Consider the following 57671-nt stretch of genomic DNA (forward strand, 5'->3'; position numbering starts at 1 on the left):
ACCTCGATGGCCAGCAGCTCGTGCCGCGCGGACAGGCCGCGCAGCGGGCGCTCCCAGTCGCTGTCGCCCAGGAAGTCCGACACGACGACCACGAGGCCGCGGCGCCGCTGCGGCCGGCGCAGCGACTCGAGCGCGGCGGCGAGGTCACCGCGGCGGCCGCCGGCCGCCCGTGGGGTGGCGACGACGGCGCGCAGCAGCCGGTCGGCGGCCAGCCGCCCGGAACCGGCCGGGTAGCGGTCGATCCGCTCGCCGGTGGTCACCACGGCCCCGAGGCGGTTGCCGCCCCGGACGGTCAGGTGGCTCACCGCGGCCAGCCCGGCGATGGCCAGGTCGCGCTTCTGGCACAGGGCGGTGCCGAAGTCGAGGCTGGCCGAGAGGTCGACGACCGCCCACGTCTCCAGCTCGCGGTCGGCGATCGTCTCGCGCACGTGCGGCACGAGGGTGCGCGCGGTGACCGGCCAGTCCATCCGCCGGACGTCGTCGCCGGGGTGGTAGGTGCGGGAGTCCCCGGCCTCGCTGCCCGAGCCCGGGACCAGCCCCAGGTGGTCGCCCTGCAGCAGCCCGTCGAGGCGGCGCCGGATGGTCAGCTCCAGCCGCTGCAGCAGGACGTCGGCCGGGCCCTCGGCGAAGTGCGGCGGCGCGCCGTCCCCGGCGCCCGGGTCGATGCCGGAGCCGGGGGTCGGTGCCCGCCCGGGCGGCTCCGGGTCCGCGGGGGCCGCCGTGCGGCGACGCAGGATCACGCCGGTGCGGACCCGCGCGCGTAGCCGTTGCCGGTGGGGCCGGGCTCGCCCTGCGGCGCCCCGCCGGGGTGGCCCTGCGGAGCCGGCTGACCCTGCGGAGCCGGCTGACCCTGCGGACCGTTCGGGCCCGGGGCACCGGCCGGGCCGGCGCCGAACGGCGGCACGGGCTGGCCCTGCGGTGGTCCGAACTGCGGCCCCGGCTGCCCCGGGCCGAACTGCGGCGGCCCCTGCGGCGGCGCGAACTGCGGCACGGCCGGCCCACCCGGGACGCTCGGGCCGAAGCCACCGGCCCGCTGCCGGGGGGTGACCTGCGGCAGCGGCACCGTCTGCAGGATCCGCTTGACCACGTGGTCGGCGGGCACGCCGTCGGCCAGGGCGTCGTAGGACAGCACCAGGCGGTGGCGCAGGACGTCGGCGGTGACGTCGAGGACGTCCTGCGGGAGCACGTAGTCGCGGCCGCGGACCAGCGCCAGTGCCCGGCTGGCCGCGATCAGCCCGAGCGAGGCGCGCGGGCTGGCGCCGTAGGAGACCCACGACGCGACGTCCTCCATGCCGTGCTCGCGCGGCGCGCGGGTGGCCACCACCAGGCGGACGACGTAGTCGACCAGCGCGTGGTGGACGAACACCTGCGAGGCGGTGCGCTGCATCCGGACGAGGTCGGCCGGGCCGAGGACGGTCTCGGCCACCGGCGGCGTCGAGCCCATCCGGTAGATGATCTCCCGCTCCTCCTCGGGGCTCGGGTAGTCCACGAGCACCTTCATGAGGAAGCGGTCGCGCTGGGCCTCCGGCAGCGGGTAGACGCCCTCGGACTCGATCGGGTTCTGCGTGGCCAGGACGAGGAACGGGTCGGGCAGGGGGTGGGTGACCCCGCCGATGGAGACCTGCTTCTCGGCCATGACCTCCAGCAGCGCCGACTGCACCTTCGCCGGCGCGCGGTTGATCTCGTCGGTGAGGACGAAGTTGGCGAACACCGGCCCGAGCTCGGTGTCGAAGGCGTCCTGGCCGGCCTTGTAGATGCGGGTGCCGATGATGTCGGCGGGCACCAGGTCGGGGGTGAACTGCAGGCGGGCGAACTTCCCGCCGACCACCGTGGCCAGCGTCTCCACCGCCAGGGTCTTGGCCACCCCGGGCACGCCCTCCAGCAGCACGTGGCCGCGGGCGAGCAGGGCGACGAGCATCCGCTCGACCAGCCGGTCCTGGCCCACGATGACCCGCTTGATCTCGAAGAGCACCCGCTCCAGGCGGGCGGCGTCGGCCGACGGCGGGACCGGCTGACCGACGGCGGTCGCGCCGGCGGTCTGCTCGAGGGGGGTGCTGGCGGCGCTGGTCACGCGGTCTCCTCGCTGGGGGTCGTCCCGTCGCAGCCAGTGTCCTACACGGAGCTGGACGCTTCCTGGACGCGCTGCGCCCTCCCCCACCGGGCGAGCCGGCGTCCCCGTGCGTCCGCCCCGCCGACCGTCCGCGTGGCGTGTGCACACCCCTGCCCGTGGGCACTCCTGGCTGCTAGCCTCGATCCTGCGTCGGGCAGCTCCCCCCGTGGCTGCCCGACGCCCTTCTGCCCCGCTCTACGGGCCCCGTCCCGGGGTCCCGCTCAGCCGGTGGGGCGCACGGCCCCGAAGTAGTCCGAGCCGTACCACATCGACGAGATCCGGACGACGTCGCCGCTCTGCGGGGCCTGGATGACCTGGCCGCCGCCGATGTAGAGCGCCACGTGGTAGATCGAGGTGTAGGCCGAGCCGGAGGCCCAGAACACCAGGTCACCGGCCTGCAGGTCCGAGGCGGCCACGGTGCGGTCGCGGAACCGCCAGTACTGGTCCCGGCTGGTGCCGCCGATGGCGATGCCGGCCTGCGCGTAGGCGTACTCGGTCAGGCCCGAGCAGTCGAAGCCGAAGACCGCGGTGTCCGGCGTGATGCCGAACGACGGGCCCCGGCTGCCGCCGCCACCCCAGCTGTAGGGCAGCCCCCGCTGGGACCTGGCCGCGGCGATCGCGGTCTGCACGGCCGACCCCGTGGGGGCCCCGGCGGTGGTGTTGGTGGAGGGCCCCGCCGAGCCCCCCGAGGACGAGCCGCCCGACGACGAGCCCCCGGACGAGGGCCGCCCGGAGGACGAACCGCCCGACCCGGAGCTCCCCGAGGACGAACCGCCCGAGGACGCGCTGCCCGAGCTGCCCGACGACGAGCCCGCCGACGCCGGGGGCGCCGGCGGGCGGGACCGGGCCGCCTCGGCGGCCGCGGCAGCCGCCGCAGCGGCGTCCCGGGCACCCTCGGCGCCGTAGAGGGCCTCCTGCGCCGCGGCGAGCTCGGCCTCCAGCGTGACCCGCTGCTCGCTGAGCGCCGCGGCCTGGGCGCGGGCGGAGATCTCCTGCTGCTGGGCGGCGGCGAGGGCCTCCCCGGCCGCCGTCTCCAGCTCGGTGGCCTCCTGCACGGCCGCCCGGGCCGCGCCCTCGGCGGCGGTGGCCTGCTCCTCCAGCACGGTCAGCTGGGTGAGGACGTCCACGCGGTGGGAGCCGGCGGCGTCCAGGAGCGCCGCGCGCTCCACCAGCTGGGCCGGGCCCTCGGCGCTCATGAGGGCCGCGGCGCCGGGCGCGGTGCTGCCCTGCATGTAGCTCGACCGCGCGAAGGCCACGACCTGCGCGCGCCCGCGCGCCAGCTCCGCCTCCGCCGCGGCCTGAGCCTCGGCGGCGGCGTCCGCCGCGGCCTGCGCCTCCTGCTGCGCGGCGCGGCGCTCCTCGTACTCCTGCAGGGCGATCTGGGCGGCCTGGTGCGCCCCTGCGGCGGCGGCCTCGGCCTCGGCCAGCTGGGCGCTCAGCGCGCCCACCCGCGCCGCGGCGGCGTCGCGCTCACCGCGCGCGGCCGCGACCGCGTCGTCCCCGGGGGTGGCTGCCGCCGTCCCCGGTGCCAGGCCGACGACGAGGAACGCGGCGGCGGCCGTCCCGACACGGCGGAGCCAGCGGGGACCCCTGCCCCTCGCCCCGTCCTGCTGCGTACGCGCTGCGCTGTCCACGAACCGACCCCTCTTCGACCCTGCACCGACGCACCCCGGAGGGCGCTTCCTGGTGCGGGATCGACCCGGCCGGGGAGGGAGTTGAGGGGGCCCTCACCCGGCCGGGTGATGTCGGGTCAGTTCACCTGACGGTCCGACGTGGACCAGAACGCCTCGCGCAGCTTGAACTTCTGGATCTTCCCGGTGGCGGTGCGGGCCAGCTCGTCGGCGAACTCCACCCGCTTGGGCGCCTTGTACGTGGCGATGCGCTGCCGGCAGTGGGCGATGATCTCCTCGGCCGTGGCCGACTGCCCCTCGGCCAGGACGACGATCGCGGTCACCATCTCCCCCCACTTGTCGTCGGGGACGCCGATGACCGCGACCTCCGCGACCGCCGGGTGGCTGAAGACGGCGTCCTCCACCTCGATGGAGGAGACGTTCTCCCCGCCGGTGATGATCACGTCCTTCTTGCGGTCGGAGATGGTGAGGTAGCCGCCCTCGTCGATCGTGCCGCCGTCCCCGGTGTGGAACCAGCCGCCCTCCAGGGCCTCGGCCGTGGCGTCGGGGTTCTCCCAGTAGCCGGCCAGGACGGTGTTGCCCTGGGCCAGCACCTCGCCGGACTCGCTGGTGGTCAGCCGGGTGCCCAGCGCCGGCACCCCGGCCCGGGACAGCCGCTTGGCCCGCTCCTCCGGGGGCAGCTGGTCGTACTCCTCGCGCGGGCGGTTGATGGTGAGCAACGGCGCGGTCTCGGTGAGGCCGTAGATCTGGTTGAACTCCCAGCCGAGCTCGGCCTCGACCCGGGCGATGGTGCGCGAGGGCGGCGGCGCCCCGGCGACGATGATCCGCACCCGGTCGCGGCCGGGGATCTCGCCCTGCCAGTCCGCGGCGGCGTCGAGCACGGCGTTCCACACCGCGGGGGCGCCGGCCATGACGGTGACCCCGTGCTGCTCGACCCGGCGGAGGATCTCCGCGCCGTCGACCTTGCGCAGCACCACCTGGCGGGCGCCGAGGCCGGTCGTGGAGTACGGCAGCCCCCAGCCGTTGCAGTGGAACATCGGCAGGGTGTGCATGTAGACGTCGCGGTCGCTGATCTGCATGTGCATCGCGAAGGTGACGGCGTTGACCCACTCGTTGCGGTGGGTCATCTGCACGCCCTTGGGCCGCGCCGTCGTCCCGCTGGTGTAGTTGATGGTGGCCGTGGCCTCCTCGTCCGGCTCCGACCACGGCCGCGGCTCGGTGTCGAAGCGGAGCAGCTGCTCGTACTCCTCGCCGGTCGTGAACCTGTGCTCGGCCTCCACGCTCTTGAGGGCCGGCTCCAGCTCCGGGTCGACCAGCAGCACCCGCGCGCCGCAGTGGCCGACGATGTAGCTCACCTCCTCCGGCTGCAGCCGGAAGTTGACCGGGACGGCCACCCGGCCCGACGACGGGAGGGCGAGCAGGCACTCCAGCAGCCGGCCGGCGTTGTGGCTGACGATCGCCACCCGCTCCCCCTCGCCCACCCCGAGCGCGTCGAGCCCGGCCTGCAGGGCGCGCCCGCGCCGGGCCACCTCGCGGTAGGTGAGCTCGCCGGTGGACGGCGCCGGCTGGTTGGGCTCGTCGACGATGCCGACCCGGTCGCCGTAGACGAGCTCGGCGCGGTCCAGGAAGTCACGGGTGGTCAAGGGCACGTGCATGTCGGGCTCCCCGGTGCTGTGGCCGCCCCCCGGAGCCGGGGCCAGCCGCTCGACGTGGTCCCCGTCACGCTATCGGGCACGGGGCCGTGCGGGCAGGTCCGCGGACCGGGTCCGCCGCTCAGCGCGCGACCAGGCGCGGCAGCGCGGTGCCGATCGGCTCCCGGACGACGAGGTCGGCGAGGTCGTCGTAGGGCGTGGGCTGGGCGTTGACGACGACGACCCGCGCGCCGGCCCCGGCGGCGAGGTCGGTGAGGCCCGCGGCGGGGTGCACGGTGAGGGAGGTGCCGACGGCGAGGAAGACGTCGCAGTCGGTCGCGGCCTCGACCGCGGCCTCGACGACGGCGGGGTCGAGCACCTGGCCGAAGCTGATCGTGGCCGACTTGAGGATGCCGCCGCAGCGCAGGCACGCCGGGTCGGGCTCGCCGGCGTCCACCCGGGCCAGCGCCTCGTCCATCGTCGTCCGGTCGCGGCAGGACAGGCACTCGACCTCGTGCACCGTGCCGTGCAGCTCCCGGACCAGCTCCGGCGAGGACCCGGCGGCCTGGTGCAGCCCGTCGATGTTCTGGGTGAGCAGTCCGCGCAGCCGGCCCTGCCGCTCGAGCTCCACCAGGGCACGGTGCCCGGCGTTGGGGTGGACGTCGCCCACCTGCAGGTCACGGCGCATGAGCCAGGCCCGGCGCCGGATGTCGGGGTCGGCCACGTAGTACGACAGCGTCACGAGCTTCTCGGCGTCCGGGTCCCTGGTCCAGACACCGTTCGGGCCGCGGTAGTCGGGGATGCCGCTGTCGGTGGAGATCCCGGCGCCGGTGAGCACGGTGACCCGCTCGGCGGTGGTCAGCCAGGCGGGCAGCGGGTCGGGCACGGCACCGGTCGTCACGCCGTCCACCGTAGGAGCGTGCGGCACCCGCTGACGGTCCGGTGGGCGCGCGGTCCCGGCTCCCCGTCCCGCGACCGGTGGCGTGTCGGCGGCCCCCCGACCAGGTGGCCGGACGGACGCGTCGGACCACCCCGACGTAGGCAAGGGTCGCCTCACCTGCGCGGGGGTGGCGGGCGGCTGGGATGATCGGGGGTGGCAAGCAGCGCGACAGACCAGCGAGGGGTAGGCGCAGAGACGTGGCAGCCAGCAAGGACAGCTTCGGTGCACGGGCGACGCTGAGCGTCGACGGCACCGACTACGACATCTACCGGCTCGACGCGGTGGAGGGCTCCGAGAAGCTGCCCTTCAGCCTGAAGGTCCTCCTCGAGAACCTGCTGCGCACCGAGGACGGCGCGGACATCACCGCGGACCACATCCGGGCGTTGGCGAACTGGGACCCGGACGCCCAGCCGGACCAGGAGATCCAGTTCACCCCGGCCCGCGTGGTCATGCAGGACTTCACCGGCGTCCCGTGCATCGTCGACCTCGCCACCATGCGCGAGGCCATGGCCGAGATCGGCGGCGACCCGAGCAAGATCAACCCGCTCGCGCCGGCCGAGATGGTCATCGACCACTCGGTGATCGCCGACGTCTTCGGCACCCCGGACTCCTTCGAGCGCAACGTCGAGATCGAGTTCCAGCGCAACGGGGAGCGCTACCAGTTCCTCCGCTGGGGCCAGGGCGCCTTCGACGACTTCGTGGTCGTCCCCCCGGGCATGGGAATCGTGCACCAGGTCAACATCGAGCACCTGGCCCGCGTGGTCTTCCCGCGCCAGGAGGGCGACCGCGTCGTCGCCTACCCCGACACCTGCGTCGGCACCGACTCGCACACCACGATGGTCAACGGCCTGGGCGTGCTGGGCTGGGGCGTCGGCGGCATCGAGGCCGAGGCGGCGCTGCTCGGCCAGCCGGTCTCGATGCTCATCCCGCGGGTCGTCGGCTTCAAGCTGACCGGCCAGCTGCCCGAGGGCTCCACCGCCACCGACCTGGTGCTCACGATCACCGAGATGCTGCGCCAGCACGGCGTGGTCGGGAAGTTCGTCGAGTTCTACGGCGAGGGCGTCTCCGCCGTCCCGCTGGCCAACCGCGCCACGATCGGCAACATGAGCCCCGAGTTCGGCTCGACCGCGGCGATGTTCCCCATCGACGAGGAGACCATCGGCTACCTGCGACTGACCGGCCGCAGCGCCGAGCAGGTGGCCCTGGTCGAGGCCTACGCCAAGGAGCAGGGCCTCTGGCACGACCCGTCCCGCGAGCCGGCGTTCTCCGAGTACCTCGAGCTCGACCTCGCCACCGTCGTCCCGTCGATCGCCGGCCCCAAGCGCCCCCAGGACCGCGTCGCGCTGTCCGACGCCAAGGCCTCCTTCCGGCAGGCGCTGCCCACGTACGCGCCGGTCGACGAGATGCAGAAGGACGACGACGACGCCCCGCGCGACACCGAGTCGGCCGTCGACGAGGCCTCGGAGGAGTCCTTCCCCGCCTCGGACCCGGTGAGCCCCTTCGCGCACGGCAACGGCGACGCCGGCAAGCCGCACCACGTCATCCCCGACCGCGTCCCGGACCGCCCGTCGAAGCCCACCCGGGTGGTGCTCGAGGACGGCACGGAGACCTACGTCGACCACGGTCACGTGGTGATCGCCGCGATCACCTCGTGCACCAACACGTCGAACCCGCAGGTCATGATCGGTGCGGCGCTGTTGGCCAAGAAGGCCGTCGAGGCGGGCCTGTCGAGCAAGCCGTGGGTGAAGACGACGCTGGCGCCGGGCTCGAAGGTCGTCACCGACTACTACGAGAAGTCCGGCCTGACCCCGTACCTGGAGAAGCTGGGCTTCTTCCTGGTCGGCTACGGCTGCACCACCTGCATCGGCAACTCCGGCCCGCTGCCGGAGCCGGTGTCGGCGGCGGTGAACGAGGCCGACCTCGCCGTCGTCTCGGTGCTGTCGGGCAACCGCAACTTCGAGGGCCGGATCAACCCGGACGTCAAGATGAACTACCTGGCCAGCCCGCCGCTGGTGATCGCCTACGCGCTGGCCGGCTCGATGGACCTCGACATCACCTCCGAGCCACTGGGCAAGGGCAAGGACGGGCAGGACGTCTACCTGCGCGACATCTGGCCCTCGCCGCAGGAGGTCCAGCGGGTCATCGACGAGGCCATCTCGGCCGAGCAGTTCGGCCGCAGCTACGAGGACGTCTTCGCCGGCACCGAGCAGTGGCAGAACCTGCCCACGCCGACCGGGAGCACCTTCGAGTGGGACCCGGAGAGCACCTACGTCCGCAAGCCCCCGTACTTCGAGGGCATGCCGGAGACGCCGGCCCCCGTGCAGGACATCTCCGGCGCCCGCACCCTCGCGGTGCTCGGCGACTCGGTGACCACCGACCACATCTCCCCGGCCGGCTCCATCAAGGCCGACAGCCCGGCCGGCCGGTACCTGCAGGAGCACGGCGTCGAGCGCCGCGACTTCAACTCCTACGGCTCCCGGCGCGGGAACCACGAGGTGATGATCCGCGGCACGTTCGCCAACATCCGGCTGCGCAACCTGCTGGTGCCCGGTACCGAGGGTGGGGTCACCAAGAACCACCTCACCGGTGAGACGACGTCGATCTACGACGCGTCGGTCGCCTACCAGGAGCAGGGGATCCCGCTGGTCGTCCTGGCCGGCAAGGAGTACGGCTCGGGCTCCTCGCGCGACTGGGCGGCCAAGGGCACCGCGCTGCTGGGCGTCAAGGCCGTCATCGCCGAGAGCTACGAGCGCATCCACCGCTCCAACCTCATCGGCATGGGCGTGCTGCCGCTGCAGTTCCCCGAGGGTCAGACCCGGGAGTCGCTCGGCCTGACCGGCGACGAGGAGTTCACCATCACCGGGATCACCGCCCTCAACGACGGCGAGACCCCGCGCACGGTGAAGGTGCAGGCCGGCGACGTGGAGTTCGACGCCGTCGTCCGCATCGACACCCCCGGTGAGGCGAACTACTACCGCAACGGCGGGATCATGCAGTACGTCCTGCGCTCGCTGCGGGGCTCGGCGAACTGATGGACCTGGGCCTGGGTGGTCGCGGGTACCTGCTCACCGGCGCGAGCCGGGGGCTGGGCTTCGCGACCGCCCGGGCCCTGGTCGACGACGGGGCCCGGGTGCTGGTGAGCTCCCGGGCCCCCGGTGCCGTCGCCGCGGCCGCCGAGGAGCTGGGTGGCGCGCCGGCGGCGTACGGCGAGGCCGCCGACCTCGCCGACCCCGGGGCCGCCGACCGGCTGGTCGAGGCGGCCCTGGACCGGCTGGGCGAGGTGCACGGCGCGCTGATCTCGGTCGGCGGGCCGGCGCCCGGCAGCGTCCTCGACACCGCCGAGCAGCACTGGCGGGACGGCGTCGAGGCGCTGCTGCTGGGCCCGCTGCGGGTGGTGAAGGCACTGGTCCCGCACCTGCGCGAGGGTGCGGCGATCGGCTTCGTGCTGTCCACGTCGGTGCGCCAGCCCCTGGAGGGCCTGGCGGTCTCCAACGGGCTGCGGCCGGGGATCGCGATGACCGCCAAGGGCCTGTCCGACGAGCTGGGTCCGCGGGGGATCCGCGTGCTCGGCCTGCTCCCCGGTGCCACCGCCACCGACCGGATCGTCGAGATCGACTCGCAGAAGCCCGACCCCGACGCCGCACGGCGCGCGACCGAGGCGTCGATCCCGCTGCGGCGGTACGGGCGCCCGGAGGAGTTCGGCCGCGTCGCGGCGTTCCTCCTCTCCCCCGCCGCCTCCTACGTCACCGGGACCATGGTGCCCGTGGACGGCGGCCGGCTGCGCAGCCCGTGAGCGGGCCGGCCACCCCTCCCCCCGTGCTCGTCGCCTGCGCGCACGGCACCCGCAACCCCACCGGCCGCCGGCTGGTCGCCGAGCTCGCCCTGGCCGCCCGCGCCCTGCGCCCCGGCCTGACCACCACCGCGGCGTTCGTCGACGTCCAGCCCCCGACGGTGGCCGACGTCGTGGCGGAGCTGCGGGCCGCCGGCCGGGCCGCGGTCGTCGTGCCCCTGCTGCTCAGCGGCGGGTACCACGTGCACGTGGACATCGCACGGGCCGTCGAGGGCGGTGCGGGTGCGGTGGCCGCCCGGCCGCTCGGACCGGACCCACGGCTGGCCGCGGTGCTCGACGACCGGCTGCGGGAAGCAGGGGCCGACCCCCGCGACCCGTTCACCGCGGTGGTGCTGGCCGCGGCCGGCTCCAGCGACCCCCGTTCGGTGGCCGACGTCGAGGAGACCGCCGACCTCCTCCAGCGCTCCTGGGCCGGCCCGGTGACCACCGGCTACGGCTCCGCGGCCCGGCCGCCGGTCGCCGACGCGGTGACCGCCGCCCGCCGGGCGGGGGCCGAACGGGTCGTCGTCGCGGCCTACCTGCTGGCGCCGGGGCACTTCCACGACAAGCTCGCCGGCGCGGGCGCCGACGCGGTCACCGCTCCCCTCCTGCCCGACCAGCAGATCGCCGCGGTGCTGCTGGACCGCTACGACGCGGTGGCGTCCGCCGCGGTCGTCGGCTCCCCGCCCGCCGACCCCCCGCCGAGCAACGCCCGGACCCCGTCGGCGTAGGCCGGCGCCGGCACGTCACCCAGCAGGAGCCGCTGCAGCAGGAACCCCAGCGCCAGCGAGAACATCGCCGCGCCCACCTGGTGCGGATCGGCGTCGTGCGACAGGCGGCCGGCCCGCTGGGCGCGCACCGCCACCTCCTGCAGCCGGCCACGGATGCCGGTGTAGGCGCCGCGGGCCACGTCGTGCACCGCGGGGTTGCGCAACGCCTCGGCCCAGGCCTGGACCGCGACCCGCGTCACGTCGACCGGCCGGCTGGCGGCCACGGTGGCGACCAGGTCGACCGCCGCCGCGACCGCCTCGGCGGGATCCGGTTCGTCGGACTCGGCCAGCCACTGGTCGAACCGCCGCACCGCCTCCCCCATGACGCGGTCGACGATGGCGCGCACCAGGTCGTCCTTGCTGGCGAAGTAGCGGTAGACGGCCCCGGCCGACAGCCCCGACTCGGCGATCACCTCGGCCATGCCGGTGGCCTGGAAACCGTTCTCGGCGAACCGCACGATCGCGGCGTCCAGGATCTGCTCGCGGCGGGCGGCGAGGTGGTCCTCGGAGACACGGGGCACGGACGGGATCGTAGAACGGACGTTCGTTCTTGACGTCGCGGCACCGAGCGAGGAGTCTCGTCCCCGAAGGAGAACGGTCGTTCGTTTTTCACTCGGGAGGTCCGATGTCCCCCACGCCCACCGCTCACGGCGCCCGTCTCGTCCCGGGCCTGGTCGCCCTCTTCGCGGTCCTGCTGACCGTCCTGCTGACCGCGTTCGCCTGGCCCGCGGTCCGTTCGGAGCCCCGCGACCTCCCCGTCGCCGTCGCCGGTCCTCCTGCGGCCACCGAGCCGCTGACCCAGGCCCTGACGGCACGGGAGCCGGGCGCGTTCGACGTCCGCACCGTCGCCGACGAGGCGGCGGCGCTCGAGGCCGTCCGTGACCGCGAGGTCTACGGGGCCGTCGTGGCCGGCGCCGACGGGCCCCGGGTACTGGTCGCCTCGGCCGCGAGCCCGGCGGTCGCCCAGGCGCTCGGCCAGGTGGCACTCGGTCTCGGCGCCGCGACCGGCACGACCGTCCCCGTGGAGGACGTCGTCCCCACGCCGGAGGCCGACCCGCGCGGGGCCGGCCTGGCTGCCGGCGGCCTCCCCCTGGCGATCGGCGGCATCGCCACCGCCGCGCTGACCGTGCGCCTGCTGTCCCGGACCCGCCAGCGGATCGCCGCGGCACTGGGCATGGCGCTGGCCGGCGGCATGGTGACCGCGACCGTGCTCGGCACCTGGCTGGGTTCCCTGACCGGCGGCTGGTGGGCTGTCACCGGTGTCGCGGCCCTCGGCATCGCGGCCACCGCGCTGGCCCTGCTCGGCCTGGTGACCGTCGCCGGCACACCGGGCTTCGCCCTCGGCGCGGCCACCGTCGTGCTGCTGGGCAACCCGCTGTCGGGGCTGACCTCCGCGCCGGAGCTCCTGCCCCCCGGCTGGGGCACGCTCGGCCAGCTGCTGCCCCCCGGCGCCACCGGCTCGCTGCTGCGCTCGGTGTCCTGGTTCGACGGCGCCGGCGCCGCGACCCCGCTGCTCGTCCTCACCGGGTGGGCCGTCGCGGGCCTGCTGCTGGTCGCCACCGGGGCGGCCGCCACGCGCCGCCGGGCGGCCACCCCCGCCGCGGCCGACCGTCCCCTCGAGGCTGCGGCCTGAGCGTCGGCCCCGTGCCGGCTCGGGTTGTCCGACCGGTGCCGGCAGGCGAGGCTCGCGACATGGGTGCCGACGCCGTCTTCTTCGCCCGCCCCGAGGCAGAGGGCACCCCCCTGGGCATCGCCCCGCGTCTGGCCGGCTGGATGGCGACCGGGCACCCCGACCAGGTGCACGTCCGGGCCCTGGTCACCCACGCCCAGCAGGTGCTCGGCCCGGCGCCCGAGGGGTGCGGCCCCACGGCGTTGCGCCTGGACGTCGGGCTGGCCGACGACGTCCGGATGCTCGACCAGTACGCGCTGGCCCACTACCTGGTCCCGCTGGTGGAGTGGCTGGGCCCGCACGGCGGCTGGGAGTTCGCCAGCGTCTGGGCCACCAAGGCCCCGGGCACGGACACCGTCCTGCGGTGCGCGGCCGCGGAGCCGGTGGCGCAACCCGGCGGTGACCGCACGTTCGCCGTCCGCACCGACACCTCCGTCGGCTCCCCGGAGTTCACCGCCCAGGTGCGCGCACAGCTCGCGGGGCAGGAACCCGTGCCGGACGGACCGGTCGCCCTGGAGCTGTCCTTCGCGGTGCCTCCGGGGTCCCACTGGGCCGGGCTCTGGCAGCCCACCGTCGACGGCCTGGTCACCGTGCTGGGCACCGCCGGGGACGACCGGCCGGACGATCCCCGCGACGGCCGCGTGGTCGAGCTCGGCCTCCACCGGCGCGAGGACCCGGCGCTGGAGCACGACGTGGTCGTCACCGGGGTGCTCCGCGTCCTGCCGGAGGGCCCGCCCACCCCGGGCTGAGCGTGCCCGCACCGGGAAGGGAGCAGCCTTGCTCCCCAGCTTGCGGGTGCACCCCCCTCCCCCGACCTCGGGTACACGGTCGGGACGATCCGGTCGACGCTGTTCCACGCACGGGGGATCTCGAACAGAGGGATCCGGAGCATGGACCACCAGCACACCCTCACCCGCCGCGACGCCCTCAAGGTCGGCGTCCTGGGGACCGCGGCGCTGACCCTCCCCTTCCTCCCGGGCGCCCTGGCCGCCAAGCGGGCGTCCGAGCTCAAGGAGGAGCAGCTGCCGCGGCCGTACACCACGCCGTTCGCCCTGCCGCCCGACCTGGCGCCCACGGGCACCGTCACGACCGGTGGGCAGGTGCGGCCCCTGTACGTCCTGGAGCAGAGGTCGTTCTCGGCCAGCATCCTGCCCGGCTTCCGGACGACGATGTGGGGCTACAACGGGTCCTTCCCGGGGCCCACGATCCGGGCGACACGGGGCACGCCGATCGCCGTCCGCCAGATCAACCGGCTGCCCGCGACCCACCCCACGCTGCGGTACGAGGCCACCACCTCCACGCACCTGCACGGGGCGCCGTCGCTGCCGCAGTACGACGGGTACGCCAACGACCTCATGCGGCCGGGCCAGTTCAAGGACTACCTCTACGACAACATCGAGGAAGAACGCACGATCTGGTACCACGACCACGCCGTGCACCACACGACCGAGAACGTCTACATGGGGCTGGCCGGGCTGTACGTCCTGCGCAACCCCGTGGACGGGCAGCTGCCCAGCGGCCGGTTCGACGTCCCCCTGGTCATCAGCGACGCCGCCTTCACCAAGTCCGGCCAGCTGCTGTTCGAGGACCACAGCGAGTCCGGCCTGGCCGGTGACGTCATCCTGGTCAACGGCCGGCCGTGGCCGTTGATGCAGGTCGAACGGCGGCAGTACCGCTTCCGCATCCTCATCGCGTCGTTGGGCCGCGCCTACAAGCTGCAGCTCTCCCCCGCCGCGCCGATGACGGTGGTCGCCACCGACGGCGGCCTGATGCCCGAACCCCAGCCGGTCACCACGCTCACCGCAGGGATGGCCGAGCGCTACGAGGTCGTCATCGACTTCTCGAACTACCGCATCGGCCAGCGTGTCGAGCTGCGCAACCTCGGGGTGGACAACGCGATCGACTACGACCACACGAACAAGGTGATGGCGTTCCAGGTGGTGGCCGAGGCCAGCGTCCCGGACGCCCCCATCGCCCTCCCCCGGATCGCCGAGCCGTCGCTCCCCGAGAAGCCGCTCATGGAGCTCGGGCCCGCCGACGCCGTGCGCACCCGGCAGCTGCGCTTCGAGCGCCAGGGCGGGGAGTGGACGATTGACCGCAAGACGTGGGCCGACGTGGAGGCGTCGGAGTTCCGGGACGTGCTCGCCAACCCGGAGCCGGGCGACGTCGAGCTGTGGGAGCTGCAGAACAACTCCGGCGGCTGGTTCCACCCCATCCACGTGCACCTGGTCGACTTCAAGATCCTCGACCGGGACGGCAGGCCGCCGGAGCCGTACGAGCGAGGGCCCAAGGACGTGGTCTACCTCGGGGAGAACGAGACGGTGCGGATCATCGCCCGCTTCGGCGGGGCCCTCGTGCCCGCACCCGGCCAGGAGCCGATCCGCCGCACCGGCCGGTACATGATCCACTGCCACAACACCAGCCACGAGGACCACGACATGATGTTCCAGTTCCGGGTGGGTGCGGACACCCCGGAGAACGACCCGCTCGGCGTCCCTCCCCAGCCGCTGCCGGGCGGCGCCGGGGGCACCGCCCCGTCCCCGACGCCCACGCCGTCGCCCTCACCGTCCCCCTCGCCCTCACCGTCCCCCTCGCCCTCGCCGGCTGCGCCGAGCACCGGCAGTGCGACGCCGACGCCACCGCGCCGCGGGGTGCAGGCGACGACGACACCGCCGCGGCGGCGGTGACCGGCGGCCGCTAGGGCTGCGGGCCGGTCGCGACCGGGCGGCCGGGGTCGCTGGACCACTGGGACCACGACCCCGGCCACAGGGCGGCGTCGAACCCGGCCACGGCCAGCGCCGCGACCTCGTGGGCGGCGGTGACGCCGGAACCGCAGTACGCAGCGACCGGCCGGCCCGGCACGATGCCCAGGTCGGCGAACCGGGCGGCGAGTACAGCGGCTGCACGGAACCGTCCGTCGCCGTCGAGGTTGTCCGTCGTCGGCGCGCTCACCGCGCCGGGCACGTGCCCGGCGCGCGGGTCGACCGGCTCCATCTCCCCCCGGTAGCGCTCGCCGGCGCGCGCGTCGAGCAGGATCCCACCGGCGGCGGGAAACGCGGCGGCCTCGTCGATCGACAGCACCGGCATGCCCCCGCCGCGGAGGGTCACGTCGCCCGGCTCCGGGACGACGTCCCCGGTGTCCAGCCGGCCGCCGGCCCGGCTCCACGCGGCGAGGCCGCCGTCGAGCAGCCGGACGTCGGCCAGTCCACCCCAGCGCAGCAGCCACCAGGCGCGGGCCGCGGCCAGCCCCCCGGCGTCGTCGTAGACGACGACGGGGTCGCCGTCGTGCAGACCCCACCGCCGCGCCGCGGCCTGCAGTCGCTGTAACGACGGGAGGGGGTGCCGGCCCTCGGCCGCGGACGGGGGTCCGCTGAGCTCGTCGTCGAGGTCGACGAAGACCGCCCCGGGGAGGTGCCCGGCGCGGTACCGGTCGCGCCCACCGGGGTCGCCCAGCGACCACCGGACGTCGAGCACGACCAGGCCCGGCTGTCCGCCGCAGAACTCGTCGACGGTCACCAGCACCGGCGCCGCCTGGGTCACTGGGGCGCCAGCAGCCCGCGCAGCTCCTGGGTGAGCGCCTCGCGCGCCTCGGGGTGCTGGTGCCAGGCGGCCGGCGTGGCCTGCAGGAGGGAGATCCGCCAGCGGCCGCCGCCCTCGTCGACGGCGACCAGGGTGTGGACGGTGTGCAGGCGCGGGTCGAGGTCGTTGGCCCCCGGGGGGATCATCCCGGCGTGGGCGATGAGGACCGCGACGTCGGGCGCGATCGGCCGGACCGACCGGACGACCCCGACGTAGGTCTGGGTCGGGTGGCTGGCGAAGACCTGCCGCAGGTGCGCGGCGATGGCCAGCCGGCCGTGCTGGAGGGTGCCGTCGTAGCCCACGATGTCCCCGTCGTCGGCGAAGCCGGCTGCGACCGCGGCTCCGCTGCGCCGGTTCCAGCCGTCGAGGAACGACGTGTAGAGCGCACGGATCTGGGTGTCGTACGGGTGCGCTGCGGTCACAGAGTCCTCCTCGCTGGCGCCGCCGACCGGCGGTGCAGTCTTCCCGCGTGACCGCGCCAGCCCGGTCACGTCGTCCCTCGTGTGTCCTGGGACAGGAGTGACGGTAGTGGTCAGGCCGCGCCGACCGTTCGCCCCTCGCCGACGGCGAACTGGGTCCGGTACAGGTCGGCGTACCGGCCCCCGAGCGCCAGCAACTCCGCGTGTGTGCCCGACTCCGCGATGCGACCGTCGTCGACGACGAGGATCTGGTCGGCGCTGCGGATGGTCGACAGCCGGTGGGCGATCACCAGCGACGTCCGGCCGGTCAGCGCGGTGTCCAGGGCGTGCTGCACCGCCACCTCCGACTCGCTGTCCAGGTGGGCCGTCGCCTCGTCGAGGATGACGATGCCCGGCGCCTTGAGCAGGACGCGGGCGATGGCCAGCCGCTGCTTCTCGCCACCCGAGAGGCGGTGGCCGCGGTCACCGACGACGGTGTCCAGCCCGTCGGGCAGCGAGCGCACCAGCCCGGCGATCCGGGCGCCGGCCAGCGCCTCCCACAGCTGCGCCTCGGTGGCCTCGGGCCGGGCGTAGAGCAGGTTGGCCCGGATGGTGTCGTGGAACAGGTGGGCGTCCTGGCTGACCACGCCGATGGCGTCGCGCAGCGAGCCGAGCGTCGCGTGCCGGACGTCGACGCCGCCGACCCGGACGGTGCCGCTGGTGGCGTCGTACAACCGCGGCACCAGGTTGGCGATCGTCGACTTGCCCGCGCCGGAGTGGCCGACCAGGGCCACCAGCTGGCCCGGCTCGACGCGGAAGGAGACGTCGTGCAGGACGGCGGTCGGCCCGCCGTGCTCGGGGAGGGAGACGTCCTCCAGCGACGGCAGCGAGACCTCCGCGGCCGAGGGGTAGCTGAAGGACACGTGCTCGAACTCGATCGACCGGTCGCCGGCCGGCACCGGGACCGCGTCGGGCTCCTCGCGGATCATCGGCTCCAGGTCGAGCACCTCGAACACCCGGTCGAAGCTGACCATCGCGCTCATGACGTCGACGCGGACGTTGGACAGCGCGGTCAGCGGGCCGTACAGGCGCGACAGCAGCAGCGCCAGGGCCACGACGTCCCCGGGGCTGAGCGAGCCGGCGAACGCCAGCGCGCCCCCGAGGCCGTAGACCAGCGCGGTGGCCAGCGCGGCGACCAGCGTCAGGGCGGTGAAGAAGGTGCGGCCGTACATGGCCGACAGGACGCCGATGTCGCGCACCCGCGCGGCGCGGCCGCTGAAGCCCGCCGCCTCGGCGTCGGGCCGGCCGAACAGCTTGACCAGCAGCGCGCCGGCGACGTTGAACCGCTCGGTCATCGTCGCGTTCATCGAGGCGTTGAGCCCGTAGGACTCCCGGGTGATCTCCTGCAGCCGGCGCCCGATCCGCCGGGCCGGGAGGACGAACACAGGCACCAGGACCAGCGACAGCGCGGTGATCTGCCAAGAGAGGCTGAACATCACGCCGGCGGTCAGCACCAGGCCGATGGCGTTGGAGAGCACCCCCGACAGGGTCGAGGTGAACGCCTGCTGGGCGCCGATGACGTCGTTGTTGAGCCGGCTGACCAGCGCGCCGGTCTGGGTGCGGGTGAAGAACGCCACCGGCATCCGCTGCACGTGCTCGAACACCCTGCTGCGGAGGTCGTAGATGACCCCCTCGCCGATGCGGGCGGAGAACCAGCGGGTCGCCAGCGAGATGCCGGCGTCGACCACCGCGAGCGCGGCGATCAGGAGGGCGATGCGGACGATGTCGGCCGCGGTGCCCTCCAGGCCGGCGATCCGGTTGATGATCCGGCCGGCCAGCAGCGGGGTCAGCACCCCGATCACCGAGGAGCCGACGACCAGCAGCACGAAGAAGGTCAGGTCGCGCCGGTAGGGACCGGCCACGCCCAGCACCCGCCGGACGGTGCCCTTGGGCAGCTCCCGCGCCGCGACCGACGGGTCACGACGGAAGGACCGCATCGCCGCCATCGAGGTCATGGGACCGCTCACGTCACCACCACCTCCTTCCCGTCGTCCGGCCAACGCCACCGCCGGACGGCGGATTCCGCCCCAGGATGTCAGCGCCCTCCGACGAGTTCGGCGAGCCGGCGGGTCTGCGCCGCGCGCTCGGCGGCGTCCTGCGTCGCCGGGTCGTTGCGGACGGCGGAGCGCACCAGGGCGGCGGTCTCCCGGCTGGCGCCGGCCGGCGCCGCGGTGATCGCGCTGAGCAGCTCGGTGACGGCGGCGTCGAGCCGGTCCGCGGGGACGACGGCGTTCGCCAGGCCCACGGCGTGCGCCTCGGCCGCCCCGACGCCCCGGCCGGTCAGGCACATCTCCAGGGCCCGGGAGTAGCCGACCAGCTCCACGAGGGTGCTGGTCCCGGTGAGGTCGGGGACGAGCCCGAGCGTGGCCTCCGGCAGCCGCAGGACGGCGTCCTCGGTGAGGACGCGCAGGTCGCAGGCGAGGGCGAGCTGGGCGCCCGCGCCGATCGCGTGCCCCTGGACCGCGGCCACCGAGACGATGCCCGGTGCGCGCAGCCAGCGGAACCCCGCCTGGTAGCGGCGGATGCGCTCCTGGGTCTCCTCGGCGGGCAGCCGGGCCAGCTCCCCCAGCCCGCCCGCGGTGCCGGGCTCGGGACTGAACAGGCTGCGGTCCAGGCCGGCGGAGAACGACCGGCCGGCGCCGCGCACCACCACGACCCGGACGTCCTCGTCGAGGGACTCCCCCACGGCGGCCAGCGCGGCCCAGGTGGCGGGGGTCTGCGCGTTGAGCTGGTCGGGGCGGTCCAGCGTGACGGTGAGGACGGCGCCGTCCCGCGCCGTCCGCACCCACCCGGCGTCGTCGGCCGGCGTCACGCCTTCTTGGTGTTCCGGTTGGCTCCCCCGCGGCTGCGGAGCGTGGCACCGGACTCCGACAGCAGGCGGTGGACGAAGCCGTACGAGCGGTTGGTCGAGGTCGCCAGCGACCGGATGCTCTCCCCGCCGTCGTACCGCTGGCGCAGCTCGTCGGCCAGCGACGACCGGTCGCCCCCGGTGATGCGCTTGCCCTTGCCGAGGTCCGCAGTGCTCGAGTCGGCCATGACTCCCCTCCGTCAGCGACCGTCCGCGAACCGCCTGGCCCGCTCCGGCTGCTCGTCCGCGTGGCGCCGGGCCCCACTGACCTCGGCGTCCCGCGATCCATGATCACTCAGCCCCGCGGACTCGGCCACGCGAACGGGAGGACGGCCCGTGCCGACCGGACTGCCGCGCCCGAGACCCCGCGACTCCGGGGGAGTCGCTCCACGGAGCGGCCCACGGGCCCCGCCTCCTGGGGAGTTGCGCTCCGGCGACGCTCGCGGCGCGGCACCCGGCCGGGAGGACCGGTGACGGAGGGCCGGAGGGCCTCCCGCCCGGGACACGCGCGGCGGTGCTACGCCAGCTCGACGAGGTCGGCGAGGTCCTCGCTCCAGGCGTCCTCGGTGCCGTCGGGCAGCAGGATGACCTTGTCCGGGTCCAGGGCCCGCACCGCGCCCTCGTCGTGGGTGACCAGCACGATCGCGCCGGTGTAGGTGCGCAGCGCCTCGAGCACCTGCTCGCGGCTGGCCGGGTCCAGGTTGTTGGTCGGCTCGTCGAGCAGCAGCACGTTGGCGCCGGAGACGACCAGCGTGGCCATGGCCAGCCGGGTCTTCTCGCCGCCGGAGAGCGTGCCGGCCCGCTGGTCGACGGTGTCGCCGGAGAAGAGGAAGGCGCCGAGGATGCGCCGCAGCTCGGTGTCGGTGCTGTCGGGGGCCGCCGACCGCATGACCTCGAGCAGCGAGCGGTCGAGGTCGATGGTCTCGTGCTCTTGCGCGTAGTAGCCGACGCGCAGGCCGTGACCGGCCTTGACCTCCCCGGTGTCGGGGACCTCGGTGCCGGCGAGCATGCGCAGCAGCGTCGTCTTCCCGGCGCCGTTGAGCCCGAGGACGACGACCCGCGTGCCCCGGTCGACGGCGAGGTCGACGTCGGTGAAGACCTCCAGCGAGCCGTAGCTCTTGGACAGGCCCTCCGCGGTGAGCGGCGTCTTCCCGCACGGTGTGGGCGTGGGGAAGCGCAGCTTGGCGACGCGGTCCTGGACGCGGACGGCCTCCAGCCCGGCGGCCAGCCGCTGGGCGCGCTTGTCCATGCTCTGCGCCGCCTTGGCCTTGGTCGCCTTGGCGCGCATCTTGTCCGCCTGCGCGGCCAGCGCGTCGATCTTGCGCTCGGTGTTGGCCCGCTCCTGCTTGCGGCGGCGCTCGTCGGTCTCCCGCTGCGCCAGGTACGGCTTCCAGCCGAGGTTGTAGACGTCGACGGTGGCCCGGTTGGCGTCGAGGTGCCACACCTTGTTGACGACGGCGTCCAGCAGCTCGACGTCGTGGCTGATGACGATGAGCCCGCCCTTGTGCGCGGCGAGGAAGCCCTTGAGCCAGCTGATCGAGTCGGCGTCGAGGTGGTTGGTCGGCTCGTCGAGCAGCAGCGTCTCGGCGTCGGAGAACAGGATCCGGGCCAGTTCGACGCGGCGCCGCTGGCCACCGGAGAGCGTGCGCAGCGGCTGGACCAGCACCCGGTCGGGCAGGCCCAGGGCGGTGCAGATCCGGGCGGCCTCGCTCTCGGCGGCGTACCCGCCGAGCGCGGCGAACTGGTCCTCGAGGCGGCCGTAGCGGCGGACCGCGCGATCGCGCTCGGCGTCGTCGGCGGGCTCGGCCATGGCCACCTGCGCCTTGGTCATCTGCGCGCGCAGCACGTCGAGCCCGCGACCGGAGAGCACGCGGTCGCTGGCGGTGATGTCGAGGTCGCCGCTGCGCGGGTCCTGCGGCAGGTAGCCGATCTCACCGGTCACCTCCACCTTGCCGGCATGCGGCAGCCGCTCCCCGGCGAGGGTGGTGAGGGTGGTGGTCTTGCCGGCGCCGTTGCGGCCGACCAGCCCGATGCGGTCACCGGGCTGCACGCGGAGGGTCGCCTCGCTGATGAGGATGCGGGCGCCGGCGCGCAGCTCCAGCCCGGTGGTGGTGATCACTGATCCCAGGGTAGGCGCTCCCCCGGCTCCGGTCCGCCGAGTTCCGGGGTGACGTCCGCGGCACCGTCGTCCACAGGCGGCCCCGGCCCGCCCCGCGGGTCCGCCGACCCGTCCACGATGCCGGCATGACCTCGTCGGACCGGACGCCGGGGGCCGCCGTGCCTGGTGCCACCCGCGGCACCGTGGTGGTGCAGCTCGTGGCCCTGCTGGCGGTCCAGCCGCTCCTGCTGGTGTCGACCGGGCCCCTGGCGGGCGCCGGCCCCCTGGTCGGGCTGCTCGGGCTGGTGCTGCTCGACGCCCTCGTGGTGGCCCGGGCAGGCACGGACCTCGTCGCGCACGTGGCCGAGGTCCTCATGCGGCTCGGCGCGGCCCTCACGGCCGCTGTCGGCTTCTTCCTGGCCTGGGCAGCGACGACGCCCGTGTCGTGGACGGCCACGGTCCTGCTGGGCGCGGCGGGCGCGGGAGCCGTCGCCCTCCGACGGCTGCCACGCCTGGCCTCCCGGCTGCCGGCCACCCCGGTCCTCGCGGGTGTCGTGGCCGTCCCCGTCCTGGCGTGCCTCCCCGGGTCGCTGCTGCACGGCCCGTGAGCCGCCCTCCCCCTGCGCAGGCGCACTGACCGCCGCCGGGTGCCGCCCGCGGCCCGGCCCTACCGTGGACCGGACGTCCGGAGGGAGGGGAGCGGCCGTGGACCCTGCGGAGGCACCACCGCTCCCCTACCGGGCGCGCGGGCTGGAGTGGGTGCTCGCGGTCGGTGTCGTGCTCATCGCCACCGCCGGCGCCGGCATGACGGCGCTCTTCGGCGGGGACTGGGCCCGGGTCCTGCTGCTGGGCCTCGCCGTCGCGGCGGCCATGGCCAGCTGGGCCGCCGCGGTCGCGACCCTGCCGCGGTCGGAGGAGGCGCTGGCCGCCGCGGCGGTCGTGCTGACCGCGCTGGGCGCCGACCCGGGCGGCTCGCTGACCTCCGGCGGCCTGGGCCCTCCGGTCACCGTCGGCGCGGTCACCGGCGTGCTCGCGTTCCTGCTGCCCTCGCCGGTCGCCTGGCCGTTGGCCGCCTGGGCCGCCACCCAGGTGGCCGCCCTGCGCGCGGTGGACGGCGCACCGGCGGGATTGCCCGACGTCGCCCTCACCGTCGGCGCGGCGCTGGCCGGACTGGCCACCGCGGGCGCGGCCCGCCCCCTCCTGGCCCGCACCGCCCTGCTGGTCGCGCTGCCCTGGTGGGTCGCCGGCGTCGGTGGCGCCGTCGCGTCCGCCTGGACCGGCGCCGGCCCCGCCCGGTGGCTGCCCGTCGCCCTGACGGTCGCGGCCGCCGCGGCGCTGCTCGCCGCGTCGCAGCGGCGTGAGCTGGGCGCGCCGCTGCGGCCGACGTCGACCGTGGCGGCCCTGTGCGGGATCGCGGTCGGCGCGGCCGTCGGGGCCGCGCTGCACAGCCCCGGCCCGGTGGCCGTCCCGCTGGCCGGCTACCTCGGCGTCACCCTCGCCTCGGTCGCCGCGGCCCTGCTCACCGGCGCCGCCCGCCGGGTGCTGCTGCCCGCGGCGGTGGGCGCCGGCGCCACGCTGGTCGTCCTGTGCCTGGTCCAACTGCTGGCCGACGCCCGCTGGACGGCGCTGTCCTGGCTGCTCGCGGTGACCGCCGCGGCCAGCCTGCTCACTGCGGCGCTCCGGCGGGACGAGCGGCCGCGGGCACTGCCGGCGGCGGTCGTGTGCGGCGGCCTCGCGGCGCTGTGCACGATCCCGGACGGCGGGCTGGGTGGGCCGCGCGGCGCCGCCGTCGTGCTCACCGGCCTGTACCTGGTCGCCCTCGCCGGCGGCCTGGGCCTGGAGACGCGCACCCGGCGGCCGACCGTGGCCGCCGCGGCGGCCTGCGCGGTCGGGGCGGCCGCCCTGCTGGTGGTCCTGCGCCTCCGCGGTCAGCTGGCCCTGCACCTCGCCGTCCAGGGGGCCGGCACCTACCTGTGGGCGTGGCTGCTCTGGCGGCGCGCGCGGAGCCGCCGTGCCCGGTGGTCACGCCGGCGCGCCGCCGCGGGGCCGGGTCCGACGGAGGAGGCGACGGCCGGACCGGGCTGGGCGGCCCGGCTGGGGCACACCCTGCTGCCCGCGGCCCGGGCCGTCCGCCAGGGGGTGCGCGTCAGTCGGGACGGCATGCGGCGGGTGCGGCGGAGCGTGCAGGAGGCGATCGGGGTGCCGCCGGCGCCGGTTCCCGAACGCCCCCGGCGGGTCGGGCAGCCGGCGGAGCCCGCCCCGCCTGCCCCGGTCGAGGAGCCGGTCGACGAGGAGACGGCCGCTCCCGAGGTGTCGCCCGCCTGGCGGGCCGGCGCGGCGCAACTGGTGCTGGCGGCGTGGGTCCTGGCCGCCCTCGCCGGCGGGGTGGTCCCCGAGGCCTACTCGCTGCCGGCGGCGCTCGGGCTGCTGATGGCGGCCGGACCGCGGCTGGCGTCGGGGAGGTCGGCGCCCACCTGGGGACCGGGGTTGTGGGTCGCCGCGGCACCGTCGGTCGCCTGGGCGGTGGGGGCGCCGGGCAGCACCCGGCCGCTGCTGGTGTTCGTCGTGGCCGGCGCCGTCATGGCCCTCGGCGCCTGGCGGTCGGTCCGCGCCCCGGTGGTGGCCGGCGCCGCCACCGCCGTGACCCTGGCCCTCGGCCTGCTCGCGGTGCAGCTGCCGCTGGCGGTCGGCAGCGGGCTCGTCGTCGGCGTCAGCCTGCTGGCCGTCGGCACCTGGCGCGAGGTGGTGCTGCGCCGGCGCCGGCGCGAGCGGGAGTCCGACGACGGCACCACCCCGGCCGACCGGTCCGACGGCTTCCGCCGCCGCGTGGCCGCGATGCGCTGATCCCGCGACCGACGTGACCGCCCCCTGGGCACGCACGCAGCGACGGCCCCTCTGCAGGGTCCCGCGCCGAGCGTGCGAGGCGTGGGGGGCAGAGGGGTCCTCTCAGACGCGGAAGCCCAGCGCCCGCAGCTGCTCGCGACCGTCGTCGGTGATCTTGTCCGGACCCCACGGCGGCATCCAGACCCAGTTGATCCGGATGTCGTCGACCAGCCCGGGGCCGGGGCCGCCGGTCAGCGCCTGGCGGGCCTGGTCCTCGATGACGTCGGTCAGCGGGCAGGCCGCCGACGTGAGGGTCATGTCGATGACGGCCACGTTCGAGTCGTCGACGTCGATGCCGTAGACCAGGCCCAGGTCGACGACGTTGACCCCGAGCTCGGGGTCGACGACGTCGCGCATGGCCTCCTCGACGTCCTCGATCAGCGCCGACTTGTACGGCGGCAGCTCGGCCGCGTCCGCGGTCGTGTTCTCGGTGGTGTCGCTCATGACTGACCTCCGGTCGGGGCGGCGGACAGGGCCCGTGCGGACGCGTCCTTGAGGGCCATCCAGCTCATCAGCGCGCACTTGATGCGGGCCGGGTACTTGGACACGCCGGCGAACGCGACGGCGTCCTCCAGCTCGTCCTCGAGCTTCTCGGCGACGGCCGCGTCGCCCTTGCTCTGCATCAGCGTCATGAAGTGCTCGCCGGTCCCGAGCGCCTCGGTGACGGTCTTCCCGATGACCAGGTCGTACATCGCCGACACCGAGGCCTGGCTGATCGAGCAGCCCATGCCCTCGTAGGAGACGTCGGCGAGCCGATCGCCGTCCAGGTGCACGCGCAGGGTCACCTCGTCACCGCACGTCGGGTTGACGTGGTGCACCTCGGCCTCGAACGGCTCGCGCAGACCGCGGCCGTGCGGGTTCCGGTAGTGGTCCAGGATGATCTCCTGGTACATCGACTCGAGCTGCATGCTCAGCCCACCTCCACCGGGGAAACGCCGAAGAACTCCTGGGCCTTCCGGATGGCGTCGGCCAGGGCGTCGATGTCGTCGTACCCGGTGTGCACGTAGAACGTGGCCCGCGTCGTGGCGGGGACGCCGTAGCGCCGCACCACCGGCCAGGCGCAGTGGTGGCCCACCCGGACCTCGACGCCGAGGTCGTCGAGGACCTGCCCGACGTCGTGCGGGTGGACGCCCTCGACGGTGAAGGAGATCGCGCCGCCGCGGGCCACGGTGTCGGGCGGGCCGATCACGGTGACGCCCGGGATCTCGGCCAGCTTCTCCAGCGCGTACGCGGTGAGGGCCTCCTCGTGCGCCTGCACCTTGTCCATGCCGAGCGCCTGCAGGTACTCCACGGCCGCGGCCAGCCCGATCACCTGCGCGGTCATGGGCACGCCGGCCTCGAAGCGCTGGGGCGGGGGCATGAAGGTGCTGCCCTCCATGCGCACGACCTCGATCATCGAGCCGCCGGTGAGGAACGGCGGCAGCGCGTCGAGCACCTCGTACCGGCCCCAGAGGACGCCGACGCCGGTGGGACCGAGCATCTTGTGCCCGGAGAACACCAGGAAGTCCGCGCCGAGGGTGGTGACGTCGACCGGCTGGTGCGGCACCGACTGGGCGCCGTCGACGAGGACGAGCGCGCCGACGGCGTGGGCGCGCTCGACGATCTCACCCAGCGGGTTGATCGTGCCCAGGATGTTCGACTGCTGGGTGACCGCGACGAGCTTGGTGCGCTCGTTGACCACGGTGTCGAGGTCGCAGAGGTCCAGCCGGCCGTCGTCGGTGAGGCCGAGCCAGCGCAGCGTGGCGCCGGTGCGCTCGCACAGCTGCTGCCAGGGCACCAGGTTGGCGTGGTGCTCCATCTCGGTCACGACGATCTCGTCGCCCTGACCGACGGCGTACCGGCGGAACTGCTCCTCCTTGGCGGTGTTCGCGTTGGAGAGCGCGTAGGCCACGAGGTTGATCGCCTCGGTGCTGTTGCGCGTGAACACGACCTCCTCGGCCGGGGCCCCGATGAAGGCCCCGATCGTGGCGCGGGCCGCCTCGTACCGGCCGGTGGCCTCCTCGGCCAGCTGGTGCGCGCCCCGGTGCGGGGCGGCGTTGCAGGTCTCGTAGAAGTCCCGCTCGGCGTCGAGGACGCTGCGCGGCTTCTGCGAGGTGGCCCCGGAGTCCAGGTAGACCAGCCGCTTCCCGTCGCGCACGGTGCGCGACAGGATCGGGAAGTCCGCCCGGATCGCCTCGACGTCCAGAGGCAGGGGCGCCTTCTGCGCCCCTGTACCGGGACGCGAGACGGTCTGGGTCACGCCGATGCCACCTCCGTCGAACCCTTCACGTAGGCCGCGTAGCCCTCGTTCTCCAGCTTCTCCGCGAGCTCGGGGCCGCCCTCCTCGACGATCCTGCCGGCGACGAAGACGTGCACGAAGTCAGGCTTGATGTAGCGCAGGATGCGGGTGTAGTGGGTGATCAGCAGGACGCCGACCTCCCCCTCCGCGCGGGTGCGGTTGACGCCCTCGGAGACGATCCGCAGCGCGTCGACGTCGAGGCCGGAGTCGGTCTCGTCGAGGATCGCGATGCGCGGCTTGAGCAGCCGCATCTGCAGGATCTCGTGGCGCTTCTTCTCGCCGCCGGAGAAGCCCTCGTTGACGTTGCGCTCGGCGAACGCCGGGTCCATCTCCAGGCCGGCCATCTCGGTCTTGACGTCCTTGACCCAGGTGCGCAGCTTCGGCGCCTCACCCTGGACGGCCGTGGCGGCGGTGCGCAGGAAGTTCGACACCGAGACGCCGGGGACCTCGACCGGGTACTGCATGGCGAGGAACAGGCCGGCGCGGGCCCGCTCGTCGACGCTCATCGCGAGGACGTCCTCGCCGTCGAGGGTCACCGTGCCACCGGTGATCGTGTACTTCGGGTGACCGGCGATCGAGTACGCCAGGGTGGACTTCCCCGACCCGTTCGGCCCCATGATCGCGTGGGTCTCACCGGAGCGGACGGTCAGGTCGACACCGCGGAGGATCTCCTTGGTGTCGTCGCCCTCCCCCACGGTGACGTGCAGGTCGCGGATCTCCAGCACGGACACTTGTCTTCTCGCTCCTCAGTTGCGGGCCGCGGGGACGGAGGCGTCGACGTCGACCAGGACGTCGTCGCCCTCCACCCGGACCGGGTAGACGGGCACCGGCTCGGTGGCCGGCAGGTTGGTGGGCTGGCCCGTGCGCAGGTCGAAGCACGACCCGTGCAGGTAGCACTCGATGGTCGGGGCGCCGTCGAGCTCCTCGACGTCACCGTCGCTCAGCGGGACCTCGGCGTGCGAGCAGAGGTCCTCGATCGCGTAGACCTCGCCCGCGAAGCGGACCACCGCGACGTCGACATCGGCCAGCTCGACCCGCAGGGAGCCGTTCTCCGGCACCTCCGAGAGCGCGCAGAGCCGCTCGAACGCCATGTCAGGCCTCCACCGGCTGCTCGGCCAGCGCCGGCAGGGCACCGAGGCGCGCCTCGATGGAACCCATCAGGCGGTCCTGCAGCTCCGGCAGGCCGATGTGCTGGACGACGTCGGCGAAGAAGCCACGGACGACCAGGCGCCGGGCGGTCTCGGCGTCGATGCCGCGCGAGCACAGGTAGAACAGCTGCTCGTCGTCGAACCGGCCGGTGGCGCTGGCGTGGCCGGCGCCGACGATCTCACCGGTCTCGATTTCCAGGTTCGGCACCGAGTCGGCGCGGGCGCCGTCGGTGAGTACCAGGTTGCGGTTGAGCTCGTAGGTGTCGGTGCCGGTGGCCGCCGGGCGGATCCGGACGTCACCGACCCACACCGTGTGCGCCTTCTCGCCCTGCAGCGCGCCCTTGTAGAGCACGTTGCTGGTGCAGTTGGGCACCGCGTGGTCGACCCACAGCCGGTGCTCCTGGTGCTGGGTCTCGTCGGCGAAGTAGACGCCGAACAGCTCCGCCGTCCCGCCGGGGCCGGCGTACTGCACGTTGCTCACCAGCCGGACGAGGTCGCCGCCGAGGGTGACCACGACCTGCTTGACCGTGGCGTCGCGGCCGATGACGGCGTCGAACTGGCCGCCGTGGACCGCCCCCGGCGCCCAGTCCTGCACCGACACGAGGGTGACCTGGGCGCCGTCCCCGACGAGGACGGCGACGCCACCGGAGTACCGGGCCAGGCCGCTGTGGTCGAGGACGACGGTCGCCTCGGCGAACGCGCCGACCTCGACGACCAGCTGGCCCCACACGACGTCGTCGGAGCCGGTGCCCGACAGCCGCAGGGTGACCGGGCGGTCCAGCTGCGCCTCGGCCGGCACGCGGACGACGGCGGCGCCGCCGCTGCGCTGGCGGGTGAGCGCGGCGAGCCGGTCGACCGGCTCGGGCAGGCCCTTGAGCAGCGGGTCGTCGGCGTCGACGCGGGTCAGCTCGACGCCCTCGGGCAGGTCGGTCTCCCACTGCAGGTGGGCGTCGGACGGCGCCCCCTGCAGCAGCGGGCGGATCCGGCGCATCGGGGTGAAGCGCCAGTCCTCCTCCCGGCCGGTCGGCTCGCCGAAGGCGTCCGGGTCGGTCGAGGTGAACCGCTCGGCCGGGGAACCGGTCGGCACCGGGCCACCGTGCGAGTGCGCGCCGGGGCCGGCCTCACCGGCGGTGGCGGTGCCACTGGCCGGGGTGGTCGGCGGCCCGGCCTGGGCGCCGACGCCGGGGGCGAACAGCTCGCCGGCGAGGCCGCCGGTGGTTTCGACGGTCGTGCTGGTGTTGTCGGGGGCTGACATCAGCCGACGGCACCTTCCATCTGCAGCTCGATGAGGCGGTTGAGCTCGAGGGCGTACTCCATGGGCAGCTCGCGGGCGATCGGCTCCACGAAACCGCGGACCACCATCGCCATCGCCTCGTCCTCGGTCATGCCGCGGCTCATGAGGTAGAAGAGCTGGTCCTCGCTGACGCGGGAGACCGTCGCCTCGTGCCCCATGGCGACGTCGTCCTCACGGACGTCGACGTAGGGGTAGGTGTCCGACCGGCTGATGGTGTCGACCAGCAGCGCGTCGCACTTCACCGTGGACCTCGAGCCGTGCGCGCCCTCGTCGATCTGGACCAGGCCGCGGTAGGAGGTGCGGCCGCCACCGCGGGCCACCGACTTCGACACGATCGTCGAGGAGGTGTTCGGCGCGGCGTGCACCATCTTGGCGCCGGCGTCCTGGTGCTGGCCCTCACCGGCGAAGGCGATGGAGAGCACCTCGCCCTTGGCGTGCTCGCCGGTCATCCAGACCGCCGGGTACTTCATGGTGACCTTGGACCCGAGGTTGCCGTCGACCCACTCCATGGTCGCGCCCTCGTGGGCGATCGCCCGCTTGGTGACCAGGTTGTAGACGTTGTTCGACCAGTTCTGGATGGTCGTGTACCGGCAGCGGGCGTTCTTCCTGACGATGATCTCGACGACCGCGGAGTGCAGCGAGTCCGACTTGTAGATCGGCGCGGTGCAGCCCTCGACGTAGTGCACGTAGGCGCCCTCGTCGACGATGATCAGCGTCCGCTCGAACTGGCCCATGTTCTCGGTGTTGATCCGGAAGTAGGCCTGCAGCGGGATCTCGACGTGCACGCCCTTCGGCACGTAGATGAACGAGCCACCCGACCACACCGCGGTGTTCAGCGCGGCGAACTTGTTGTCGCCGGACGGGATGACCGAGCCGAAGTACTCCTTGAAGAGGTCCTCGTGCTCCTTGAGGGCGGTGTCGGTGTCGAGGAAGACGACACCCTGCTCCTCGAGGTCCTCGCGGATCTTGTGGTAGACGACCTCGGACTCGTACTGGGCGGCGACACCGGCGACCAGCCGCTGCTTCTCGGCCTCCGGGATGCCCAGCTTGTCGTAGGTGTTCTTGATGTCCTCGGGCAGCTCTTCCCACGACGTGGCCTGGGCCTCGGTGGAGCGCACGAAGTACTTGATGTTCTGGAAGTCGATGCCCGACAGGTCCGAGCCCCAGTCGGGCATCGGCTTGCGGTCGAAGAGCTTGAGGGCCTTGAGGCGGCGCTCGAGCATCCACTCGGGCTCGTTCTTGCGGCGGGAGATGTCCCGGACGACGTCCTCGGACAGACCCCGTCGCGCGGAGGCACCGGCGACGTCGGCGTCAGCCCAGCCGTACTGGTACCGGCCGAGCTGCTCGATCTGCTCGTCCTGCGTCAGCGGCGCGCTGGTCACCGGCTGCTGGGTGCTGGTCATACGGGCGTCCTCTCCCGGTCGTACGTGTGGGTGGAGCTGGTGGACGGTGCGGTGCGCGTGGTGGCCGTCGTCGGCCGCGCTCCCCGCTCGCCTGGTACAGGGCGCGCGGGGCCCGATCTGTTCCCCGCGCGGGTGTGAGCAAGGCCCCCACCCTCCTCACCCCTCGCGCGCTCGGGGTGAGCCTCGGGACGGGGTCGACGAGCGACGTCCGCCCCCACCCGGACCGGGCCCGGGATGTGGGTGGTGCAGACGCCGTCGCCGTGCGCGATCGTGGCCAGCCGCTGGACGTGGGTGCCCACCAGCCGGCCGATCACCGCCGTCTCGGCCTCGCACAGCTGCGGGAACTCCGCCGCCACGTGCGCCACCGGGCAGTGGTGCTGGCAGAGCTGCCCGCCGCTGGAGATCGCCGAGGCCGAGGCAGCGTAGCCCTCGGCCGTCAGGGCCGCGGCGAGCACCTGGGCCCGGTCGACGGTGCCGCTCGCGGCGGCCTGCTCGACGGCCGTGGAGCAGCGCTCCTCGAGGCCGGACAGCTGCGCCTCGGCGACCGCCCGGACGGCGTCGGGACCGCCGGAGGCGGCCACGTACCGCAGCGCGGTCAGCGCGAGGTCGTCGTAGGCGTGCGGGAGGTGCGCGCGCCCGGCGTCGGTGAGGTGGAACAGTCGCGCGGGCCGGCCGCGACCGCGGCGGGCGCCCGGCGTCGGCCGCTCCTCGACCCGGCCGGTGGCGACCAGCGCGTCGAGGTGCCGGCGGACGGCGGTCGGTGAGACACCGAGCCGCCCGGCGAGCTCGGTCGCGGTCTGCGGCCCGTGCTCCAGCAGGAGTGCGGTGACGCGGTGCCGCGTGCGCCCGTCGTCGGCGGTCGCCGACGACCGGGGCGAGGGCACCGGGGCCCTGCCGGTCGGCACGTGGTCGCTTTCCACAACACAAGTGTTGCCTATTTCAGGAGGACCGCAAGCAAGGGGGACCTAAGTCCCGGCTCGCCGGGACCCTCGCCCGTGGGCGGCGGCGCGGGTCCGGCCGCCGCCCTGTGACGAAGCCCTCACCCCGTCGTCGACGGGGTGGCGTCGGCGGGCTCGTCGACAGCGAAGTCCAGCGCGCCGTCCCGGACGCCGACGACCACCCGGCGGCCACCGCCCAGCCGCCCGTCCAGCAGCAGGCGGGCGAGGGGGTTGTCGACCTCCCGCTGGATCGCGCGGCGCAGCGGACGAGCGCCGAACTGCGGCTCGAAGCCGCGGTCGGCGATCCAGGCGACCGCCTCGTCGGTGAAGGTGATCTCGATCCCCTGGGCCGCCAGCCGGCGGTGGGTCTCCTCCAGCAGCAGCCGGGTGATCCGGGCCAGCTGCCCGGGCTCCAGCTGCGCGAAGACGACGATCTCGTCGATGCGGTTGAGGAACTCCGGCCGGAACGACTCGCGCAGCCGCCGCATGAGGCGGTCGCGCAGCCCGGCGTCCGCGGCCGCGTCACCGCCGCTGCCGAAGCCCAGCGGGGTGTTGCGGCCGACGATCAGCTCCGACCCCAGGTTGCTCGTCATGATCAGCACGGTGTTCTTGAAGTCGACCGTCCGGCCCTGCGAGTCGGTGAGCCGGCCGTCGTCCAGCACCTGGAGCAGGGTGTTGAAGACGTCGGGGTGGGCCTTCTCCACCTCGTCGAGCAGCACCACCGAGTAGGGCCGGCGGCGGACCGCCTCGGTCAGCTGGCCGGCGTCCTCGTAGCCGACGTACCCGGGCGGGGAGCCCACCAGCCGGCTGACGGTGTGCCGCTCCTGGAACTCACTCATGTCCAGCCGGATCATGCGGTCCTCGTCGCCGAACAGCGCCTCGGCCAGCGCCCGGGCCAGCTCGGTCTTGCCGACGCCGGTCGGTCCCAGGAACAGGAAGCTGCCGATCGGCCGGTCGGGGTCGCCGAGGCCGACGCGCGAGCGGCGCACCGCCTCGGCGACGACCCGCACGGCGTCGTCCTGGCCGACGACCCGCTGGTGCAGGTGCTCCTCCAGCTGGAGCAGCCGCTGCATCTCCTCCTGGGTGAGCTGGTTGACCGGGATGCCGGTCGCGCGGGAGACGACCTCGGCGATGTCCTCCACACCGACCTCGGGGATGCCCGGCTGGCCGCCCCCGGTCCGCGCCTGCTCCAGCCGCGCCTGGGCCGCCGCGAGCTGGTCGCGCAGCTCCGAGGCCCGCTCGTACTGCTCGGCGGCGACGGCCTGGTCCTTCTCCCGCTGCAGCCGCTCGACCTCCTGCTCCAGCCCGCGCAGGTCGGTCGGGGGCGTGCGCACCCGGCGGCGGACCCGGGCGCCGGCCTGGTCGATCAGGTCGATCGCCTTGTCCGGCAGGTGCCGGTCGGACATGTAGCGGTCGGAGAGCTCGGCCGCGGCCCGGATCGCGTCGTCGGTGAAGCGCACCTCGTGGTGGGCCTCGTAGCGGTCGCGCAGGCCGCAGAGGATCTGGACGGTGTCCTCGACACTGGGCTCGGCCACCAGGACCGGCTGGAAGCGCCGTTCCAGCGCGGCGTCCTTCTCGATGTCGCGCCGGTACTCGTCCAGCGTGGTCGCGCCGATGATGTGCAGCTCGCCGCGGGCCAGCGCGGGCTTGAGCATGTTGCCCGCCCCGCCGGAGCCCTCCGAGGCGCCGGCGCCCACGACGGTGTGCAACTCGTCGACGAAGACGATCACCTCGTCGCTGTGCTCCCGGATCTCGTCGACGACCTTCTTCAGCCGCTCCTCGAAGTCGCCGCGGTAGCGGGTGCCGGCCACCAGACCGGTGAGGTCGAGCTCCACGAGTCGCCGTCCGCGCAGGGTCTCGGGGACGTCCCCCTCGACGATCTGGGCGGCGATGCCCTCGACGATCGCGGTCTTGCCCACGCCGGCCTCACCGATGAGCACGGGGTTATTCTTCCGCCGCCGGGAGAGCACCTCGACGGTCTGCTCGATCTCCGCCTCGCGGCCGATGACCGGGTCGATCTGACCGTTGCGGGCCATCTCGGTGAGGTCGCGGCCGTACTCGTCGAGCGTCGGGGTGGACGACGGCGGCCGGCCCCCTCCCCCGCCGCCGGCCGTGGGCTGGCCACCGCCGCCCATCGCGGCCTGCTGCAGGCTCTCCGGGGTCACGCTCAGCGAGCGCAGCAGCCGGCCACCGGGCGAGTCCGGGTTCACGGCGACGGCGAACAGCAGGTGCTCCGGCCCGATGTAGGTGGACCCCAGGGCGCGGGAGACCCGGTGGGCGTCCAGCAGCGCCCGCTTGGCCGCCGGCGTGAGGGACGGCGGCTCCGGGCGCGGCTCCCCGCGGGGCGGCTGCCCCTCCAGCTGGGCGCGCAGGCCGTCGGGGTCGGCGCCGGCCCGGGCGAGCAGCTGGCGGGTCCCCTCGTCGCCGGTCATCGCCCACACCAGGTGGTCGGTGTCCAGGTCGGCGCTGCCCGTCGCGACGGCCTGGCGCGCCGCGGCGTTCACCAGCTCGCGCGCCTGCTGGCTGAGGAACTGGGTGATGTCCACGCGCTGACGTGCGGCGCGCTGCTCCCCGCCCAGGTATCGCGAGAAGAAGTCGTCGAAGGGGCTCCCGTAGGGGCCGGGGAAGAAACCGCTGGTCATGGAGATCCGTCCGGGAGGCACTGTCGCTGTCCCGGCTCCCCTACCCCCGAGCGCCCGGGATCACCTCTGGCACGGCCGGGGAGGCGCGCGGTGACCGCCTAGCATCGGCACGTGCCGGTCTCCCCTGCTGTCGTCTCGCGCCTCGCGCTGGCCAACGCCGTCGCCAACGGCGCCATCGTCGTCACCGGCGGAGCCGTCCGGCTGACCGGTTCCGGCCTCGGCTGCCCCACCTGGCCGCGGTGCACCGACGACAGCTTCGTCGCCACCCCGGAGCTCGCCGGGCACGGCGTCATCGAGTTCGGCAACCGGCTGCTCACCTTCGTGCTCGCCGCCGTGGCGATCGCCACCGTCGTGGCGGTCTTCCGCTCCACCCGCCGCGACCTGCGCGGGCTCGCCGTCCTCGCGTTCCTGGGCATCCCCGCGCAGGCGCTGCTCGGCGGGGTCACCGTGCTCACCGGGCTGAACCCGTGGACCGTGGCCGCGCACTTCCTGGTGTCCTCGGTGCTCGTCGCGGTCACGACCGTGCTGTGGCTGCGCTCGCGGGAACCCGGCGTCGGCCAGCTGCTGGTCCGCCGTCCGTTCGCGCTGCTGGTGAGCGGGATCGCGGTGGCGACCGCCGCAGTCCTGGTGCTGGGCACGGTGGTGACCGGCAGCGGCCCGCACAGCGGCGACCCCGGCGCCGGCCGCACCGGGTTCGACCCCGAGCTGGTCAGCCAGCTGCACGCCGACTCGGTCTTCCTGCTGCTCGGTCTGACGATCGCGCTGCTGGTCGCCCTGTACGCCACCGACTCGCCCGGCCGCCTCCGGCGGGCGACCCGTGACCTGCTGGTCGTGCAGCTGGCCCAGGGGGTGGTGGGCTACGTGCAGTACTTCACCGACCTGCCGGTCGCCCTCGTGCTCCTGCACATGCTGGGCGCGGTGCTGACCACGGCGTTCACCGCCCGCCTGGTGTGGTCGGTGCGCGGCCCGGCGTCCGAGCTGCCGCTGGACGCCCCCTCGGTCCCCGCGTCCGCCACCCGCTGACCCCCGGCCCACCCCCGCGAGGCCCGCGCGACTCCGGGGGAGTCGCCGCCCGGAGCCGCCCGTCAGGCGCACCTCCGGGGAGGTGGCTGCCCCGGTGCCCCGGCCGGCGACCCGGCCGATCGAGGCGGGGACGGAGGTCAGCCGGGGTGGACCGGTCGCGGGGGCCCGGAGCGCCTCCCGGCCGCGACACGGGCAGCGACCCAGCAGGGGACGGCACCTGCCCGCGGTGCGGTCCGGAGGACCGCGGGTGCCGTCGCGGTGCGGTCCGGAGACCGCGGCGACGATCAGACCAGGACGTCGACGATGATCGCGACCGACAGCAGGGTCATGTACGTGATCGAGATGTGGAACAGCTGCATCGGCTTGGTCTCGGCCCCGGCGCGGATGCGGCGCAGCAGCCGGTGGGCCTCGATGGCGAACCACAGGCCGAGGGCGGCCGCGGCGGCGGTGTAGATCCAGCCGATGCCGAACCCGTCGGCGACCGGCCAGAGCAGCAGCGAGACGGCGACGGTGAGCCAGGTCCAGACGACGGTCTGCCGGCCGACGGACAGCGCGGAGGCCACCACCGGCAGCATCGGGACGTCGGCGCGGGCGTAGTCGGCACGGAACCGCATGGCCAGCGCCCAGAAGTGCGGCATCTGCCAGCAGAAGACGACGGCGAAGAACACGACCGCGGGCCAGGCCAGCGAGCCGGTGACCGCGGCCCAGCCGATCAGCACCGGCGCGGCTCCCGGCACCCCGCCGAACTCGGTGCTGCGGCGGGTGTAGCGCTTGAACACCATCGTGTACAGGACCGCGTAGTAGACGATGGCGGCCAGCGCGAGCACCGCGGCCAGCAGCGTCGTGGTGGTGGCCAGCAGCCCCACCGACACGACGGTGAGCACGAGCCCGAACACCAGGGCGGCGCGCGGGCTGACCTCGCCCATCGGCAGCGGCCGCCGCTCGGTGCGGTGCATGAGCCGGTCGATGTCGCGGTCGTACCAGCAGTTGAAGACGTTGGCCGCGCCGGCGGCGAGGGTGCCGCCGACCATCGTGGCGATCAGCAGCCGCCAGGAGGGCCAGCCGCCGGAGGCGAGCATCATCGCCGGCAGCGTGGTGACCAGCAGCAGCTCGATGATCCGCGGCTTGGTCAGGGCCACGTAGGCCCGCACGGTGTTGGAGAGGCGACGGGCCTGGAGGGCCGGGCGCTCCGACAGCGCGGTCACCGCGAGGCCTCGGGTGCGCAGGCACACGGGCAGGGCACCACCGGGCACCTGGACAGCACGAGGTCCCTTCCGAGAGGGGACGGGAGAACGGACCAACTGTAGCCCGCGGCCACCGCCGGCACGGGCGGGCATGACTAGGGTCTCGTCACGTTGGTGCTGCGCATGCAGCGGGTAGGGCCGACGTCGACGACGACGGTGCGTCCAGGTCCGGTGCGACGGGCCACGGGCACGCGGAACGCCCGGTCGCTGGAGCCGCGCACCGTCGTCCGCCCGCGGTCGGTTGGTCTCCACCGGTCGTCCCGGGCGGTCCCGCACAGGCCGACCCCGAGGGAGCACCCGCAAGATGGGAACCAAGAGCACCGCGTCCGAGGCCCCGGCCGAGGCGGCGTCCGACGCGCCGACCGGCAACCCGGCCCAGCCCTCCCCCACCCTGCCCGAGGACTTCGGCGACCTCGACCGTCGCGCCATCGACACCGCCCGCGTGCTGGCGATGGACGCCGTCCAGAAGGTCGGCAACGGCCACCCGGGGACGGCGATGAGCATGGCCCCGACCGCGTACCTGCTGTTCCACAAGTGGCTGCGGCACGACCCGAGCGACCCGCAGTGGGTGGCCCGCGACCGCTTCGTCCTGTCGATGGGGCACTCGAGCCTGACCCTCTACGTCCAGCTGTACCTGTCCGGGTACGGCCTGGAGCTCGAGGACCTGCAGGCCCTGCGCACGTGGGGCTCGAAGACCCCCGGCCACCCCGAGGTCAACCACACCCCGGGCGTGGAGACGACGACCGGGCCGCTCGGCCAGGGCGTGGCCAACGCGGTCGGCATGGCGATGGCGGCCCGGCGCGAGCGCGGCCTGCTCGACCCCGACGCCCCCGAGGGCCAGAGCCTGTTCGACCACACGATCTGGGCCTTCGCCTCCGACGGCGACCTGGAGGAGGGCGTCAGCGGCGAGGCCTCCTCGCTGGCCGGCACCCAGAAGCTCGGCAACCTGGTGCTCGTCTACGACGACAACCGGATCTCCATCGAGGACGACACGAACGTCGCCTTCACCGAGGACGTCGGCAAGCGGTACGAGGCCTACGGCTGGCACGTCCAGCACGTGGACGACGGTGAGGACCTCGCCGCGGTCGACGCCGCCTTCGCCGCCGCCAAGGCCGAGACCACCCGGCCCTCGATCATCGTGCTGCGGACGATCATCGCCTGGCCGGCGCCCAACAAGCAGAACACCGGTGCCGCGCACGGCTCCGCGCTCGGCGAGGACGAGGTCCGGGCGACCAAGGAGATCCTCGGCTTCGACCCCGAGCGCACCTTCGAGGTCGACGACGAGGTGCTGGCCCACGCCCGCTCGGTCGTCGAGAAGGGGAGGACCGAGCACGCCGAGTGGCAGCAGCGGTTCGAGGCGTGGCAGCAGGCCAACGGCGAGGCCGCGGCGCTGCTGGAGCGCATGACCACCCGCACGCTGCCGGAGGGCTTCGCCGCGCAGCTGCCGTCCTGGGACGCCGACCCCAAGGGCGTGGCCACCCGCAAGGCCTCCGGGGAGGTGCTCGCCGCCCTGTACCCGGTGCTGCCCGAGCTGTGGGGCGGCTCGGCGGACCTGGCGGAGAGCAACAACACCGCGGTGAAGGGCGAACCGTCGTTCCTGCCCGCCGACCGGCAGACGAAGATGTGGTCGGGCGGCCCGTACGGCCGCACGCTGCACTTCGGCGTCCGGGAGCACGCCATGGGCGCGATCATGAACGGCATCGCCCTGCACGGCGGCACCCGCGTCTACGGCGGCACGTTCCTCACGTTCTCCGACTACATGCGCGGCGCGGTGCGGCTGGCCGCGCTCATGCAGCTGCCGGTCACCTACGTGTGGACGCACGACTCCATCGGCCTGGGCGAGGACGGCCCGACCCACCAGCCGATCGAGCACTTCGCCGCGCTGCGGGCCATCCCCGGGCTGGACGTCGTCCGGCCCGCCGACGCCAACGAGGTGGCGGTGGCCTGGCGGACGATCCTGGAGAACAACGACCGGCCGGCCGGGATCCTGCTGTCGCGGCAGAACCTGCCGGTGTTCGACCGCGGCGAGTTCGCCTCGGCCGAGGGCGTGGCCCGCGGCGCGTACGTGCTGGCCGAGGCGTCGAGCGGCACCCCGGAGGTGATCCTGCTCGGCACGGGTTCCGAGGTGCAGATCGCCGTCGCCGCGCGCGAGCGGCTGGAGGCCGACGGCGTGCCGACGCGGGTCGTGTCGGTGCCCTGCGTCGAGTGGTTCGCCGACCAGGACCAGGCCTACAAGGACGAGGTGCTCCCGCCCACGGTCCGCGCCCGGGTCAGCGTCGAGGCCGGCGTCCCCATGGGCTGGCGCGAGTTCGTCGGCGACGCCGGCCGGATCGTCGGCCTCACCCACTACGGGGCCAGCGCCGCCTACAGCGTCCTGTACGAGGAGTTCGGCCTCACCGACGAGGCGGTCGTCACCGCGGCACGGGAGAGCATCGAGGCGGCGCGGTCGGGCGCCGCCGTCCCGGCCGGCCCGGTCCCGGCCACCGGCGGCCTGCCGCACCCCACCGGCGACCGCTGACCTGCACCACCCCAACCAGAGAGGGGCCTGACATGGCACAGAACGAGAAGCTGGCCGAGCTGTCGGCGGCCGGGGTCGCCGTCTGGCTCGACGACCTGTCCCGCGACCGGATCCGCACCGGCAACCTGCAGTCGCTGGTCGACGAGCACTCCGTCGTGGGCGTCACGACCAACCCGACGATCTTCGCCGCGGCGATCAGCGGGTCGGAGTCCTACGACGACCAGCTGCACGCCCTCGCCGTCCGGCAGGTGAGCGTCGAGGAGGCCCTGCGCACGATCACCGCCTCCGACGTCCGCGACGCCTGCGACCTGCTGGCGCCGGTCGCCGAGCGGCAGCCCGGCGACGGCCGGGTGTCCCTGGAGGTCGCGCCGGGGCTGGCCCACGACACCGACGCCACGGCCGCCGAGGCCGCGCACCTGTGGTGGCTGGTGGACCGGCCCAACCTGTTCATCAAGATCCCGGCGACCGAGGCCGGCCTGCCGGCCATCACCACCTGCATCGCCCGCGGCATCAGTGTCAACGTCACCCTCATCTTCAGCCTTGAGCGGTACCGGGCGGTCATGGACGCCTACCTGGCGGGCCTGGAGCAGCGGGTGGCCGACGGCGGTCCGCTCGACGGCATCGCGTCGGTGGCGTCGTTCTTCGTGTCCCGCGTGGACTCCGAGATCGACAAGCGGCTGGACGAGGCCGGCGCCGACGCCTCGCTCAAGGGCAAGGCGGCGCTGGCCAACGCCCAGCTGGCCTACCAGGCCTACGAGGAGGTGTTCTCCTCCGACCGCTGGAGGGCCCTGGAGGCGAAGGGTGCCCGCCCGCAGCGGCCGCTGTGGGCGTCGACGGGCGTGAAGAACCCCGAGTACGCCGACACCCTCTACGTCAGCGAGCTCATCGCCCCCGGCACGGTCAACACCATGCCGGAGAAGACCCTCATGGCCTACGCCGACCACGGCAGCCCGGGCACCCCGGTGCAGAAGACCTACGACGAGGCCGCGGCGGTCATGCAGTCCATCAGCGACGCCGGCGTCGACCTCGACGACGTCTTCCGGGTGCTGGAGGACGAGGGGGTGCAGAAGTTCGTGGACTCCTGGGACGAGCTGACCGAGTCGGTGCGCACCCAGCTCCAGGACAAGGCGTGACCTTGCGCTTCTCCTGCGCCGGGCTCGACGTCCCGCAGGCCGTCCGCACCCAGCTGGCCGACGACGACGTCGCCGGCCGGCTGGTGCGCAAGGACCCCACCCTGTGGGGCCCGGAGGCCGAGGGCGAGGCGTCGGTCCGGCTGGGGTGGCTGGACCTCCCGGCCACGTCGCGGGAGCTGCTCCCGCGGCTGGCCGCGCTGCGCGCCGAGCTCCGGGCCGAGGGCCTGGACCGGGTCGTGCTGTGCGGCATGGGTGGGTCCTCACTGGCCCCCGAGGTGGTGTGCCGCACCGCGGGCGTCCCGCTGGTCGTCCTGGACACCACCGACCCCGGCGCCGTCGCCGCGGCGCTCACCGACCTCGACCGCACCGTCGTGGTGGTCAGCTCCAAGTCCGGCGGCACCGTGGAGACCGACAGCCACCGGCGCGCCTTCGTGGACGCCTTCGCCGCGGCCGGGCTGGACGAGCAGCAGATCGGGGCGCGGTTCGTCGTCGTCACCGACCCCGGGTCCCCCCTCGCGGAGACGGCGGCGGCGATGGGCGCCCGCGCGGTCTTCCTCGCCGACCCCACCGTGGGCGGGCGCTACAGCGCCCTCTCGGCGTTCGGCCTGGTGCCCGCGGCGCTGGCCGGCGCCGACGTCGCCCCGCTGCTGGAGGACGCCGCCGACCTCGCCGAGCACCTGACCGAGCCCGGCAACCCCGCCCTGGAGCTCGGGATCGCGCTGGGCGCGGGCTTCCGCACCGGCCGGGACAAGGTCGCCCTCGCCGAGGGCGGCGAGAGCGCCGCCGGGTTCGGTGACTGGGCCGAGCAGCTCGTCGCCGAGTCCACCGGCAAGCAGGGCCGAGGGCTCCTCCCGGTCGTGCTCGAGTCCGCCGACGCACCGGGCGCCACGGACCCGGACACCCTGCTGGCCGTGGTCGACGGCGACCCCGTCGAGCCGGGGCCCTCGGTCGGTGTCCGCGGCCCGCTGGGCGCCCAGTTCCTGGGCTGGGAGTACGCGACGGCGGTCGCCGGGCACCTGCTCGGCATCAACCCGTTCGACCAGCCGAACGTGACCGAGAGCAAGGAGAACACCCAGCGGCTCCTGGCGGCCGGGCTGCCCGACGACAAGCCGGTGGCCACCATCGGCGCGGTCGAGCTGTACGCGCACGGCGACCTGCTCGACCAGGTCGACCTGAGCCTCCACGACGGCGTCCGCCTGGCGCTGGACGCGCTGATGGCCGCCGTCCCGCCGCGCGGCTACCTCGCGGTCATGGCCTACCTGGACCGGGAGCGCGACGCCCGCGCGGCGGAGCTGCGCGCGGCGCTGGCCACCCGGAGCGGGCACGCGGTCACCTTCGGCTGGGGCCCGCGCTTCCTGCACTCCACCGGCCAGTACCACAAGGGCGGGCCGCAGACCGGCGCGTTCCTGCAGCTCACCGGGGTCCTCGAGCTCGACCTCCCGGTGCCCGACCGGCCCTACAGCTTCGGCACCCTGCAGGCCGCCCAGGCCGCCGGCGACCGCCAGGCGCTCGCCGACCGCGGCCGGCCGCTGCTCCGCCTGCACCTGACCGACCGGGCGGCCGGCGTCGGGCAGCTGCTCGACGCGCTGCGCTGACCGGTGTCGGCCAGGATCGGGTTCCCGGGGTGCGGTCCAGGGCCGCACCCCTGCTCCACCCCACCGGACGGTCCACCGCCGCGCCGGCCGGCGGGCCCGCACTCAGACCTCGAGGACGGACGATGATCTCCAACCCGCTACGGGACCCGCGGGACCGGCGGCTGCCCCGTGTGCCCGAGCCGTGCGCCCTGGTGGTCTTCGGCATCACCGGCGACCTGGCCCGCAAGAAGCTGCTCCCGGCGGTCTACGACCTGGCCAACCGGGGGCTGCTGCCGACCAACTTCGCCCTCCTGGGCTTCGCCCGGCGCGACTGGGGCGACCAGGACTTCGCCGAGCTGGCCCGCGAGGCCGCCCGCAAGGCGGCCCGCACGCCGTGGCGGGAGGAGGTCTGGGAGCGGCTGGCCGGCAGCGTCCGGTTCGTGCAGGGCTCCTTCGACGACGACAACGCCTTCGACCAGCTCGCCGCCACCCTGGGCGAGCTCGAGGGCACCCACGGCATCGGCGGCAACGCGGCGTTCTACCTGTCCATCCCCCCGGCGATGTTCCCGGTCGTGCTCAAGCAGATGCAGCGCACCGGAATGGCCGACAGCACGGCCGACCGCTGGCGCCGGGTGGTGGTGGAGAAGCCGTTCGGCACCGACCTGCCCTCCAGCCTGGAGCTCAACGCGCTGGTCGACTCGGTGTTCAGCGCCGACGACGTGTTCCGCATCGACCACTACCTGGGCAAGGAGACCGTCCAGAACCTGATGGCGCTGCGGTTCGCCAACACCCTGTTCGAGCCGGTCTGGAACGGCCACCACGTCGACTCGGTGCAGATCACGATGGCCGAGGACGTCGGGATCGGCGGGCGGGCCGGGTTCTACGAGGAGACCGGCGCCGCCCGGGACGTGCTGCAGAACCACCTGCTGCAGCTGCTGGCGCTCACCGCGATGGAGGAGCCGGTCGAGTTCTCCGCCGAGGAGATCCGCACCGAGAAGCTCAAGGTGCTGCGGGCCATCTCGCTGCCGGAGGACCTCGGCACCTTCGCCGTCCGCGGCCAGTACGAGCAGGGCTGGCTGGCCGGCCAGCGGGCCACCGGCTACCGGCAGGAGGAGGGCGTCGACCCGCACTCCACCACCGAGACCTACGCCGCCGTGCGGCTGGGCGTCGAGACCCGCCGGTGGGCCGGGGTGCCGTTCTACCTGCGCACCGGCAAGCGCCTGCCGCGCCGGGTCACCGAGATCGCGCTGGTGTTCAAGCAGGCGCCGCACCTGCCCTTCGCCGCCACCGACACCGAGGAGCTGGGCAACAACCAGCTGGTCGTGCGGGTGCAGCCCGACGAGGGGGTCACCCTCAAGTTCGGGTCGAAGGTCCCCGGCAGCGTCATGGAGGTCCGTGACGTGTCGATGGACTTCCTCTACGGCGAGCAGTTCACCGAGGCCAGCCCCGAGGCCTACGAGCGGCTGCTGCTCGACGTCCTCCTCGGTGACGCCACGCTCTTCCCGCGCAACGCCGAGGTCGAGGCGTCGTGGGCGGTCATCGACCCGCTCGAGGAGTTCTGGGCCGGGACGACGCCGCAGCCCTACCGGGCCGGCGAGTGGGGCCCGCGGGCGGCCGACGAGATGCTCGCCGCCGAGGGACGCCGGTGGCGGCGGCCGTGACCCTCCTCCACGAGAACGCCCCGCTGCGCTCCACGGCCCCCCGGGGGCCCCGGAGCACCCGCGCAGCCGGTACAGCCACCCGACCGGAGGAGACCCGATGACGACCCTGTGGGACACCACCGGCTCCGCGGTGGTCAAGGAGCTGGCGGCGCAGCGGCGCACCGGCGGCGCCGTGCTCTCCGGCGTCGCGCTGACGCTGGTCGTCGTGGCCGACGAGGGACGGGTCGCCGAGGCCGAGGAGGCCGCGACCGCAGCCGCCGAGCAGCACCCCTGCCGGCTGCTCATCGTGGTCCGCCGGCAGATCGAGGCGCCGGCCCCCCGGCTGGACGCCGAGGTGCTCATCGGTGGCCGCCTGGGCCCCGGCGAGGCGGTGGTCATGCGGATGTACGGCCGGCTCGCCCTGCACGCCGAGTCGGTGGTGCTGCCGCTGCTGGCCGCCGACGCGCCGGTGGTCACCTGGTGGCACGGCACCCCACCCGAGCGCCTGGCCACCGACGCGCTGGCCGTCATCGCCGACCGGCGGATCACCGACAGCTCCCTGGCCGACGACCAGCTGGCGGCGCTGCGGACCCGCGCAGCCGACTACGCCCCGGGCGACACGGACCTGTCCTGGACCCGCAGCACGCCGTGGCGGGCCACGCTCACCTCGACGCTCGACTCGGTGTCCGGCCGCCGCGGCGACGTCGTCCGGGTCCACGGCGGGTGGGTCGAGGGCCAGCCGGGGCACGCGACCGCGCAGCTGCTGGCCGGGTGGCTCAGCGCCCGGTGCGGGTGCGAGATCGGCGTCGCCGAGGCCGACCGGCGGCCCGGCCCCAGCGGGGTCTCCTCCGTCGTCCTGCAGCTGGACCAGGACGAGGAGGTGCGGGTCACCGCGGACCGGCGCGGCGGCGCGGTCATCTCCCAGCCGTACCGGCCCGAGGCGATGGTGGCGCTGCCCGACCGTCAGCTCGGCGACCTCGTGGGCGAGGAGCTGCGCCGGCTGGACCCCGACGAGCCCTTCGCCGAGGCCCTGGAGGCCACGACCGGGGTCCAGGGGCTGAGCGAGCGCTCCGAGGTCCGCGAGCACGTGTGGTTCGACCCCGCGGAGGTCCAGGGCGGGGACGGCGACCCGCTGCCGACCGTGCCGCTGACCTCCGAGGGCGCCGACGAGGTGGCCGAGCACGGGGAGCACGACACCGAGCAGGTGCACCAGTGACCGCGCTCGCGAGGTCAGCGAGGGGTAGAGCCGCCCGGGGGACCGACCGGCCGGGTGCCAGCGGAGCGGGGTCGTGAGCCTCCCGCCGGGCGACCGGGTCGCCGCCGGGCTGGCCGACGGGGACCGCCCCGTGGCCGACGTCGTCATCGAGCCCGACGCCGACCGGCTGGCCCGCGCCGTCGCCTCCGCGCTGGTGGCCCGGCTGGCCGCAGCGCAGGCGGTGCACGACACCGCCTCGGTGGTCCTCACCGGCGGCGGCATCGGCACCGCCGTCCTCGAGCGGGTCGCGGCCCTGGCCGCCGAGCCGGAGCGCGAGCGGGTCGACTGGACCGCGGTCGACGTGTGGTGGGGCGACGAGCGGTTCGTGCCCGCCGGCAGCGACGAGCGCAACGAGACCGGCGCCCGCCGGGCGCTGCTGGAGCCGGTCGGCGTCCCGGCCGGCCGCGTGCACGCGATGCCCGCCTCGGACGCCGGCTTCGCCGAGCCGGAGGAGGCCGCCGCCTGGTACGCCGAGCAGCTGGCCGCGGCCGCACCGGAGGGTCAGGCCCTGCCGCGCTTCGACCTGCTGCTGCTCGGCATGGGCCCGGAGGGCCACGTGGCCTCGATCTTCCCGGAGTCGCCGGCGGTGTCCGACGACCGGCTCGTGGTGGCGGTGCGCGACTGCCCGAAGCCACCGCCCACGCGGGTCAGCCTCGGGTTCACCGCGATCAACTCCGCCGAGGAGGTCTGGCTGCTGGTCTCCGGTGAGGGCAAGGCGCCGGCCGTCGCCGCGGCCCTGCGCTCCGGCGCGGCCCCGCAGCAGCTGCCGGCCGCCGGGGTGCACGGACGGCGGGCCACCCGCTGGCTGCTGGACGCCGCGGCCGCCGGCGGGCTCACCACCCCCGGGTAGCGGCCGTCGGCCCCTGGCTGAGGCGGGCCGGGGCGGGCACACTGCGGGTCGGGCCCGAGCAGACGGCACCAGCGGACCTCGAGACGACGGCGGCCCCTCCGCCGCGGTCCCGAACCCGACCACGGAGTCCCCATGACCAGCTCCGCACCGACCACCCGTCGTCCGGTCCCGGGCGCGCTCCTGCCGTTGCCCGCCCGGGCAGCCGCGGAGCCCGTGCGCCGGCACCGTGGCTGCTTCTGGGACCACGAGCAGGCCGGCTGGGTCGCCTACACCCCGGTGCCGCTCCCCCGCCCGGCCCAGGACTGAGCACGACAGGACCCGGCGCCCGGCCAGGCGGCCGGGGCGCCGGGTCGGCAGCCGGGGACCCCTCGCGCGGGAGACGGGCTCTCAGGCGCCCCGGCGGGCGCGCAGCTTGGCGAGGGCCTCCTCGAGCAGCGCGTCGCCGTCGGCGTCGCTGCGCCGCTCGCGCACGTAGGCCAGGTGGGTCTTGTAGGGCTCGGTGCGGGGTGCCGGCGGCGGGGCCGCCTGGTCCTGCCCCGCGGGGAGGCCGCACCGGGGGCAGTCCCACGTCTCGGGCACCTCGGCGTCGAAGGCGAAGGCGACGCGGGTCTCGTGGCCCTGCGTGCACCAGTAGCCCACCCGGTGCCGTGGCGCGGCCTCACCGCGCTCGGCCTCGCCCATCGGCCCTGCACCGACCCGGGTGCCCCGGATCGCGTTCCCACCAGCCACGAGTGCCCCCTGTATCCCAGCGGTCTGCGGCGGCCACTGCCGCGCGGGCAGTCTATGGGGAAGACGTCGCGATGTCGGTCACGTTTTCCGCGCGAACGCCCTGTTCCGGGACCCGGGCCCCCGGCAGGGGGCCTCGCGAGCGCGTCGAGGCGCCCTCAGACCTTGAGCAGGATCCCGAGGCCGACGACGCAGATCGCCCAGATCAGGCCGGTGAAGACGGTCAGCCGGTTGAGGTTCTTCTCGACCACGGAGGACCCGGACAGCTGCGAGGACACCGCGCCACCGAACATCGAGGACAGGCCCCCGCCCTTGCCGCGGTGCAGCAGGATCAGCACCACGAGGAGCACGCTGGTGAGCACCAGCAGGAGGTTGAGGACCAGCTCGATCATGTCCCGAGGGTAACCGACCGGCCGCGGACCCCCGCCCGACGCGGCCGGTACCGGTCAGCGCACGCCGGCGGTCGCCAGGTCGTAGCCGGTGTACGCGGCCATGACCACGCCGTTGCGCAGCCGCTGCCCGGCCAGCAGCTGCACCCGGGACTCCGCGAGCGGCACGTAGGCCCCGGTCGCCGCAGCGGCGGTCGCGACCTCGCGCCAGGCGTCGCGGGCGCCGTCCCCGGCGGTGCGGGCCCGGTCGACCAGCGCGTTCACCTCGGCGGCGTCCAGCCGGGCGAAGTTGGTGTTGCCCACCGGGCTGACCGACCGGCCGTCGACCAGCGGCACGAGGAACGAGCCGGGGGTCGGGAAGTCGGCGGTCCAGGTGGCCAGCACGAGGCCGAACCCGTTGGCCGCCACGTTGTCGGGATTGCCGACGTCGGTCGCGTAGAACCCGGGGGCGGCCAGCGGCCGGACCTCCACCTGGATGCCCACCTGTCCCAGCTGGGCCGCGACCTCCTCGGCGACGGCCACGCTGGTGGCGGCGTCGGGCACGGCGAGCACGGTGCTGAACCCCTCGGGCCGGCCGCAGGCGCGCAGGTGCTCGCGGGCGGCGGCCGGGTCCGGCTGTGGGTCGGCCTCCTCCGGCCCACCGGCCAGCGCGCGCGGCCACAGCTGCGAGGTGCGCGCGGCGTTGACCGACCCACCGAGCTGCTCCTGCACCGCCCGCCGGTCCACGGCCGCCCCGACCGCGGCGCGGCACTCCGGGTCGTCCATCGGCGCGACGTTCGTGGGCAGGGCGAGCAGCCGGACCACCCCGCTGGTCACCTCGTCGACCCGGTCTCCCACGGGCACGTCCCCACCGGCGCCCTCGGCCAGCCGTGCCGTGGTCGCCGCCTGGACGCCGCTGCCGGAGAGGTCCACGTCGGCCGAGCCGGCCAGCAGCGCCTGGTCGCGCTCCACCCCGCTCAACCCCGTGCGGACCAGGACCTGGTCGGGCAGGGCGCTGCGGACGTCGTCGGTGGCGGCGTCCCACTGCGGGTTGCGGTCCAGCACGATGCCGGTCGCGGCGTCGACCGAGGTCACCGCGTAGGGGCCGGAGGAGACGGGGTCGCGGCCGTACTCGGCGGCGGTGTCGTTCTCGGCCGGCACGGGGCTGCTCGACGGCAGCGCCATGACGTAGGGGAAGTCCGGCTCGGCCGTGCGCAGCCGGAAGGTGATCGTGCGGTCGTCAGGGGTCTCGATGGCGGCCAGCCCCAGCTTGTCCGGGGTCTCGTCCTGGTACGGGCCGGCGTACGGGTTGGCCGGGTCGTCGAGCAGCTCGACCACGTGGGTGGGGCCACCGACGACGACGTCTGAGGCGAAGGAGCGCTCGATGCCGTACTTGACGTCGCGGGAGGTGATGGCCCGGCCGTTCTCGAACCGGGTGCCCTCGCGGAGGGTGAACGTCCAGGTCGTGCCGCCGTCGGGGGTCGTCCCGAGGTCGGTGGCGAGGTCCGGTACCAGCTGGTCGGTGGACCCCGGCTCGGACGAGTAGGTCACCAGCGTGCGGGCGTAGAGCCGCATGAGGTTCCACACCCCGGGCAGGTAGGAGCGCTGCGGGTCGAGGCTGTCGACCTCACCGGTGACCACCCGCAGCGTCCCGCCGGTCGCGTCGGACGGCGCCCGGACACCGGAGAGCCCGGCGCCCGGGCTGCCGCCCAGCACGGGGACGCCCGTGCCGTCGTCCCCGCGGCCGCTCCAGGTCACGGCGGCCACGACCACGAGGACGACGACGGCGGCGATGCCGAGGATGCGGCCGCGCGTGCCCCGGACCCAGGCCAGGGCCCGCCCCGTCGGCTGCTCCTGCGTGCTGTCCACCTACCTGCTTCCCGTTCCCGGGCCGGCGGCGGTCAGCTGCCGTCGGCGGCCGTCCGACAGATCTGCACGAACTCGTCGGCGTCCAGGCTGGCGCCGCCGACGAGCGCGCCGTCGACGTCCGGCCCGGCCAGGATCCCGGCCGTGTTCGCGGCCTTCACCGACCCGCCGTAGAGGATACGGACGACGGCGGCGGTCTCCGGGCCGAAACGCTCGGCGAGCCGTGACCGCAGGGCAGCGCACACCTCCTGCGCGTCCTCGGGGGTGGCGACCTCGCCGGTGCCGATCGCCCACACCGGCTCATACGCGATCACCAGGGTGCGCACCTGCTCGTCGGTCACGTCCTCGAGGGCGGCGTCGAGCTGCGCGGTGCAGTGCGCCACGTGCGTGCCGGCCTGGCGGACGGCGAGCCCCTCCCCCACGCAGAGGATCGGGACCAGGCCGTGCCGCAGGGCGGCCTGCACCTTGCTGGCGACGACGGCGTCGTCCTCGCCGTGCAGGGCCCGGCGCTCGGAGTGGCCGACGACGACGTACCGGCAGGCCAGCGCCGCGAGCATCGCGCCGCTGACCTCACCGGTGTAGGCACCCGAGTCGTGGACCGAGAGGTCCTGCGCCCCGTACCCGACCTCGAGCTTGTCGCCGGTCACCAGGGTCTGCACGCTGCGCAGCGCGGTGAACGGCGGGAGCACGACCACCTCGGCGGCCTCGAGCTCGGGCTCCTTGAGGGAGAAGGCGAGCTTCTGCACCAGCCCGATCGCCTCGAGGTGGGTCATGTGCATCTTCCAGTTGCCGGCGATGAGCGGCCGGCGCCCCTCACGGCGCTCCGGCGTGCCCCTGCGTGCCATGCCCGCTCCCCTCAGTCGGCCAGCACCGCGAGACCCGGGAGCTCCCGGCCCTCGAGGTACTCCAGCGACGCCCCGCCGCCGGTGCTGATGTGCCCGTAGGCGGCCTCGTCGAGGCCGAGCTGCCGCACCGCGGCCGCGGAGTCCCCGCCGCCGACGACCGACAGCCCGTCGACGGCCGCGACGGCCTCGGCCACACCGCGGGTGCCGGCCTGGAACGGGGCGAGCTCGAACACGCCCATGGGGCCGTTCCAGAAGACGGTGCGCGCCCCGCCCAGCTCGCGGCCGAACGCCTCGACCGTGCGCGGGCCGACGTCGAGCCCCATCTGGTCGTCGGGGATCTGTTCCACCGGCACCGTGGTCGTCGGGGCGTCCGCGCTGAACTCCGGCGCGCACACCACGTCGACCGGCAGCACGATGCGGTCGCCGGCCTCGGCCAGCAGCCGCCGGCAGGTGTCGACCTGGTCGGCCTCCAGCAGCGACCTGCCGACGCCGTGCCCCTGCGCGGCGAGGAAGGTGAAGCACATCCCGCCGCCGACCAGCAGCCGGTCGACCTTGGGCAGCAGCGCCTCGATGACGGCGAGCTTGTCGCTGACCTTGGAACCGCCGAGGACGACGACGTAGGGCCGTTGCGGGTCCTGCGTCAGCCGGGTGAGGACGTCGAGCTCCTGGGCGACGAGGCGGCCGGCGACGTGCGGCAGCCGCTGCGCGACGTCGAACACCGACGCGTGCTTGCGGTGCACGGCGCCGAACGCGTCGTCGACGTAGACGTCGGCCAGCGCGGCGAACCGCTGCGCCAGCTCGCCCCGCTCGGCGTCGTCCTTGGCCGTCTCGGCCGCCTCGAACCGGACGTTCTCCAGCAGCAGCACCTCGCCGTCGCCCAGGGCGGCAGCCCGGGCCCGGGCGTCGTCGCCGGCGACGTCCGCGGCGAGGGGCACCGCGACGCCGAGCAGCTCACCGAGCCGCTCGGCGACGGGGGCCAGCGAGTACTGCGGGTCCGGCGCGCCCTTGGGGCGGCCGAGGTGCGCGGCCACGACGACGCGGGCGCCGGCGTCCCGGAGCGCCTGCAGCGTGGGCAGGCTGGCCCGGATGCGCCCGTCGTCGGTGATGGCCCGGGTGCTCTTGTCGAGGGGGACGTTCAGGTCGGCGCGCACCAGCACGCGCCGACCCGAGACGCCCTCGGCGAGGAGGTCGTCGAGGGACCGCATCAGAGGGACTTGCCCACCAGGGAGGTCAGGTCGACGAGGCGGTTGGAGTAGCCCCACTCGTTGTCGTACCAGCCGAGCACCTTGGCCATCGGGCCGAAGACCTTGGTCAGCTTGGCGTCGTAGATGCACGACGACGGGTCGGTGACGATGTCGGAGGAGACGATCGGCGCGTCGGTGTAGGTGAGGTACTTGCCCAGCGGGCCGCCGGCGGCCTCGCGGTAGGCGGCGTCGATCTCCTCGGCCGACGCCTCGCGGGTCAGCTGCACGGTGAGGTCGGTGGCCGAGCCGGTGGGCACGGGCACGCGGATGGCGTAGCCGTCCAGCTTGCCCTTGAGCTCCGGCAGCACCAGGCCGATCGCCTTGGCCGCACCGGTGGAGGTGGGGACCATGTTCAGCGCGGCGGCGCGGGCGCGGCGGAGGTCCTTGTGCGGGCCGTCCTGCAGGTTCTGGTCGGCGGTGTAGGCGTGGATCGTGGTCATGAGGCCACGCTCGATGCCGAACGCGTCGTTGAGCACCTTGGCCAGCGGGGCCAGGCAGTTCGTGGTGCAGGACGCGTTGCTGATGATCGTCTGCGAGCCGTCGTAGAGGCCGTCGTTGACGCCCATGACGATCGTGATGTCGTCGTCGGTGGCCGGCGCGGAGATGATGACCTTCTTGGCGCCACCGGCGTCGACGTGCTTGCGCGCGTCGGCGGCCTTGGTGAAGAAGCCGGTGGACTCGACGACGACGTCGACGCCCAGGTCGCCCCAGGGCAGGTTGGCCGGGTCGCGCTCGGAGAGCACCTTGATGGTGTTCCCGCCGACCTTGATGCCCTCGCCGTCGGCGGCGACGTCCTCGGCCAGCTTGCCCAGCACGCTGTCGTACTTCAGCAGGTGCGCCAGGACCTCGGGGCTGGTGAGGTCGTTCACCGCCACGATCTCGATGTCCTGGCCGCTGGCAGCGGCGGCGCGCCAGAAGTTGCGGCCGATCCGGCCGAATCCGTTGATGCCCACCCGCACGGTCACTGCAGACCTCCGATGTCGACGCTGTCCGTCAGGGCCGCGGGAGTCCACGGCCTCGATCCGGCGACGACCCTATCTGCCCCGGCGCCGCGGGGCCCGGGCCACCTGGACGGGTGACCCGGGCCCCGCGGCGCACCGGAGCGGCCCCCTGCAGGGTCCCGCGCCCAGCGGAGCGAGGCGTGGGAACAGGGGGTCGGCCTCCTACTGGGCGAGCATGTCCTCGGTGACCACCGACTCGGTGTCGGGGATGCCGAGGTCCTTCGCGCGCTTGTCGGCCATCGCCAGCAGCCGGCGGATCCGGCCGGCGACGGCGTCCTTGGTCATCGGCGGGTCGGCGCGCTGCCCGAGCTCCTCCAGCGACGCCTGGCCGAACTCCAGGCGCAGCCGGCCGGCGACCAGCAGGTGCTCGGGGGCGTCGCCGTTGAGGATCTCCAGCGCCCGCTCCACCCGGGCGCTGGCCGCGACCGCGGCCCGCGCCGAGCGGCGCAGGTTGGCGTCGTCGAAGTTGGCCAGCCGGTTGGCCGTCGCCCGGACCTCGCGGCGCATGCGCCGCTCCTCCCAGGCCAGCACCGCGTCGTGGGCGCCCATGCGGGTCAGCAGCGCGCTGATCGCGTCGCCGTCGCGGACGACGACGCGGTCGGCGCCGCGCACCTCGCGCGCCTTGGCCGCGATGCCCAGCCGCCGGGCGGCCCCGACCAGGGCCATGGCGGCCTCCGGGCCGGGACAGGTGACCTCGAGGGACGACGAGCGGCCGGGCTCGGTCAGCGACCCGTGGGCGAGGAAGGCCCCGCGCCAGGCGGCCTCGGCGTCGTTGATCCCGCCGGAGACGACCGACGGCGGCAGCCCGCGCACCGGGCGGCCACGCTGGTCGACCAGACCGGTCTGCCGGGCCAGGCCCTCGCCGTGCTTGGCGATGCGGACCAGGTAGCGCACGCCGCGGCGGATGTTGCCGCCGGCGAGCACGCTGACCCCGCTGGTGTAGCCGTAGACCTCGCTGATGTCGCGGCGCAGCCGGCGGGCCACCGAGCCGGTGTCGAGCTCGGCCTCGATGACCACGCGGCCACCGACGATGTGCAGGCCACCGCTGAACCGCAGCAGCGCCGTGACCTCCGCCTTGCGCTCGGAGGTCTTGGTGCACTCCACCCGAGACAGCTCGTCCTTGACCATGGCGGTCATCGCCATGCCATCCACCCCCACGTTCCCCCGGGGTAACCAGGCCCCATGTGCGACGTCCCCTCTTCTCCCCCTCGTACCGGTGCCGGTACCGAAGGGTCCGGTACCCGGCGCCGGATTTCCATGCCTAGCGCGCCCCCACGGCCGACTCGAGCGCCGCCGCGAGGCGGGCCGGGTCGTGCCGCGGTGCCCCGTCGAGCTCGGCCACGGGAGCCAGGACCAGCTCCGCGCCGCACTCGCGCACCGCAGACAGGAGACCACAGCGGTCAACCACCGAGTCGACATCGGCGATCACCGTGTGCAGCGCCACTCCGCCGAGGTGGGCCCGCAGCACCGTGAGGTGCTCCTCCGGGGAGAACCCGTCGGTCTCCCCGGGCTGCGGTTCCAGGTTGAGCACGACCACCACCCGGGCGCTGGTGGCGGCCAGCGCCGCCCGCAGCCGCGGCACGAGCAGGTGCGGCAGCACCGACGTGTACCAGGAGCCCGGCCCCAGGGAGACGACGTCGGCCGCGGCGATCGCCTCGAGCACGGCCGCGTTCACCGGCGGGTCCGGCGGCGTGACGATGATGTCTCGCACCCGCCCCGGGGTGCTCGCGATCGCCGCCTGCCCCCGGATGGTGCGGGTGCGCGACGGGTCGTCGGGGTCGGTGCTCTCCACCCGCGCCACGAGGTCCAGCGGGACGTCGGCCATCGGCAGCACGCGGCCGCGCGCGCCGAGCAACCGGCAGAGGTCGTCGAGCGCCCGGACGGTGTCGCCGCCGTGCATCTCCGCCAGGCCGGTGAGCATCAGGTTGCCCACCGGGTGCCCGGCGAGGACGCCGGTGCCGCCGAACCGGTGCTGCAGCAGCCGCCCCATCTCCCGGGTGTGCTGCTCGTCGTCGGCGAGGGCCGCCAGCGCCATCCGGAGGTCGCCGGGCGGCAGCACGGGCATCTCGCGGCGGATGCGCCCCGACGAGCCGCCGTCGTCGGCCACGGTGACCACCGCGGTGAGGTCGGTGGTCAGCCGCCGCCAGGCCCCCAGGGCGGCGGCCAGCCCGTGGCCACCGCCGAAGGCCACCACGCGCAGGGGTCGCTCCAGCTCCGCGCCCGGCGGCGCGGGGTGCGCGGCCCCCACTACTCGCGGCCCAGGTCGCGGTGCTGGACGGCGACGTCGATGCCCTCGGCCGACAGCCGCCGGGCGAACTCCTCGGCGATCGCCACGCTGCGGTGCTTGCCGCCGGTGCAGCCCACGGCGAGGGTGAGGTACCGCTTCCCCTCCCGCCGGTAGCCGGGGATGAGCAGCCGGAGCACGTCGGTGTAGCGGTCCAGGAACGGCGCGGCCGCCTCCTGGCTCAGGACGTAGTCGCGCACGTCGGGGTCCTGGCCGGTGTGCGGCCGCAGTTCCGGCAGCCAGTGCGGGTTGGGCAGGAACCGGGCGTCGACCACGAGGTCGGCGTCCAACGGCAGGCCGTACTTGAACCCGAAGCTGAGCACCGTGGCCGTCAGCGGCGGCGCCTGGCCCTCCCGGGCGAAGGCGTTCTCCAGCGTGGCCCGCAACTGGTGCACGTTGAGGTCGCTGGTGTCGACCCACAGGTCGGCCTCGCCGGCGATGCCGGTGAGCAGCGCCCGCTCGGCGGAGATGCCGTCGATCAGCGTGCCGCTGCCCTGCAGCGGGTGCTCGCGGCGGACCGACTCGTAGCGGCGCACCAGCACCTCGTCGCGGGCGTGCACGTACACGACCCGCGGGCGGTGGCCGGCCTCGGCGAGGACGCGGATCGCCTCCTGCAGGTCGCTGGAGAACGCCCGGCTGCGCACGTCGACGACGGCGGCGAACCGGCGGACGTCGCCGCGGGCGCCCAGCTCCACCATGGGCAGCAGCAGGGCCGGCGGGAGGTTGTCGACGACGAACCAGCCGAGGTCCTCCAGCACCCGGCCGGCGCTGTTCTTGCCGGCCCCGGACAGGCCGGTCACGACCACGACGTCCAGGGGCTGGGTCTCGGCCGACGTCGGGTCCAGCGGCGGTGGGACGTCGGTGTGCGGGTGCCCGGGGGCGCCGGGGGGCGTGCCGAGGACGCCGGGCCCCGCACCGCGGGTCAGCTCGGTCACGAGGCCACCAGCCCGACCTCGGCGGTGGCGCCCGTGCCCGCCTGCGGGGTGCCCCGCTCGGCCGGGCCGGACGGGGCGGTGGTGCTCTCCACGACCTCGTCGGTGGCATCGGTGGCGGGCTGCTCGTCCGCCGGCTGTGCCACGGCGGCCAGCACGGCCTCCGCCGTCCGCCGGCCGATGCCGGGAACGGCCACCAGCTCCTCGACGGTGGCGGCCCGCAGCCGCTTGAGGGACCCGAACTGCTTCATCAGCGCCTTCCGCCGCGTCTCCCCGAGACCGGGGACGTCGTCCAACAGGGAGACCAGCATGCTGGTGGACCGCTTCTGCCGGTGGTAGGTGATCGCGAACCGGTGCGCCTCGTCGCGGACGCGCTGCAGCAGGTACAGCGCCTCGGAGGTGCGCGGCAGGATCACCGGGTCGCTCTCACCGGGCAGCCACACCTCCTCCATGCGCTTGGCCAGCCCGCAGACGGCGACGTCCACGATGCCCAGCTCCTCGAGGGAGCGCGCGGCCGCGGCGACCTGGGGGGCGCCGCCGTCGACGACGAGCAGGTTCGGCGGGTAGGCGAACCGGCGCGGCCGGCCCTCCTCCGCGGCGATGCCCTGCTCGTCCCTGCGGTCGGCCTCCTCCTTGAGGTGGCGGGCGAACCGGCGCCGGACGACCTCGGCCATGGCCGCGGTGTCGTCGGTTCCGTTGGTGACGCTGAACCGGCGGTAGTCGGACTTCTTCGCCAGCCCGTCCTCGAACACCACCATCGAGGCCACGACGTTGGTGCCCTGGACGTGCGAGACGTCCATGCACTCGATCCGCAGCGGCGCGTCGGGCAGCTCCAGCGCCTCCTGCAGCTCCGACAGCGCCAGGGACCGGGCGGTCAGGTCGCTGGACCGCTTGACCCGGTGCCGGGCGAACGCCTCCTTGGCGTTGCGCTCCACCGTCTCCAGCAGCGCCCGCTTGTCCCCGCGCTGGGGCACCCGCAGGGAGACCCGCGACCCGCGCAGCTCGCTGAGCAGGTCGGCGTAGACGTCGGCGTCGTCGGGCAGCTCGGGGACGAGCACCTCGCGCGGCACGGCCTCCCCGGCCTCGCCGACGCCGGTCTGCTCGTCGACCCCGCCGTAGACCTGGAGCAGGAACTGCTCGACCAGCTCGCCGGTGGTGACCTCCTCGACCTTGTCGACGATCCACCCCCGCTGGCCGCGCACCCGCCCGCCGCGCACGTGGAAGACCTGGACCGAGGCCTCCAGCTCGTCCTGGGCGAAGGCGACGACGTCGGCGTCGGTGCCGTCACCGAGGACGACGGCCTGCTTCTCCATCGCCCGCTTGAGCGCCCCCAGGTCGTCGCGCAGCCGGGCGGCCCTCTCGTACTCCATCGCCTCGGCGGCGGCGGCCATCTCCCGCTCCAGCCGCTTGACCATCTGCTCGGTGCGGCCGGCCATGAAGTCGCAGAAGTCGTCGACGATCTGCCGGTGCTCCTCGGCGGAGACCCGGCCGACGCAGGGGGCGGCGCACTTGCCGATGTAGCCGAGCAGGCACGGCCGGCCGATCTGCCCGGCCCGCTTGAAGACGCCGTTGGAGCAGGTGCGGGCCGGGAAGACGCGGGTGAGGGTGTCGAGCGTCTCCCGGATGGCCCAGGCGTGGGCGTAGGGCCCGAAGTACCGCACGCCCTTCTTCTTGGGCCCGCGCATGACCTGCAGCCGCGGGTACTCCTCGTTCAGCGTCACGGCCAGCGACGGGTAGCTCTTGTCGTCGCGGTAGCGGACGTTGAACCGGGGGTCGAACTCCTTGATCCAGTTGTACTCGAGCTGGAGGGCCTCGACCTCGGTGCCGACGACGGTCCACTCGACGCTGGCCGCCGTCGTCACCATCTGCCGCGTGCGCGGGTGCAGGCCCGCGACGTCGGCGAAGTAGCTGTTCAGCCGCTGCCGGAGGCTCTTGGCCTTGCCGACGTAGATGACCCGCCCGTTGGGGTCGCGGAACTTGTAGACCCCCGGGTCCTCCGGGATGCTGCCGACCGCCGGTCGGTACGTGGACGGGTCGGGCATGGGTCCCAGGTTAGGTGGGGCGGACGACGGTTCGCCCGGCCACCGGGATGGCGGCGGTCACCCGAACCACATCGGTGTGATCCACGCCGGGACCTCCGCCCCTTGCCCACCGGCGTCGCCCGGCACGAACCTCAGGCGGTCAGGTCGTCCACCCCTGGGGTGCGCCATGAGCTCGACGCAGGACCGGACCGCTGCGACGCGCGGGGGACCGATCCCGGAGGCCCGGACGGAACCACCCGCCCTGACCGACCCGCTGGCCGACCTCGCGACCTTCCCCCTGGTGGAGGCCCTGTTCGGCCGGCGCTCCCGGCGGTTCGCCCTGGGCGACGAGATCCCCGACGGCCCGCTGGCGTACCGGTCGCGGCACGAGCCGGTGCCGCTGACCGAGCTCGAGCGGATGCTCGTGCTCAGCGCCATGGGCGGGACCACCGGCTGGCACACCTCGATCACCCGGAACGCCCGCTACGCGCCCCACGTGGCGAACTACGCGGGCGGGGCGGCGGGGCGGACGTTCCCCTCCGCGGCCGGCTTCCACACCGTCGAGCTGTTCTTCACCGACGACTCCGGCGTGTACTCCTTCCCCACCCGGGACGCCGGCGCGCTGGTCGACCCCGCCACCGAGGACGTCACGGCCGAGCTCATGGTGGAGCGGCACCGCGGCCGCGTCCGGCAGCTGTCCGACCGGCGGCTGCACCTGCCCCGGGAGGAGCCGTACCTGGAGGGGCACAACACCTGGTGCGTCAACGTGCCGGGCTCCCTGCTGGTCGTCCCGGTCGCGGACATCGCCCAGCACGTGCTGGCGATCCTCTGCTTCTTCACGCAGAACGGGTACGCGGTCTTCGACGACGTCAACGGCCGCGAGATCCCCGGCCTGCAGCGGTTCGGCCACCTCGTGGACGTCGACGCGCCGTTCCCCCTCACGTTCTCCGAGCAGTACGCGCTGACCGAGGCCACCGCCGAGCTCGCCACCTGCTGCT

At 74.6% G+C, this 57671-nt stretch carries 49 protein-coding genes (2 of these 49 only partly in view); 17 read left to right on the forward strand and 32 right to left on the reverse strand.

What is annotated here, in order from left to right; genetic code table 11:
• From ACI79E_RS06855 to ACI79E_RS06875, 5 genes are all read right to left on the reverse strand, one after another.
• Positions 1 to 740, reverse strand: partial view of a DUF58 domain-containing protein gene (locus ACI79E_RS06855; protein WP_456931775.1) — the 5' portion only. It extends 274 nt beyond the left edge of the window; 740 of the gene's 1014 nt are visible here — the first part of the coding sequence; its start codon is at positions 738 to 740; its stop codon lies off the left edge, out of view.
• Positions 737 to 2071, reverse strand: coding sequence for an AAA family ATPase (locus ACI79E_RS06860; RefSeq protein WP_456931776.1), 1335 nt, complete (start codon positions 2069 to 2071; stop codon positions 737 to 739). Before ACI79E_RS06860 ends, ACI79E_RS06855 begins: the two co-directional genes overlap by 4 nt.
• A gap of 260 nt (positions 2072 to 2331) precedes the next feature.
• Positions 2332 to 3744 (reverse strand): C40 family peptidase, encoded by a 1413-nt coding sequence (locus ACI79E_RS06865; RefSeq protein ID WP_456931777.1) that lies wholly within the window; start codon positions 3742 to 3744, stop codon positions 2332 to 2334.
• A gap of 116 nt (positions 3745 to 3860) precedes the next feature.
• On the reverse strand, positions 3861 to 5396 hold the full coding sequence (locus ACI79E_RS06870) for a long-chain-fatty-acid--CoA ligase (protein WP_456931778.1): 1536 nt from the start codon (positions 5394 to 5396) through the stop codon (positions 3861 to 3863).
• 118 nt (positions 5397 to 5514) lie between these two features.
• Positions 5515 to 6273, reverse strand: a complete 759-nt coding sequence (locus ACI79E_RS06875) for an SIR2 family NAD-dependent protein deacylase (protein ID WP_456931779.1) — start codon at positions 6271 to 6273, stop codon at positions 5515 to 5517.
• A gap of 236 nt (positions 6274 to 6509) precedes the next feature.
• Here ACI79E_RS06875 and ACI79E_RS06880 point away from each other — a divergent pair, with 236 nt between their 5' ends.
• Genes ACI79E_RS06880 through ACI79E_RS06890 form a run of 3 tightly spaced genes read left to right on the forward strand, consistent with a single transcriptional unit; the run spans position 6510 to position 10872 of the window.
• Positions 6510 to 9344 carry an aconitate hydratase gene (locus ACI79E_RS06880; protein ID WP_456931780.1) on the forward strand — a complete coding sequence of 945 codons (2835 nt, stop codon included), beginning with the start codon at positions 6510 to 6512 and terminating at the stop codon, positions 9342 to 9344.
• Positions 9344 to 10105, forward strand: a complete 762-nt coding sequence (locus tag ACI79E_RS06885; protein ID WP_456931781.1) for an SDR family oxidoreductase — start codon at positions 9344 to 9346, stop codon at positions 10103 to 10105. The genes ACI79E_RS06880 and ACI79E_RS06885 overlap by 1 nt, the downstream gene beginning before the upstream one ends.
• 23 nt (positions 10106 to 10128) lie before the next feature.
• Positions 10129 to 10872, forward strand: a complete 744-nt coding sequence (locus ACI79E_RS06890; RefSeq protein ID WP_456931782.1) for a sirohydrochlorin chelatase — start codon at positions 10129 to 10131, stop codon at positions 10870 to 10872.
• On the opposite strand, the gene ACI79E_RS06895 is transcribed toward ACI79E_RS06890, so the two are convergent.
• A complete protein-coding gene (locus ACI79E_RS06895) occupies positions 10788 to 11432 on the reverse strand; it encodes a TetR/AcrR family transcriptional regulator (protein WP_456931783.1) in 645 nt (214 codons plus the stop codon). The two genes, ACI79E_RS06890 and ACI79E_RS06895, sit on opposite strands and share 85 nt — an antisense overlap.
• A gap of 104 nt (positions 11433 to 11536) precedes the next feature.
• Here ACI79E_RS06895 and ACI79E_RS06900 point away from each other — a divergent pair, with 104 nt between their 5' ends.
• From ACI79E_RS06900 to ACI79E_RS06910, 3 genes are all read left to right on the forward strand, one after another.
• A complete protein-coding gene (locus tag ACI79E_RS06900) occupies positions 11537 to 12544 on the forward strand; it encodes a hypothetical protein (RefSeq protein ID WP_456931784.1) in 1008 nt (335 codons plus the stop codon).
• Between the two features lie 59 nt (positions 12545 to 12603).
• Positions 12604 to 13329, forward strand: a complete 726-nt coding sequence (locus ACI79E_RS06905) for a hypothetical protein (protein WP_456931785.1) — start codon at positions 12604 to 12606, stop codon at positions 13327 to 13329.
• Positions 13330 to 13470: 141 nt separating this feature from the next.
• Positions 13471 to 15267 carry a multicopper oxidase family protein gene (locus ACI79E_RS06910; protein WP_456931786.1) on the forward strand — a complete coding sequence of 599 codons (1797 nt, stop codon included), beginning with the start codon at positions 13471 to 13473 and terminating at the stop codon, positions 15265 to 15267.
• Positions 15268 to 15277: 10 nt separating this feature from the next.
• On the opposite strand, the gene ACI79E_RS06915 is transcribed toward ACI79E_RS06910, so the two are convergent.
• From ACI79E_RS06915 to abc-f, 6 genes are all read right to left on the reverse strand, one after another.
• Positions 15278 to 16120 carry a sulfurtransferase gene (locus tag ACI79E_RS06915; RefSeq protein WP_456931787.1) on the reverse strand — a complete coding sequence of 281 codons (843 nt, stop codon included), beginning with the start codon at positions 16118 to 16120 and terminating at the stop codon, positions 15278 to 15280.
• The gene (locus tag ACI79E_RS06920) at positions 16117 to 16581 is read right to left on the reverse strand and encodes an SgcJ/EcaC family oxidoreductase (RefSeq protein WP_456931788.1); all 465 of its coding nucleotides are present in this window, start codon (positions 16579 to 16581) and stop codon (positions 16117 to 16119) included. Before ACI79E_RS06920 ends, ACI79E_RS06915 begins: the two co-directional genes overlap by 4 nt.
• Before the next feature lie 110 nt (positions 16582 to 16691).
• On the reverse strand, positions 16692 to 18584 hold the full coding sequence (locus tag ACI79E_RS06925; protein ID WP_456931789.1) for an ABC transporter ATP-binding protein: 1893 nt from the start codon (positions 18582 to 18584) through the stop codon (positions 16692 to 16694).
• A gap of 68 nt (positions 18585 to 18652) precedes the next feature.
• Positions 18653 to 19429, reverse strand: coding sequence for an enoyl-CoA hydratase/isomerase family protein (locus ACI79E_RS06930; RefSeq protein WP_456931790.1), 777 nt, complete (start codon positions 19427 to 19429; stop codon positions 18653 to 18655).
• Positions 19426 to 19653 (reverse strand): helix-turn-helix domain-containing protein, encoded by a 228-nt coding sequence (locus ACI79E_RS06935; RefSeq protein ID WP_456923738.1) that lies wholly within the window; start codon positions 19651 to 19653, stop codon positions 19426 to 19428. The genes ACI79E_RS06930 and ACI79E_RS06935 overlap by 4 nt, the downstream gene beginning before the upstream one ends.
• A gap of 329 nt (positions 19654 to 19982) precedes the next feature.
• Entirely contained in the window at positions 19983 to 21584 is a 1602-nt protein-coding gene (gene abc-f / locus ACI79E_RS06940) for a ribosomal protection-like ABC-F family protein (RefSeq protein ID WP_456931791.1), read from the reverse strand.
• Positions 21585 to 21709: 125 nt separating this feature from the next.
• Between abc-f and ACI79E_RS06945 the strand changes: the two genes are divergently transcribed.
• Complete coding sequence (locus tag ACI79E_RS06945) at positions 21710 to 22171, forward strand: hypothetical protein (protein ID WP_456931792.1); 462 nt, start codon at positions 21710 to 21712, stop codon at positions 22169 to 22171.
• A 97-nt stretch (positions 22172 to 22268) separates the two neighbouring features.
• Positions 22269 to 24407, forward strand: coding sequence for an SCO7613 C-terminal domain-containing membrane protein (locus tag ACI79E_RS06950; RefSeq protein ID WP_456931793.1), 2139 nt, complete (start codon positions 22269 to 22271; stop codon positions 24405 to 24407).
• A 102-nt stretch (positions 24408 to 24509) separates the two neighbouring features.
• Here the strand turns inward: ACI79E_RS06950 and ACI79E_RS06955 are convergent, their stop codons facing one another.
• The 9 genes from ACI79E_RS06955 to ACI79E_RS06995 all read right to left on the reverse strand — a co-directional run bounded on the left by ACI79E_RS06955 (position 24510) and on the right by ACI79E_RS06995 (position 34149).
• Complete coding sequence (locus ACI79E_RS06955; RefSeq protein WP_456931794.1) at positions 24510 to 24890, reverse strand: metal-sulfur cluster assembly factor; 381 nt, start codon at positions 24888 to 24890, stop codon at positions 24510 to 24512.
• A complete protein-coding gene (gene sufU, locus ACI79E_RS06960; protein WP_456931795.1) occupies positions 24887 to 25354 on the reverse strand; it encodes a Fe-S cluster assembly sulfur transfer protein SufU in 468 nt (155 codons plus the stop codon). Before sufU ends, ACI79E_RS06955 begins: the two co-directional genes overlap by 4 nt.
• A gap of 2 nt (positions 25355 to 25356) precedes the next feature.
• Positions 25357 to 26685 carry a cysteine desulfurase gene (locus ACI79E_RS06965; protein WP_456931796.1) on the reverse strand — a complete coding sequence of 443 codons (1329 nt, stop codon included), beginning with the start codon at positions 26683 to 26685 and terminating at the stop codon, positions 25357 to 25359.
• Positions 26682 to 27455, reverse strand: coding sequence for a Fe-S cluster assembly ATPase SufC (sufC, locus tag ACI79E_RS06970; RefSeq protein WP_456931797.1), 774 nt, complete (start codon positions 27453 to 27455; stop codon positions 26682 to 26684). Before sufC ends, ACI79E_RS06965 begins: the two co-directional genes overlap by 4 nt.
• Positions 27456 to 27470: 15 nt before the next feature.
• Positions 27471 to 27815, reverse strand: a complete 345-nt coding sequence (locus ACI79E_RS06975) for a non-heme iron oxygenase ferredoxin subunit (RefSeq protein ID WP_456931798.1) — start codon at positions 27813 to 27815, stop codon at positions 27471 to 27473.
• Between the two features lies 1 nt (position 27816).
• Positions 27817 to 29127, reverse strand: coding sequence for a Fe-S cluster assembly protein SufD (gene sufD, locus ACI79E_RS06980; RefSeq protein ID WP_456931799.1), 1311 nt, complete (start codon positions 29125 to 29127; stop codon positions 27817 to 27819).
• Complete coding sequence (gene sufB, locus ACI79E_RS06985) at positions 29127 to 30569, reverse strand: Fe-S cluster assembly protein SufB (RefSeq protein ID WP_456931800.1); 1443 nt, start codon at positions 30567 to 30569, stop codon at positions 29127 to 29129. The genes sufD and sufB overlap by 1 nt, the downstream gene beginning before the upstream one ends.
• Positions 30566 to 31489, reverse strand: coding sequence for a helix-turn-helix transcriptional regulator (locus ACI79E_RS06990; RefSeq protein ID WP_456931801.1), 924 nt, complete (start codon positions 31487 to 31489; stop codon positions 30566 to 30568). The genes sufB and ACI79E_RS06990 overlap by 4 nt, the downstream gene beginning before the upstream one ends.
• 119 nt (positions 31490 to 31608) lie before the next feature.
• On the reverse strand, positions 31609 to 34149 hold the full coding sequence (locus ACI79E_RS06995) for an ATP-dependent Clp protease ATP-binding subunit (protein WP_456931802.1): 2541 nt from the start codon (positions 34147 to 34149) through the stop codon (positions 31609 to 31611).
• A 111-nt stretch (positions 34150 to 34260) separates the two neighbouring features.
• Between ACI79E_RS06995 and ACI79E_RS07000 the strand changes: the two genes are divergently transcribed.
• Positions 34261 to 35172: a COX15/CtaA family protein gene (locus tag ACI79E_RS07000; RefSeq protein WP_456931803.1), complete on the forward strand. Its 912-nt coding sequence runs from the start codon at positions 34261 to 34263 to the stop codon at positions 35170 to 35172.
• A 284-nt stretch (positions 35173 to 35456) separates the two neighbouring features.
• On the opposite strand, the gene ACI79E_RS07005 is transcribed toward ACI79E_RS07000, so the two are convergent.
• On the reverse strand, positions 35457 to 36377 hold the full coding sequence (locus ACI79E_RS07005; protein ID WP_456931804.1) for a heme o synthase: 921 nt from the start codon (positions 36375 to 36377) through the stop codon (positions 35457 to 35459).
• Between the two features lie 343 nt (positions 36378 to 36720).
• Between ACI79E_RS07005 and tkt the strand changes: the two genes are divergently transcribed.
• From tkt to ACI79E_RS07040, 7 genes are all read left to right on the forward strand, one after another.
• Positions 36721 to 38934, forward strand: a complete 2214-nt coding sequence (tkt, locus tag ACI79E_RS07010; protein ID WP_456931805.1) for a transketolase — start codon at positions 36721 to 36723, stop codon at positions 38932 to 38934.
• A 32-nt stretch (positions 38935 to 38966) separates the two neighbouring features.
• Positions 38967 to 40067, forward strand: coding sequence for a transaldolase (gene tal / locus ACI79E_RS07015; RefSeq protein WP_456931806.1), 1101 nt, complete (start codon positions 38967 to 38969; stop codon positions 40065 to 40067).
• On the forward strand, positions 40064 to 41662 hold the full coding sequence (locus ACI79E_RS07020) for a glucose-6-phosphate isomerase (protein WP_456931807.1): 1599 nt from the start codon (positions 40064 to 40066) through the stop codon (positions 41660 to 41662). Before tal ends, ACI79E_RS07020 begins: the two co-directional genes overlap by 4 nt.
• A 122-nt stretch (positions 41663 to 41784) precedes the next feature.
• Positions 41785 to 43302 carry a glucose-6-phosphate dehydrogenase gene (zwf, locus tag ACI79E_RS07025; RefSeq protein ID WP_456931808.1) on the forward strand — a complete coding sequence of 506 codons (1518 nt, stop codon included), beginning with the start codon at positions 41785 to 41787 and terminating at the stop codon, positions 43300 to 43302.
• A 97-nt stretch (positions 43303 to 43399) separates the two neighbouring features.
• Complete coding sequence (locus ACI79E_RS07030) at positions 43400 to 44497, forward strand: glucose-6-phosphate dehydrogenase assembly protein OpcA (protein WP_456931809.1); 1098 nt, start codon at positions 43400 to 43402, stop codon at positions 44495 to 44497.
• A gap of 73 nt (positions 44498 to 44570) precedes the next feature.
• On the forward strand, positions 44571 to 45386 hold the full coding sequence (gene pgl / locus ACI79E_RS07035) for a 6-phosphogluconolactonase (protein WP_456931810.1): 816 nt from the start codon (positions 44571 to 44573) through the stop codon (positions 45384 to 45386).
• A gap of 132 nt (positions 45387 to 45518) precedes the next feature.
• Positions 45519 to 45692 carry a hypothetical protein gene (locus ACI79E_RS07040; RefSeq protein WP_456931811.1) on the forward strand — a complete coding sequence of 58 codons (174 nt, stop codon included), beginning with the start codon at positions 45519 to 45521 and terminating at the stop codon, positions 45690 to 45692.
• Positions 45693 to 45773: 81 nt separating this feature from the next.
• On the opposite strand, the gene ACI79E_RS07045 is transcribed toward ACI79E_RS07040, so the two are convergent.
• The 10 genes from ACI79E_RS07045 to uvrC form a co-directional block, all read right to left on the reverse strand.
• On the reverse strand, positions 45774 to 46115 hold the full coding sequence (locus ACI79E_RS07045) for an RNA polymerase-binding protein RbpA (RefSeq protein ID WP_456931812.1): 342 nt from the start codon (positions 46113 to 46115) through the stop codon (positions 45774 to 45776).
• A 155-nt stretch (positions 46116 to 46270) separates the two neighbouring features.
• The gene (gene secG / locus ACI79E_RS07050) at positions 46271 to 46504 is read right to left on the reverse strand and encodes a preprotein translocase subunit SecG (RefSeq protein ID WP_456931813.1); all 234 of its coding nucleotides are present in this window, start codon (positions 46502 to 46504) and stop codon (positions 46271 to 46273) included.
• A gap of 54 nt (positions 46505 to 46558) precedes the next feature.
• Positions 46559 to 48349 carry an ABC transporter substrate-binding protein gene (locus tag ACI79E_RS07055; protein WP_456931814.1) on the reverse strand — a complete coding sequence of 597 codons (1791 nt, stop codon included), beginning with the start codon at positions 48347 to 48349 and terminating at the stop codon, positions 46559 to 46561.
• A 32-nt stretch (positions 48350 to 48381) separates the two neighbouring features.
• Positions 48382 to 49191, reverse strand: coding sequence for a triose-phosphate isomerase (gene tpiA / locus ACI79E_RS07060; protein WP_456931815.1), 810 nt, complete (start codon positions 49189 to 49191; stop codon positions 48382 to 48384).
• An 11-nt stretch (positions 49192 to 49202) separates the two neighbouring features.
• Complete coding sequence (locus ACI79E_RS07065; protein ID WP_456931816.1) at positions 49203 to 50396, reverse strand: phosphoglycerate kinase; 1194 nt, start codon at positions 50394 to 50396, stop codon at positions 49203 to 49205.
• Positions 50396 to 51400, reverse strand: a complete 1005-nt coding sequence (gap, locus tag ACI79E_RS07070; protein WP_456931817.1) for a type I glyceraldehyde-3-phosphate dehydrogenase — start codon at positions 51398 to 51400, stop codon at positions 50396 to 50398. The genes ACI79E_RS07065 and gap overlap by 1 nt, the downstream gene beginning before the upstream one ends.
• Positions 51401 to 51598: 198 nt before the next feature.
• Positions 51599 to 52579 carry a DNA-binding protein WhiA gene (gene whiA, locus ACI79E_RS07075; RefSeq protein ID WP_097205997.1) on the reverse strand — a complete coding sequence of 327 codons (981 nt, stop codon included), beginning with the start codon at positions 52577 to 52579 and terminating at the stop codon, positions 51599 to 51601.
• Between the two features lie 118 nt (positions 52580 to 52697).
• Positions 52698 to 53684 (reverse strand): gluconeogenesis factor YvcK family protein, encoded by a 987-nt coding sequence (locus tag ACI79E_RS07080; RefSeq protein WP_456931818.1) that lies wholly within the window; start codon positions 53682 to 53684, stop codon positions 52698 to 52700.
• A complete protein-coding gene (gene rapZ, locus ACI79E_RS07085) occupies positions 53684 to 54655 on the reverse strand; it encodes an RNase adapter RapZ (protein WP_456931819.1) in 972 nt (323 codons plus the stop codon). Before rapZ ends, ACI79E_RS07080 begins: the two co-directional genes overlap by 1 nt.
• Positions 54652 to 56694, reverse strand: a complete 2043-nt coding sequence (uvrC, locus tag ACI79E_RS07090; RefSeq protein WP_456931820.1) for an excinuclease ABC subunit UvrC — start codon at positions 56692 to 56694, stop codon at positions 54652 to 54654. Before uvrC ends, rapZ begins: the two co-directional genes overlap by 4 nt.
• A gap of 166 nt (positions 56695 to 56860) precedes the next feature.
• Between uvrC and ACI79E_RS07095 the strand changes: the two genes are divergently transcribed.
• A protein-coding gene (locus ACI79E_RS07095; protein WP_456931821.1) for a hypothetical protein crosses the window boundary here: on the forward strand, positions 56861 to 57671 show its 5' portion. Its footprint extends 530 nt past the window's final position; the window shows 811 of its 1341 coding nt (coding positions 1–811); its start codon is at positions 56861 to 56863; its stop codon lies beyond the right edge, outside the window.

It is taken from the genome of Geodermatophilus sp. SYSU D00079 (assembly GCF_054050635.1).

Bases quoted from the DNA above. Each gene is read 5' to 3' on its own strand.
- tkt (WP_456931805.1), top strand. From the start codon at position 36,721: ATGGGAACCAAGAGCACCGCGTCCGAGGCCCCGGCCGAGGCGGCGTCC.
- sufB (WP_456931800.1), bottom strand. From the start codon at position 30,569: ATGACCAGCACCCAGCAGCCGGTGACCAGCGCGCCGCTGACGCAGGAC.
- sufD (WP_456931799.1), bottom strand. From the start codon at position 29,127: ATGTCAGCCCCCGACAACACCAGCACGACCGTCGAAACCACCGGCGGC.
- ACI79E_RS06975 (WP_456931798.1), bottom strand. From the start codon at position 27,815: ATGGCGTTCGAGCGGCTCTGCGCGCTCTCGGAGGTGCCGGAGAACGGC.
- tpiA (WP_456931815.1), bottom strand. From the start codon at position 49,191: ATGGCACGCAGGGGCACGCCGGAGCGCCGTGAGGGGCGCCGGCCGCTC.
- tal (WP_456931806.1), top strand. From the start codon at position 38,967: ATGGCACAGAACGAGAAGCTGGCCGAGCTGTCGGCGGCCGGGGTCGCC.
- ACI79E_RS06995 (WP_456931802.1), bottom strand. From the start codon at position 34,149: ATGACCAGCGGTTTCTTCCCCGGCCCCTACGGGAGCCCCTTCGACGAC.
- ACI79E_RS07030 (WP_456931809.1), top strand. From the start codon at position 43,400: ATGACGACCCTGTGGGACACCACCGGCTCCGCGGTGGTCAAGGAGCTG.
- ACI79E_RS06935 (WP_456923738.1), bottom strand. From the start codon at position 19,653: ATGGCCGACTCGAGCACTGCGGACCTCGGCAAGGGCAAGCGCATCACC.
- ACI79E_RS06870 (WP_456931778.1), bottom strand. From the start codon at position 5,396: ATGCACGTGCCCTTGACCACCCGTGACTTCCTGGACCGCGCCGAGCTC.
- ACI79E_RS07040 (WP_456931811.1), top strand. From the start codon at position 45,519: ATGACCAGCTCCGCACCGACCACCCGTCGTCCGGTCCCGGGCGCGCTC.
- ACI79E_RS06955 (WP_456931794.1), bottom strand. From the start codon at position 24,890: ATGAGCGACACCACCGAGAACACGACCGCGGACGCGGCCGAGCTGCCG.
- zwf (WP_456931808.1), top strand. From the start codon at position 41,785: ATGATCTCCAACCCGCTACGGGACCCGCGGGACCGGCGGCTGCCCCGT.
- ACI79E_RS06900 (WP_456931784.1), top strand. From the start codon at position 11,537: ATGTCCCCCACGCCCACCGCTCACGGCGCCCGTCTCGTCCCGGGCCTG.
- ACI79E_RS06905 (WP_456931785.1), top strand. From the start codon at position 12,604: ATGGGTGCCGACGCCGTCTTCTTCGCCCGCCCCGAGGCAGAGGGCACC.
- whiA (WP_097205997.1), bottom strand. From the start codon at position 52,579: ATGGCGATGACCGCCATGGTCAAGGACGAGCTGTCTCGGGTGGAGTGC.
- ACI79E_RS06910 (WP_456931786.1), top strand. From the start codon at position 13,471: ATGGACCACCAGCACACCCTCACCCGCCGCGACGCCCTCAAGGTCGGC.
- ACI79E_RS07065 (WP_456931816.1), bottom strand. From the start codon at position 50,396: ATGCGGTCCCTCGACGACCTCCTCGCCGAGGGCGTCTCGGGTCGGCGC.
- ACI79E_RS06885 (WP_456931781.1), top strand. From the start codon at position 9,344: ATGGACCTGGGCCTGGGTGGTCGCGGGTACCTGCTCACCGGCGCGAGC.
- secG (WP_456931813.1), bottom strand. From the start codon at position 46,504: ATGATCGAGCTGGTCCTCAACCTCCTGCTGGTGCTCACCAGCGTGCTC.
- sufU (WP_456931795.1), bottom strand. From the start codon at position 25,354: ATGCAGCTCGAGTCGATGTACCAGGAGATCATCCTGGACCACTACCGG.
- ACI79E_RS06945 (WP_456931792.1), top strand. From the start codon at position 21,710: ATGACCTCGTCGGACCGGACGCCGGGGGCCGCCGTGCCTGGTGCCACC.
- uvrC (WP_456931820.1), bottom strand. From the start codon at position 56,694: ATGCCCGACCCGTCCACGTACCGACCGGCGGTCGGCAGCATCCCGGAG.